The sequence below is a fragment of the Streptomyces sp. NPDC049541 genome (assembly GCF_044465725.1).
In the GTDB taxonomy this organism is placed as follows: Bacteria; Actinomycetota; Actinomycetes; order Streptomycetales; family Streptomycetaceae; genus Streptomyces.
The window spans coordinates 111,122-168,101 of sequence record NZ_JBITLY010000005.1 but is presented as its reverse complement, the minus strand read 5'-3'; the positions used below and the strand labels follow the sequence as shown (position 1 = coordinate 168,101).

General features: G+C 71.3%; 47 protein-coding genes (2 of these 47 cut by a window edge). 17 read left to right on the top strand and 30 right to left on the bottom strand.

Going from position 1 to position 56,980, the window contains the following annotated elements; genetic code table 11:
- On the top strand, positions 1-286 hold the 3' end of the coding sequence (locus tag ACIBW9_RS20095; RefSeq protein ID WP_398956767.1) for an NlpC/P60 family protein. Its footprint begins 776 nt before the window's first position; only the last 286 of its 1,062 coding nucleotides appear in the window; its start codon lies beyond the left edge, outside the window; its stop codon occupies positions 284-286.
- Between the two features lie 33 nt (positions 287-319).
- Here ACIBW9_RS20095 and ACIBW9_RS20090 read toward each other — a convergent pair whose 3' ends face one another.
- Together ACIBW9_RS20090 and ACIBW9_RS20085 are read right to left on the bottom strand one after the other, a co-directional pair.
- Entirely contained in the window at positions 320-1,045 is a 726-nt protein-coding gene (locus ACIBW9_RS20090; protein ID WP_398956765.1) for a LuxR C-terminal-related transcriptional regulator, read from the bottom strand.
- Positions 1,045-2,334: a PspC domain-containing protein gene (locus ACIBW9_RS20085; protein WP_398956763.1), complete on the bottom strand. Its 1,290-nt coding sequence runs from the start codon at positions 2,332-2,334 to the stop codon at positions 1,045-1,047. Before ACIBW9_RS20085 ends, ACIBW9_RS20090 begins: the two co-directional genes overlap by 1 nt.
- 179 nt (positions 2,335-2,513) lie before the next feature.
- Here ACIBW9_RS20085 and ACIBW9_RS20080 point away from each other — a divergent pair, with 179 nt between their 5' ends.
- On the top strand, positions 2,514-4,052 hold the full coding sequence (locus tag ACIBW9_RS20080; RefSeq protein WP_398956761.1) for a PspC domain-containing protein: 1,539 nt from the start codon (positions 2,514-2,516) through the stop codon (positions 4,050-4,052).
- Positions 4,039-4,287: a hypothetical protein gene (locus tag ACIBW9_RS20075; protein ID WP_398956759.1), complete on the top strand. Its 249-nt coding sequence runs from the start codon at positions 4,039-4,041 to the stop codon at positions 4,285-4,287. The genes ACIBW9_RS20080 and ACIBW9_RS20075 overlap by 14 nt, the downstream gene beginning before the upstream one ends.
- Before the next feature lie 55 nt (positions 4,288-4,342).
- Here ACIBW9_RS20075 and ACIBW9_RS20070 read toward each other — a convergent pair whose 3' ends face one another.
- Both ACIBW9_RS20070 and ACIBW9_RS20065 read right to left on the bottom strand, forming a co-directional pair.
- On the bottom strand, positions 4,343-4,873 hold the full coding sequence (locus ACIBW9_RS20070; RefSeq protein WP_398956757.1) for a DoxX family protein: 531 nt from the start codon (positions 4,871-4,873) through the stop codon (positions 4,343-4,345).
- Between the two features lie 163 nt (positions 4,874-5,036).
- A complete protein-coding gene (locus ACIBW9_RS20065; protein WP_398956756.1) occupies positions 5,037-6,326 on the bottom strand; it encodes a hypothetical protein in 1,290 nt (429 codons plus the stop codon).
- Positions 6,327-6,465: 139 nt separating this feature from the next.
- Between ACIBW9_RS20065 and ACIBW9_RS20060 the strand changes: the two genes are divergently transcribed.
- A complete protein-coding gene (locus tag ACIBW9_RS20060; RefSeq protein WP_398956754.1) occupies positions 6,466-7,347 on the top strand; it encodes a DUF4429 domain-containing protein in 882 nt (293 codons plus the stop codon).
- A gap of 15 nt (positions 7,348-7,362) precedes the next feature.
- Here ACIBW9_RS20060 and ACIBW9_RS20055 read toward each other — a convergent pair whose 3' ends face one another.
- On the bottom strand, positions 7,363-8,157 hold the full coding sequence (locus ACIBW9_RS20055) for a class II aldolase/adducin family protein (RefSeq protein WP_398956752.1): 795 nt from the start codon (positions 8,155-8,157) through the stop codon (positions 7,363-7,365).
- A 140-nt stretch (positions 8,158-8,297) separates the two neighbouring features.
- Between ACIBW9_RS20055 and ACIBW9_RS20050 the strand changes: the two genes are divergently transcribed.
- A complete protein-coding gene (locus ACIBW9_RS20050) occupies positions 8,298-8,771 on the top strand; it encodes a pyridoxamine 5'-phosphate oxidase family protein (protein ID WP_398956750.1) in 474 nt (157 codons plus the stop codon).
- A gap of 10 nt (positions 8,772-8,781) precedes the next feature.
- On the opposite strand, the gene guaA is transcribed toward ACIBW9_RS20050, so the two are convergent.
- Entirely contained in the window at positions 8,782-10,362 is a 1,581-nt protein-coding gene (gene guaA, locus ACIBW9_RS20045) for a glutamine-hydrolyzing GMP synthase (protein ID WP_398956748.1), read from the bottom strand.
- Positions 10,363-10,788: 426 nt separating this feature from the next.
- Between guaA and ACIBW9_RS20040 the strand changes: the two genes are divergently transcribed.
- Entirely contained in the window at positions 10,789-11,091 is a 303-nt protein-coding gene (locus ACIBW9_RS20040) for a chorismate mutase (protein ID WP_398956746.1), read from the top strand.
- A 584-nt stretch (positions 11,092-11,675) separates the two neighbouring features.
- Here ACIBW9_RS20040 and ACIBW9_RS20035 read toward each other — a convergent pair.
- On the bottom strand, positions 11,676-12,806 hold the full coding sequence (locus ACIBW9_RS20035) for a hypothetical protein (protein WP_398956744.1): 1,131 nt from the start codon (positions 12,804-12,806) through the stop codon (positions 11,676-11,678).
- A 303-nt stretch (positions 12,807-13,109) separates the two neighbouring features.
- Here ACIBW9_RS20035 and ACIBW9_RS20030 point away from each other — a divergent pair, with 303 nt between their 5' ends.
- On the top strand, positions 13,110-14,129 hold the full coding sequence (locus ACIBW9_RS20030) for an LAETG motif-containing sortase-dependent surface protein (protein ID WP_398956742.1): 1,020 nt from the start codon (positions 13,110-13,112) through the stop codon (positions 14,127-14,129).
- Positions 14,130-14,201: 72 nt separating this feature from the next.
- Here the strand turns inward: ACIBW9_RS20030 and ACIBW9_RS20025 are convergent, their stop codons facing one another.
- From ACIBW9_RS20025 to ACIBW9_RS20010, 4 genes are all read right to left on the bottom strand, one after another.
- Positions 14,202-15,980 (bottom strand): GMC family oxidoreductase N-terminal domain-containing protein, encoded by a 1,779-nt coding sequence (locus ACIBW9_RS20025; protein WP_398956740.1) that lies wholly within the window; start codon positions 15,978-15,980, stop codon positions 14,202-14,204.
- A gap of 28 nt (positions 15,981-16,008) precedes the next feature.
- Positions 16,009-17,622: a succinic semialdehyde dehydrogenase gene (locus tag ACIBW9_RS20020; RefSeq protein WP_398956738.1), complete on the bottom strand. Its 1,614-nt coding sequence runs from the start codon at positions 17,620-17,622 to the stop codon at positions 16,009-16,011.
- Between the two features lie 136 nt (positions 17,623-17,758).
- Positions 17,759-19,555 (bottom strand): protein kinase, encoded by a 1,797-nt coding sequence (locus ACIBW9_RS20015; RefSeq protein ID WP_398956735.1) that lies wholly within the window; start codon positions 19,553-19,555, stop codon positions 17,759-17,761.
- A 49-nt stretch (positions 19,556-19,604) separates the two neighbouring features.
- Entirely contained in the window at positions 19,605-20,507 is a 903-nt protein-coding gene (locus ACIBW9_RS20010; RefSeq protein ID WP_398956734.1) for an MBL fold metallo-hydrolase, read from the bottom strand.
- Between the two features lie 72 nt (positions 20,508-20,579).
- On the opposite strand from ACIBW9_RS20010, the gene ACIBW9_RS20005 reads away from it, so the two are divergent.
- Entirely contained in the window at positions 20,580-21,482 is a 903-nt protein-coding gene (locus tag ACIBW9_RS20005) for an AraC family transcriptional regulator (RefSeq protein WP_398956732.1), read from the top strand.
- 49 nt (positions 21,483-21,531) lie between these two features.
- On the opposite strand, the gene ACIBW9_RS20000 is transcribed toward ACIBW9_RS20005, so the two are convergent.
- The 4 genes from ACIBW9_RS20000 to ACIBW9_RS19985 all read right to left on the bottom strand — a co-directional run bounded on the left by ACIBW9_RS20000 (position 21,532) and on the right by ACIBW9_RS19985 (position 30,097).
- Positions 21,532-23,145 carry a serine/threonine-protein kinase gene (locus ACIBW9_RS20000; RefSeq protein WP_398956730.1) on the bottom strand — a complete coding sequence of 538 codons (1,614 nt, stop codon included), beginning with the start codon at positions 23,143-23,145 and terminating at the stop codon, positions 21,532-21,534.
- 72 nt (positions 23,146-23,217) lie between these two features.
- The gene (locus ACIBW9_RS19995; protein WP_398956728.1) at positions 23,218-24,900 is read right to left on the bottom strand and encodes a serine/threonine-protein kinase; all 1,683 of its coding nucleotides are present in this window, start codon (positions 24,898-24,900) and stop codon (positions 23,218-23,220) included.
- 161 nt (positions 24,901-25,061) lie between these two features.
- Positions 25,062-27,728, bottom strand: a complete 2,667-nt coding sequence (locus ACIBW9_RS19990; RefSeq protein ID WP_398956726.1) for a protein kinase — start codon at positions 27,726-27,728, stop codon at positions 25,062-25,064.
- 164 nt (positions 27,729-27,892) lie between these two features.
- Positions 27,893-30,097: a serine/threonine-protein kinase gene (locus ACIBW9_RS19985; RefSeq protein ID WP_398957627.1), complete on the bottom strand. Its 2,205-nt coding sequence runs from the start codon at positions 30,095-30,097 to the stop codon at positions 27,893-27,895.
- 172 nt (positions 30,098-30,269) lie between these two features.
- Between ACIBW9_RS19985 and ACIBW9_RS19980 the strand changes: the two genes are divergently transcribed.
- Positions 30,270-31,313, top strand: coding sequence for a serine hydrolase domain-containing protein (locus tag ACIBW9_RS19980; protein ID WP_398956724.1), 1,044 nt, complete (start codon positions 30,270-30,272; stop codon positions 31,311-31,313).
- A 77-nt stretch (positions 31,314-31,390) separates the two neighbouring features.
- Here ACIBW9_RS19980 and ACIBW9_RS19975 read toward each other — a convergent pair whose 3' ends face one another.
- Positions 31,391-33,097, bottom strand: coding sequence for a glycerol-3-phosphate dehydrogenase/oxidase (locus ACIBW9_RS19975; protein ID WP_398956721.1), 1,707 nt, complete (start codon positions 33,095-33,097; stop codon positions 31,391-31,393).
- A 271-nt stretch (positions 33,098-33,368) separates the two neighbouring features.
- Here ACIBW9_RS19975 and ACIBW9_RS19970 point away from each other — a divergent pair, with 271 nt between their 5' ends.
- Positions 33,369-34,574 (top strand): nucleotide sugar dehydrogenase, encoded by a 1,206-nt coding sequence (locus ACIBW9_RS19970; protein WP_398956719.1) that lies wholly within the window; start codon positions 33,369-33,371, stop codon positions 34,572-34,574.
- A 125-nt stretch (positions 34,575-34,699) separates the two neighbouring features.
- Positions 34,700-35,239 (top strand): hypothetical protein, encoded by a 540-nt coding sequence (locus ACIBW9_RS19965; RefSeq protein WP_398956717.1) that lies wholly within the window; start codon positions 34,700-34,702, stop codon positions 35,237-35,239.
- A 681-nt stretch (positions 35,240-35,920) separates the two neighbouring features.
- Here ACIBW9_RS19965 and ACIBW9_RS19960 read toward each other — a convergent pair.
- The 4 genes from ACIBW9_RS19960 to ACIBW9_RS19945 form a co-directional block, all read right to left on the bottom strand.
- Positions 35,921-37,045, bottom strand: coding sequence for a GuaB3 family IMP dehydrogenase-related protein (locus ACIBW9_RS19960; protein ID WP_030930340.1), 1,125 nt, complete (start codon positions 37,043-37,045; stop codon positions 35,921-35,923).
- 117 nt (positions 37,046-37,162) lie between these two features.
- A complete protein-coding gene (guaB, locus tag ACIBW9_RS19955; protein ID WP_398956713.1) occupies positions 37,163-38,665 on the bottom strand; it encodes an IMP dehydrogenase in 1,503 nt (500 codons plus the stop codon).
- A 154-nt stretch (positions 38,666-38,819) separates the two neighbouring features.
- On the bottom strand, positions 38,820-39,407 hold the full coding sequence (locus tag ACIBW9_RS19950; protein ID WP_115906402.1) for a sigma-70 family RNA polymerase sigma factor: 588 nt from the start codon (positions 39,405-39,407) through the stop codon (positions 38,820-38,822).
- 457 nt (positions 39,408-39,864) lie between these two features.
- Entirely contained in the window at positions 39,865-40,476 is a 612-nt protein-coding gene (locus ACIBW9_RS19945) for a response regulator transcription factor (protein ID WP_003948568.1), read from the bottom strand.
- A gap of 380 nt (positions 40,477-40,856) precedes the next feature.
- Here ACIBW9_RS19945 and ACIBW9_RS19940 point away from each other — a divergent pair, with 380 nt between their 5' ends.
- Positions 40,857-41,183 carry a WhiB family transcriptional regulator gene (locus ACIBW9_RS19940; RefSeq protein WP_115906403.1) on the top strand — a complete coding sequence of 109 codons (327 nt, stop codon included), beginning with the start codon at positions 40,857-40,859 and terminating at the stop codon, positions 41,181-41,183.
- Positions 41,184-41,264: 81 nt separating this feature from the next.
- Here the strand turns inward: ACIBW9_RS19940 and ACIBW9_RS19935 are convergent, their stop codons facing one another.
- Positions 41,265-42,164 carry a LysR family transcriptional regulator gene (locus ACIBW9_RS19935; protein WP_398956711.1) on the bottom strand — a complete coding sequence of 300 codons (900 nt, stop codon included), beginning with the start codon at positions 42,162-42,164 and terminating at the stop codon, positions 41,265-41,267.
- Between the two features lie 80 nt (positions 42,165-42,244).
- Here ACIBW9_RS19935 and ACIBW9_RS19930 point away from each other — a divergent pair, with 80 nt between their 5' ends.
- The 3 genes from ACIBW9_RS19930 (at position 42,245) to ACIBW9_RS19920 (ending at position 44,576) form a co-directional block, all read left to right on the top strand.
- Positions 42,245-42,913 carry an MOSC domain-containing protein gene (locus ACIBW9_RS19930; protein ID WP_398956708.1) on the top strand — a complete coding sequence of 223 codons (669 nt, stop codon included), beginning with the start codon at positions 42,245-42,247 and terminating at the stop codon, positions 42,911-42,913.
- A gap of 97 nt (positions 42,914-43,010) precedes the next feature.
- Positions 43,011-43,784 (top strand): SDR family NAD(P)-dependent oxidoreductase, encoded by a 774-nt coding sequence (locus tag ACIBW9_RS19925; protein ID WP_398956706.1) that lies wholly within the window; start codon positions 43,011-43,013, stop codon positions 43,782-43,784.
- A gap of 84 nt (positions 43,785-43,868) precedes the next feature.
- Complete coding sequence (locus ACIBW9_RS19920; protein WP_398956704.1) at positions 43,869-44,576, top strand: ester cyclase; 708 nt, start codon at positions 43,869-43,871, stop codon at positions 44,574-44,576.
- 64 nt (positions 44,577-44,640) lie between these two features.
- On the opposite strand, the gene groL is transcribed toward ACIBW9_RS19920, so the two are convergent.
- The 3 genes from groL to ACIBW9_RS19905 form a co-directional block, all read right to left on the bottom strand.
- On the bottom strand, positions 44,641-46,266 hold the full coding sequence (gene groL, locus ACIBW9_RS19915) for a chaperonin GroEL (protein ID WP_344404628.1): 1,626 nt from the start codon (positions 46,264-46,266) through the stop codon (positions 44,641-44,643).
- 156 nt (positions 46,267-46,422) lie between these two features.
- Positions 46,423-46,731 carry a co-chaperone GroES gene (gene groES / locus ACIBW9_RS19910; protein WP_055493212.1) on the bottom strand — a complete coding sequence of 103 codons (309 nt, stop codon included), beginning with the start codon at positions 46,729-46,731 and terminating at the stop codon, positions 46,423-46,425.
- Between the two features lie 339 nt (positions 46,732-47,070).
- A complete protein-coding gene (locus ACIBW9_RS19905) occupies positions 47,071-48,003 on the bottom strand; it encodes a polysaccharide deacetylase family protein (protein WP_398956701.1) in 933 nt (310 codons plus the stop codon).
- An 89-nt stretch (positions 48,004-48,092) separates the two neighbouring features.
- On the opposite strand from ACIBW9_RS19905, the gene ACIBW9_RS19900 reads away from it, so the two are divergent.
- A complete protein-coding gene (locus ACIBW9_RS19900; protein ID WP_398956699.1) occupies positions 48,093-49,268 on the top strand; it encodes a methyltransferase domain-containing protein in 1,176 nt (391 codons plus the stop codon).
- On the opposite strand, the gene ACIBW9_RS19895 is transcribed toward ACIBW9_RS19900, so the two are convergent.
- The 6 genes from ACIBW9_RS19895 to ACIBW9_RS19870 form a co-directional block, all read right to left on the bottom strand.
- Positions 49,269-50,528 carry an RNA polymerase sigma factor gene (locus tag ACIBW9_RS19895; protein ID WP_398956697.1) on the bottom strand — a complete coding sequence of 420 codons (1,260 nt, stop codon included), beginning with the start codon at positions 50,526-50,528 and terminating at the stop codon, positions 49,269-49,271. It lies immediately after the preceding gene.
- 47 nt (positions 50,529-50,575) lie between these two features.
- On the bottom strand, positions 50,576-50,932 hold the full coding sequence (locus tag ACIBW9_RS19890; RefSeq protein WP_398956695.1) for a YciI family protein: 357 nt from the start codon (positions 50,930-50,932) through the stop codon (positions 50,576-50,578).
- Between the two features lie 136 nt (positions 50,933-51,068).
- Entirely contained in the window at positions 51,069-52,484 is a 1,416-nt protein-coding gene (locus ACIBW9_RS19885) for an FG-GAP and VCBS repeat-containing protein (RefSeq protein ID WP_398956693.1), read from the bottom strand.
- 107 nt (positions 52,485-52,591) lie between these two features.
- Positions 52,592-53,554, bottom strand: a complete 963-nt coding sequence (locus ACIBW9_RS19880; RefSeq protein ID WP_398957626.1) for an LCP family protein — start codon at positions 53,552-53,554, stop codon at positions 52,592-52,594.
- Positions 53,555-53,709: 155 nt separating this feature from the next.
- Positions 53,710-55,083, bottom strand: coding sequence for an endo-1,4-beta-xylanase (locus ACIBW9_RS19875; protein WP_398956691.1), 1,374 nt, complete (start codon positions 55,081-55,083; stop codon positions 53,710-53,712).
- Positions 55,084-55,194: 111 nt separating this feature from the next.
- Positions 55,195-56,253 carry a LacI family DNA-binding transcriptional regulator gene (locus ACIBW9_RS19870; RefSeq protein ID WP_398956689.1) on the bottom strand — a complete coding sequence of 353 codons (1,059 nt, stop codon included), beginning with the start codon at positions 56,251-56,253 and terminating at the stop codon, positions 55,195-55,197.
- Between the two features lie 153 nt (positions 56,254-56,406).
- On the opposite strand from ACIBW9_RS19870, the gene ACIBW9_RS19865 reads away from it, so the two are divergent.
- On the top strand, positions 56,407-56,980 hold the start of the coding sequence (locus ACIBW9_RS19865) for a glycoside hydrolase family 3 N-terminal domain-containing protein (protein WP_398956687.1). The gene runs 1,730 nt beyond the window's last position; only the first 574 of its 2,304 coding nucleotides appear in the window; the start codon lies at positions 56,407-56,409; the stop codon falls past the right edge of the window.

The following is a 56,980-nucleotide window of genomic DNA, read 5'->3' as shown; positions in this document are numbered from 1 at the left end:
CGCGACCGGCCCGGACGCCTTCGACTGCTCGGGGCTCGTCCAGGCCGCCTACCGCTCCGCGGGCATCTCCCTGCCCCGCACGACCTACGCCCAGATCGACGCCGGCCGCCGCGTCTCCCGCTCCGAACTGGCCCCGGGTGACCTGGTGTTCTTCTACTCCGGGATCAGCCACGTCGGCATCTACGTCGGCAACGGCATGATGATCCACGCTCCGAACCCCTCGGCGCCGGTGCGGATCGCGCCGATCGACGAGATGCCGTTCGCGGGCGCCACACGCGTGGTGTGAGCTTCGGATGGTGTGAGCTTCGGACGGACGGCCTCAGACCAGCCGTCGCGCCGTCGCCCACCGCGTCAGCTCGTGCCGGTTCGACAGCTGCAGCTTCCGCAGGACCGCCGAGACATGGGACTCGACCGTCTTCACGGAGATGAACAGCTGCTTGGCGATCTCCTTGTACGCATAGCCCCGGGCGATCAGACGCAGCACCTCCCGCTCGCGCTGGGTGAGACGGTCGAGGTCCTCGTCGACCGGCGGGGCGTCGGTGGAGGCGAACGCGTCGAGGACGAAGCCCGCCAGACGCGGGGAGAAGACGGCGTCGCCCTCCTGCACGCGGAAGATGGAGTTGACGAGGTCCGTGCCGGTGATCGTCTTGGTGACGTAGCCGCGTGCGCCGCCCCGGATCACGCCGATCACGTCCTCCGCCGCGTCCGACACGGACAGTGCGAGGAAGCGGACGGGCTGCTCGGTGTCCGCCATCAACGCGGCGCAGCGGCGCAGGACTTCGACGCCGCCGCCGCCCGGCAGGTGGACGTCGAGGAGGACCACCTCGGGGCGGGTCGCGGTGATGACCGTGACCGCCTGGTCGACGTCCGCGGCCTCGCCGACGACCTCGACTCCGGTCTGCTCGGTCTGGCCGATCTCGGCCTGGACGCCCGTACGGAACATGCGGTGGTCGTCGACGAGGACCACACGCACGTGCCGTTCGCCCGCGCCACCGCCGGCCGCCGGCTCCCCAGGGTCCGCGTTCGCCTCGGTCGGGTCGCTCATCACGTCTTCTCCGCCCTCTCCATCTCCAGCTCGACCTCCGTGCCGCCGTCCGGCACCGCGCGCAGCCGCGCCGTACCGCCGTGGCGCTCCATGCGGCCGATGATCGATTCTCTGACGCCCATCCGGTCGGCGGGTATCGAGTCCAGGTCGAAGCCGGGGCCGCGGTCCCGGACCGACACGAAGACGGTCCTTCCCTCGACTTCGGCATAGACCTGGACGGCGCCGCCCTCGCCACCGTACTTGGCGGCGTTCACCATCGCCTCGCGCGCGGCCTGCAGCTGCGCGGCGATCCTCTCGTCGAGCGGGCAGTCGCCGACGATGACGACCTCTATGGGGACGCCGTGCTTGTCCTCCACCTCCGCGGCGTTGCGGCGCACCGCGTCGGCCAGGTCGGTGGGTTCGTCGGCCTCGTCCTTGCCGGTGCCCTCGGGCTTGTACAGCCAGGTGCGCAGGTCGCGCTCCTGGGCGCGGGCGAGGCGGCGCACCTCGTTCGCGTTCTCCGCGTTGCGCTGGATCAGGGTCAGGGTGTGCAGCACGGAGTCGTGGACATGGGCGGCGACCTCGGCGCGCTCCTGCGCGCGGATGCGCATCAGGCGCTCCTCGGAGAGGTCCTGGGTCATACGGACCAGGTAGGGCCCCGCGAGGAGCGTTATCCCGACGAGGACCGCGAGGGCCGCCTGCAGGACGGAGCCGAGGTGGGCGGCGGAGCCCTGGAGCACGAAGATGCCGGAGACGCCGGCGGTGACGAGGAGGACACCGCCGGCCGCGCGCAGCAGGGTGAGCGTGCGCCGGCGGCTGCCGACCTCGACCCAGCGGGCCCTGCGGGCGTTGTCCGCCTGGCGCCAGACGAGGGCGACGCCCGCGCCGACGAGGACGGCGGGCCACAGGTAGGCCTTGGTGCCGCCGCCCACCTTCACATTGCCCACGAAGACCAGGGCCACGACGACCATGAGGAGCAGGGCGACGATCTGGCCCTTGTCCGGCTTGCGGGCGACCAGTCTGCGACGGCCGTCCGGGGAGGTTTCGGTACTGACCAGCGAAGGGGGTTTCTGGCCGCCGACGCCACCGACGCCGAGCGGCACGAAGAACCAGAACGCGGCGTACAGCAGCGCGCCCAGGCCGTCCGCCATGAACAGGCCGACGAACACCAGCCGCACCCAGATGACCGGCAGCCCGAGATGCCCGGCGAGCCCCCGCGCCACGCCACCGAGCCAGCGTCCGTCGCTGCTGCGGTAGAGCTTGCGCGGCGGCCGCGGTTCGACGAGTGGCGCTGCAGCGGCTTCCGGCATGCCATCGATACTCGCAGGGTCGGCGGACAGGGGCATCAGGGTCGACCCCCGAGACACCCCTGATCTTCGAACCCGGGCCCGGTCGAACGGTTCCCGGGCGCCGGTTCAGGGGCGATATCAGGGTCCGGCCAGGGTCGTACCGACTCCCGTCCGAGCTGCTCGCCCGTCACCATGGACACATGACAGATCACGAGCGCGCCGCGACGGGTCCCGGGCCCGGCTCCGGCCCGCGCCCCGCTCCGGGCGCCGGGCCGCAGGATGCCGCGCCCGCCGCGGACGCCGCACCCGCCGCCGGGGCGGGGCCCGGTGCGGGAGCGGACCCGGGCGTCGACGCCCGGGCCGACGCGGGCGGGGGCTCGCGCGCGCACGGGCGGGCGGGCGCGCGGAGAGAAGAAAGGGGTGCGGGCGCGCAGGCAGAGGGGGGTGCGGGCGCGGAGGCCACCGAGGCTCCCCGCAGGTTCCGCCGCGACCGCCGGCACAAGGTGCTCGCGGGGGTCTGTGCCGGGCTCGGGCGGCAGTGCGACATGGATCCGGTGATCTTCCGGATCACGCTCGCCGTGCTCTCCGCGACCGGCGGCATCGGCCTGCTCTTCTACGGCTTCGCCTGGCTCCTCATCCCGTACGAGGACGAGGAGGAGAACGAGGTCCGCAAGCTGCTCACCGGCCGCGTCGACGGCCAGGCGCTGACCGCGGTGATGTTCGCGCTGGTCGGCTGCGGGGTGTTCCTGTCGCTGCTGAAGAACGGCGGGGTGCTGGCCTTCGCCGTCGTCCTCTCCCTGCTCCTCGCGGGCGCCGGTTACTGGTCGCGGCAGCGCGGCGCCCCCGACCCCGACCCGCTGGCCGCGCAGGCCGTCGCTGACGCACCGCCGGAGGCCCAGGCACCGCCGGTCCCCGCCGCCTACCCCTCCTGGTGGCGGGACCCCATCGTCAAGGACGGCACGCATGTCGGCGGCACCGGCTATCTGTGGGGCCCCCGGGACTCACGCGAGCGGGACATCGCGGCAGCGGTCAACATCAGCCTCGGCACGTCCTGGACCAACCGTGCGGACATCCGCGCACCGCGCCCCGCGGCACCCAGACCGCGCGGCCCCCGCTGGATCGGCGGCTGGGTCTTTCTGCTGGCCCTGCTCGCGGGCGGCCTCGGCACCGGGCTGACCTGGGACAGCCATACGCTCGGCACCAGCCTGCAGACCGGGCTGTCCTGCGCGCTCCTGGTCTTCGGTCTGGGCATCGCGGTCAGCGCGTTCCTGGGGCGTACGGGCGCGGGTTCGGTCTTCCTCGCCATCGTCACGGCGGCCCTGCTCGCCGGCTCGGCGGCCCTGCCCAAGGACGTCGGCACACACTGGATACGCACGACCTGGCAGCCGGCCGCGGCGGCCGACGTGCGGGGGAAGTACGAGGTCGGCAGCGGGGTCGGCACCCTGGACCTGAGCCGGCTGCACCCGGCCGAGGGGAAGACGGTGAGCACGAGAGCCGACGTCGGCCTGGGCCGGCTGAAGGTGATCGTGCCGAAGGACGTGACCGTGAAGCTGAGCATCGATGTGGGCGTGGGCGACATCCAGCTGCCGGGCGACAAGCCGGGAGACGTGGACGTGGAGCCGGGCAAGCACAAGGAGGTGACCCTGTCGCCGGTCTCGGGCGGCAAGAACACCGGCACGCTCGACCTCGAGCTCCAGGTCGGCCTCGGACAGGCGGAGGTGAGCCGTGCTGCGTCATGAGTTCCAGCCGGGAAAGCTGGTCGCCGGCGTCTTCCTGGCCCTCGCGGGCGCCCTCTACGCCGGTGACGCGGCCGGTCTGTGGGAGACACCGTGGTTCGCGGTGATCCCGGTCGTCACGGGCGGCCTCTGCCTGGCCGGAGTGGCGGGAGCACTGGCCCGGGGCATACGGCGGCGCAGGGCTGCAGTGTCCGGAAAGGGCACGAGTGAGGCACAGCTGAACGCACCGGGCACCTGACCGGACCCAGGCCGTGCCCCAGGGTTCGCCACCGGTGGCCGCCGCCGGCCAGGGGCTAACGGTAACCGGCCGCCCGTTGCCTGCGCCGTGCGCGGAGTGCGGCATCCAGGGAGAACGTGGCGGCGCCCGCGAGGACGAGGGGGAGCCAGGCCATCAGATAGGCGAGGTCGTTGCCGTAGTAGTACGGGTCGGAGGCCCAGCTCACGGTCAGCCACAGACTGAGGGAGATCAGTGCGCCGCCGAGCGCTGCCAGGCGCGCGAACAGGCCGATCAAGGTGCCGATGCCGACCGCCAACTCACCCAGGGCGATGGCGTAGCCGAAGCCCACGGGGTTCTTCAGGGCCATGTCGACCATGGCCGGGATGGCAGAGGAGTCGCGGACGTTGCGCATCATGTCGCCGATGGACCCGGAACCGGAGCCCTTCATGAACGCGCTGTCGGTGAGCTTGTCCAGCCCGGCGTAGATGAAGGTGACGCCGAGGAAGACGCGGAGCGGAAGGAGGGCGTGCCGGATGGCGGAGGCCCGCCAGCTCCGGTCGCCGTCGAGGTACGGGGTGTGCGTTTCGGTGCGTATGCCGTGAGTCATCGCTGTCGCCTCTCGCCCGCGGTGCCGGGACCCTCACAAGACGATACGTACGTCGAGGACGGTGCGCTCAATGCGTTCGTGCCGATTTCGGCGTCTGTGCCCTGGGTAGCGAGGGGGTGTCCCCTTCAGTCCGTCAGGATCGGTTCAGTCCGTCAGCATCGGTTCAGTCCGTCACGTCGATCGCGTATCTATTCGTCTCTACCCCCGCTGCCGTGACTACTTGCACCTCGACCCGCCCGGGTTCCACCTCCGCCGGCACGGGCACGGTCAGTGCCGTGTCCGTCGGGTTGCTGAAGCCGCCGGTCACCGGGACGAGAGGGACATGGACGTTCACCGTGCCGATGCGGACCACCATCCGGGTCAACCGGTCGGCGCCCTGGGCGCCCGGCGGGACGAAGCCCGCGCCGCGGATCTCGATGTCGTCGCCGGTGCGGATGGGCGCGTCGAGGTCGCCGGCCTCGCGGGCGCGCACCACGGAGAGGATCACCGGGCGGCCGCCCTCCGCGTACTTGCCGGCCACATAGGTCGCCGCCGACACCAGCACCACCACCGCGAGACCCCACGGCAGGTCGGGCAGCTGGTCCGGGCGGCGGGCCAGCCGTACCGCGGCGAACAGGACGGCGACGGTGCTGATCACGACGTACTGGATGTCGGCGAAGGTGCCCCGTCCCGAGTCGTCGGTGAGCAGGTCGGCCGCCCGGGGCCGGTCGGCCCGTACCTTCTGCAGCCGCTGGCCGAGGACCCGCAGCCCCACCACGCGCCGCACCAGCACCGCGATGCCGCACACCACGGCGAGGACGGTGACGACACCGGCGCCGCGGGCGAGTTCGAGACCGGAGATCACGGCGTCGCGCTCCGCGTGGTCGGAGGCCGCGGCGAGACGGGCGGCCAGCAGCAGCACGGCGTAGGCGACGAACAGCACCCAGGCCGCCGCTACCGTCCGGGAGGTGGACAGGCGGTTGTCCTCACCGACGACGGGAGCCAGCACACCGCCGCGCGCCCGGTGGAACCAGGACGCGGCGGTCAGCACACCGCCCACCAGCACGGCCGCGAGCAGACCCGCCGTGCGCGCCGTGGTCCAGCCCGCGCCGATGGCCGTGAGTGACTGCACCAGCAGCAACAGCACCACCAGCGCCCACACCGCACACACCGTCCGCCGCCACAGCCGGGCCAGCCAGGCCTCGCCCTCGGCGCGGCCGCGTTCGGCGACGAGTTCCGCGGACTGGGTGAGCTCCTCCGAGACCCACTGGCGGGAGGCGGAGGCCGAGTGGGCCACCGCAGCGGGCAGCCCCTGTCCGGCCGCGAAACCGTCGCGCATCAGCAGGAATTCGGCGACCGCGCGCCGGTGCCCCTCGCGCGCCCCGTGCGGGCAGTCCCCGCAGGTGCAGCCACCGCCGTGCGCACCTCTGCGGGCGCCCGCGTCCGCGCCGCCTCTCGCCTCCTGCACCGCCACGCCCGCCGCCCGCCTTCCCCGCAACACCCGTGTGATGACAGCGAATTGTGCCCTACGCCATGGCACCCCCGCCCGCCAGGTCTGGTCAGCCCGGGGTGAAGTGGGGCCGTCGTGTTGACCCGGCTGGGAGAATTTCCCCATGGCCGAGATCATCCAGCGGGACGGGACCTGGGCCTTCGACGGCACCACGGTCAGGATCACGCCGGGTCTCCACCGCTCCGTGCCGTTGTTCCGGCAGACGTACGGGGAGGTCGCGGTGCCCCTCGAAGCCGTCGCGGGCGTGGTCTTCGAACCGGAGCGCAAGCGCGGCAGGCTGCGGATACGGCTGCGCGAGGGCGCCGATCCGCTGCTCCAGGCGACCGGCGGGCGGCTGCCGGATCCGGCCGACCCGTACCGGCTGGTGGTGGACGTGGACCGGGCCGGGGTCGCCGAGTACGTGGCAGAGGAGATCCGCCAGGCCCTGCTGCTCGACCAGATCCCCAAGGAGCCGACCAAGGCGTATCTGCTGCCGGGGCCTCCCGTTCCGGTCTCGGTGCGGTCCTCCGACGGCACCGTCTCCTTCGACGGCACCCAGGTGCGCATCGACTGGGCCGACACCTCCGACCGGGTGAAGCGGGCGACCGGGCCGCGGATCATCGCCCTCGGGGACCTCGTGCAGGTCGAATGGCTGCCCAATTCCGGTTACGAGGACGGCTTCCTGCGCTTCGTGACCCGCGAGACGGTGTTCTCCAAGCTGCCTCCGGAGAAGGACCCGTACGCCCTGGACCTGTGGGGCAGCGCCCGCCGCGACCTGCTCACCGCGCTCGTGGCCACCGCGATCACCGCGCGGCTGCCGCATCCGTCCACCCGGGGCGGCGAGCAGACGCAGCGACGGCAGCCGACGGCGGCCGTGCCGCCCGCGGCCGACCATCACGACGTACTCCTGCGACGGCTGCGGGAGTTGGGCGAACTGCACCGGGAGGGCGTGCTCACGGACGAGGAGTTCGCGATGACCAAGGCGGCCGTATTGCGGGGGTTCTAGGCCCCGTCGTTTGGATCAGCTGAGCAGATCCGGCTCGCTGCGGCTGATGTCCTGCCACAGCGGCTGGTAGTTGATCCATGCCACCAGGTCGCCGCCGAGCTGCTCGCGGGTGGCCACCGCCGCCCTGTGGTCGATGAGCAGGGGGCGTCCGGCGGCCTTGGCGGTGAGCTGCACCTGGGCGGAGCGTTCCATGGACAGGAACCACCAGGCCGCCGCGTCCACCGAGTCACCGACCGTCAGCAGCCCGTGGTTGCGCAGTACGAGGGCCTTGCGGGTGCCGAGTGCGGTGGCGATACGGCGGCCCTCCTCGGCGTCGACGGCGACACCGGTGTAGGCGTCGTAGAGGGCGTGGTCCTCGTAGAAGGCGCAGCTCTCCTGGGTGATGGGGTCCAGGAGGTCGCCGAGCGCGGACAGGGCGCGGCCGTGCACCGAGTGGCAGTGGGCGACGGCCACGACGTCCGGACGGGCCGCGTGGACCTGGGCGTGGACGGTGAAGGCGGCCTGGTTGACGTGGTAGCGCCCCTCGATCACCTGGCCCTCGGAGTTGGCGAGGACCAGGTCGCTCACGGTGACGTGCTTGAACGGCATCCCGAACGGGTTGACCCAGAAGCAGTCGCTGTACTCGGGGTCGCGCGCGGTGATGTGCCCCGAGACGCCGTCCTCGAAGCCGAGCCGACCGAAGATCCGCAGCGCGCCCGCGAGCCGCTCCTTGCGGTGCCGGCGCTCGTCGTCGACCGAGTCGTGCATCGGCGGCATGGCGAAGCGCAGCCGATCGCTGGGCAGCGGCGTCGGTCGGGTCGGCCCGGGCATGTGGTCCTCCGGCACTGGGTTGCTTGACGAGGCGGAAGTTACCCGCGGTCAGCGCAGGAGAACAGAGCTGTTTTGTAAAGATGACGCACGCAGCCGATACACGACAGAAGATGTCCGGTATCGGCGTCACTCTGGGACGTATGACATGGAACTGGGCAGCCTTCAGCGCCGCCGAACCCGAGTTCGCGAAGACCGCCGAGAAACGCTTCAGGGCCTTCACCCATCATGTCCTGGCCACGCTCCGGCAGGACGGCTCCCCGCGTACCACCGGCCTCGAGGTCCGTTTCCTGAACGGTGAGCTGTGGCTCGGGATGATGCCCGACTCGCGCAAGGCCCTCGATCTGCGCCGCGACGCGCGGTTCGCGCTTCAGGCGAACCCCGGGCAGGGCCAGTCCATGGGCGGGGGCGACGTACGGATCGCCGGGCGGGCGATCGAGGTCGAGGACCCGGAGGCGAAGGCCGCATACACCGAAGAGGTGGAACCGCCGGAGCCGTTCCACCTCTTCCGTACCGAGCTGACCGAGGTCGTGCGGACCTGTGTGGAGGACGACAAGTACCTCGTCGTCCAGGTCTGGAAGCCCGGTGAACCCCTGCGCACGATCAAGCGCACTTAGCGCCCGGGGCCTACTCCCACTCGATCGTGCCCGGCGGCTTCGACGTGACGTCCAGGACGACCCGGTTGACGTCGCGCACCTCGTTGGTGATCCGCGTCGAGATCTTCGCGAGGACGTCGTACGGCAGACGCGACCAGTCCGCCGTCATGGCGTCCTCGGAGGAGACCGGGCGCAGGACGATCGGGTGGCCGTAGGTCCGGCCGTCGCCCTGGACGCCGACCGAGCGGACGTCCGCGAGCAGGACCACCGGGCACTGCCAGATGTCACGGTCGAGGCCGGCCGCGGTCAGTTCCTCGCGGGCGATGGCGTCGGCCTCACGCAGCAGGTCGAGCCGCTCCTTGGTGACCTCGCCGACGATACGGATGCCGAGGCCGGGGCCCGGGAAGGGCTGGCGCTGGACGATCTCCTCCGGCAGGCCCAGCTCCTGGCCGACCATCCGGACCTCGTCCTTGAACAGCTTGCGCAGCGGCTCGATGAGCTGGAACTCGAGGTCCTCGGGGAGGCCGCCGACGTTGTGGTGGGACTTGATGTTGGCGGTGCCGGTGCCGCCACCGGACTCGACGACGTCCGGGTAGAGGGTGCCCTGGACCAGGAACTCCACCGCCGGGCCCTCGTCCGCGATGATCTCCGCCTGGGCCTGCTCGAAGACCCGGATGAACTCGCGGCCGATGATCTTGCGCTTCTCCTCGGGGTCGGAGACCCCGGCGAGCGCCTTGAGGAACCGCTCCTCCGCGTCGACGACCTTCAGCTGGACGCCGGTCGCCGCCACGAAGTCCTTCTCGACCTGCTCGGTCTCGCCCTTGCGCATCAGGCCGTGGTCGACGTACACGCAGGTCAGCTGGGAGCCGATGGCCTTCTGGACGAGGGCCGCGGCCACGGCGGAGTCGACGCCGCCGGACAGACCGCAGATGGCGCGCTTGTCGCCGACCTGCTCGCGGATCGCGGCGACCTGCTCCTCGATGACGTTCCCGGTGGTCCAGGAGGGCGTGAGCCCGGCACCCCGGTACAGGAAGTGCTCCAGGACCTGCTGGCCGTGCGTCGAGTGCATGACCTCGGGGTGGTACTGGACGCCGTAGAGCTTCTTCTCGTCGTTCTCGAAGGCGGCGACCGGGACGACGTCCGTGGAGGCCGTGACGGTGAAGCCCTCGGGGGCGGCGGAGCAGGCGTCGCCGTGGGACATCCACACCGACTGCTCGTCCGGGGTGCCCTCGAAGAGGGTGGAGCCGGTCTTGGAGACGTGCAGCGGAGTACGGCCGTACTCGCGGGCGCCCGTGTTGTCGACGGTGCCGCCGAGGGTCGTGGCCATCAGCTGGAAGCCGTAGCACATGCCGAAGACGGGGACGCCGGACTCGAAGATCTCGCGGTCGAGGCGCGGAGCGCCCTCCGCGTAGACCGACGAGGGGCCGCCGGAGAGGATGATCGCCGCCGGGTTCTTGGCGAGCATCTCCGCCACCGGCATGGTGCTCGGCACGATCTCGCTGTAGACCCGGGCCTCGCGGACGCGACGGGCGATGAGCTGGGCGTACTGCGCGCCGAAGTCGACGACCAGGACGGTGTCGGGAGCGGCGGCAGCGGGGGTCGCTGATGACACGGGGTGCCTTCCGGCGGTCGGGCGGGGGTCTGTGGTTTCGATTCTAACGGGGTGCGGGGTGGTCGCCGCCCGGTTGTTCCGGGGCTGCGCCCCCAGACCCCCGCTGTCGGCCTGAACGGCCTCGTCCTCGAACGCCGGGCGGGCTGGAGTCGCCGGACCCGGCGCTGACATTGCCGAGGCCCGGTCTCACGATGCGAACCAGGTTGGACCGGATCGTCCGGCCGGGCATACTGGCCCCATGCTCACGCACCCGACCTTCCTCTTTACCTATGGCAACCGGCCCGCCGGCTGCCATGGTCGTGCTGCTTGAGCTACTGACAAGCGACTTCCCAGGCGCCCCGGGCCGACAAGGCCCGGGGCGCCTGTCGTTTCCGGGTCCTGCCGCTCCGGGGCACCGCATCCCACCCACCGATGAGGAGCCCCGACATGACCGCCACCGCAGCTGAGAAGAACGTGGCCGAGAAGACCGGCGCCCGTACCGCGGAGGCCGCCGGCGTGATCACCGGCGCGCGGGAGCGCATCGACGCGCTCGACGACCGGATCATCGGCCTGATCCAGGAACGGATGGCCGTCTCCGCCGTCATCCAGGAGGCCCGCATCGCCTCCGGCGGGCGGCGCGTGAACCTGTCCCGCGAGATGGAGGTCCTCGGCCACTACAGCGAGGCCCTCGGCAAGCCAGGTACGTCCCTCGCGATGACGATGCTCGAACTGTGCCGCGGTCGCATCTGAGTTCGCAGCCCCTTTAACCCGTACGGCGCGTGACCGCCCGGCGAGCCCCTTCGTTGGTCGTGGTGTCCGTGCCAGCCAGGGGCGGGCCCGAAAGAACCACGCGTGGCTTGCTGGAGTGATGAGACGTGCGGGTCGTGCCGAACGTCGTGGGACCTCACTCCAGGGTTGTGACCGGACAGCAGGGGACAGCAGCCCGGTCACCCAAGTAAACGGTCGGCCCCGGGGACGCCCGGGGCCGACCGGCGGAAAATGCAAAAATGCACAACCCTGGGTCAAACGGTTGCGTACGCCCCGTCCATCCAGCACGATGCGTAGAAAGCCCCCAAGTCCCGCCGCAGACAACTGCATTGCTTGCACTTCCGTACCGTCAGAGGTCGAGACCATCCGCGCGCCCCGAATGCGCCGGGGCGGCGACCCAGGGCACACAGGACAAGCGGCGCAACCCCCCGGCGCCGCTCCCAGGCACCGGCGCTGCCCTGACGTCGGTGCTGACGGAGAAGGGCCCCGCGGCCAAGCCCGCGGGGCCCTTCGCATGTCCGTGCTCCGGCCGGAGTTCCGTGCACCGGTCGGTCCTCGGGCACCGGTCAGACCCTGGACACCGTCCCGCAGCCCTTCGTGAGGCCCTCGTCGATGCCCTTGCTGCGGTCGTACGGGTCCGTCGTCGGGCCCGTGGGAGGGGCTCCGGTCGCGGTGTCCGACGCGAACCCCGGATGCAGATAGCCGTCGTACACGTCACAGGCGGAGTTGCCGACGTCACGGTCGTAGCGGCGGATGGTGATCTTGCCGGGGGTGACCTTGTAGCGGGCCGGGTCGGACATCTGGATGTCGAGGACGCGGCGCACGATGGTGCGGGTGACCTCCTTCGAGCCGTCGGTGCGGGCGACCGGGTACACGAAGGTGTAGTCGGCGTGCACTGCGACGGAGGACTGTTCGCCGGCTTTGAAGGTGATGCGGCCGCGGGTCTTGATCACGTCGCCGACGAGTTTGATCTGCGCCGGGTCGAAGCGGCTGAACAGGGACAGCGGGTCGTGCTTCTCGTCGGGCTTGGCCAAGGCCGTGTTGAGCCGTGTGAGGAGCTCCGTCTGCTGCGGTTCGATCACGCCGAGCGCGGCGGCGGGGCGTTCGCCGCGCAGGGTGGCCGGGTCGAGGTTCCCGTCGACCAGGAGGGTTCTGGTCTGCTGCAGGGCCTGCTCGACCTGGGCCTTGGAGAGCGTGCCGACGGGGGTCGCCTTCGGCAGGACGATGCCCGCCGCACCGTCGGCCCAGCGCTCGGCCGGGGAGCCGGCGAACGGCCGGGCGAAGGAGGGGGTTTCGGAGTCGGCCGGGGAGGGCGGGGCGGTGGGGGCCACGGTCTCCGCCGGGAGGGGGGAGACGGAGGGGGCCGCATGGTCCTTCGTGCCCAGGGGGTCGCCGGGGATGACCGACGGCTTCACGGCCACGACGGCCACCGCAGCGGCAAGGAGGACCCCGAGCACCGGCCAGATGCGGCGGCGCCGTTCGGGGCGGGCCGGGGCGCGCCAGCTCTCCGGGCTCTCGCCGCGCGCGTCCTGCTGCCGCAGCCGCTCGGTGACCATGCGGGCGCGGGCGGAGGGCTCCTTGGGGGCGGCAGCGAGCTCCGCCTCGGTCTCCTTGAGGAACTTGTCCCACACGTCGTCGGGTATGGAAGGTTCCCCGCCGGAACCGGAACTCCGTTCTTCGGACGGTCTGTCGGCCACGACGCGGACGCCTTTCTGTCAGGGCTCATCGGGGTTGCCACGGGCTCGTCGAGGTTGCTCATCGGCGGCTGTCATGTGCATCGCCTGCCGAGCAGCAGAGCGTACGTGACCCGGCTTGCGCAAAGGATGGCGGCTTCGTGAACTGTCGCCCGCCGGGAGCGAGTGACGTAGGCCACATAAGAATTTGGTTAATGCCTGCGCAACCATTCACAGGCTTCACGGATCCAACCATGCGAACCAAGGGCCACACCCGCGCCCCACACGCGGAGCCCTCCCATTGGACTGGACTCCCTTGAGGTTGTCATGAAGCTTCGTCGTGCCATGGGCGTCGCGGCCGCCACCGCGGTCCTCGCGCCCCTCGCGCTGCTGTCCGCGCCCGCCGCCTTTGCGGACGAGACGCCGACCGCAGGCGCCAACGAAACCGTGTCCGAGACCCCCACCGAGACGCCGAGCGACACGGCCACGGCGACGCCGACGGACACCGGCCTGCCCACCGGCTCGGCCACGCCGACCGCCCCGGCGTCCAGCTCGACGCCGACCGGGAGCGCCTCGGCGAGCCAGTCCGGCGAGCCCACCCCCTCCACCTCGGCCGAGCCGAGCGAGGACCCCTCGGACCCGGACGTCCCCTTCTGCGAGGACGTCGACAAGAACTACGAGGGCGCCAAGGTCTCCGCGGACATCAAGGGCCTGCCGGGCAAGATCGTCGCGGGCGACGGGTTCCACAACTTCAAGCTGACCGTCACCAACGACGCGAAGACCACCGTGGAGGGCGTCGCCTTCTACGCCGAGGTGGAGAACTACGAGCTCGACGAGTCGAAGTTCCTGAGCCCGTACGTCGACCTGGAGTTCAAGAACCCCGAGACCGGCTCCTGGGACCGCATCGGTTCCGACGACTGGGCGGGTGACTACTTCTTCTACGTCCAGGAGCTGAAGGCCGGTCAGAGCCAGACCGTCTCCCTTCGCATCAGCATCGACGCCAAGGCCCCGGCCGGTGACGCCTACTCCTTCGGTTCCGGTGCCTACCTGGACAACGTCGAGGGACAGGACTGCATCGCCGAGGGCTGGGCACAGTACGACTTCGAGGTGCTGAAGGCCGGTTCGGCCAACACCGACCCGGGCTCCGCCACCCCCAGCGACAAGGGCAGCAAGGACTCGGTGAAGAAGCCGCAGGGCGAGATCTCCGCTTTGCCGACCGGCAACCTCGCCGAGACCGGCTCCAGCTCCGCCCTGCCGGTGATCGGCCTCGTCGGCGGTGTCGCCGTCGTCGCCGGTGCCGGTGCGGTGTTCGCGGTGCGTCGCCGTCGGGCCGGCGCGGGCGCGTAACAGCAGCTCACTGCACGGAGAGAAGGACCCGCACTCGGAGGGGGGTGCGGGTCCTTCGCCGTGTCCGGGCGGCTACTTCTTCGGCGGCATGGCCGGCATCCCCAGGAACGGCAGCTTCAGTGCGCCGAAGGCGTCCGCCGGGACCGCGGGGGCCTTGGGCTCCACCGGCTTCAGGCGTTCGTACGCCGCTCCCTGGGCCGGACGCGGGTCCTCCTCGCCCTTGTTGGGCCAGTACGACATCGCGCGCTCGGCCTGGGCGGTGATGGTGAGGGACGGGTTCACACCCAGGTTGGCCGAGACCGCCGCGCCGTCCACCACCGAGATGCCGGAGTGGCCGTAGAGGCGGTGGTACGGGTCGATCACGCCGGTCTCGCGCGAGCTGCCGATCGGGCAGCCGCCGAGGAAGTGGGCGGTGAGGGGGGTGCCCATGAGTTCGCCGACGTTCGAGCCCGCGAAGCCGTTGATGTCGGCGGCGATCGCGGAGGCGGCCTCGGAAGCGGCCCTGATCTGCTTGGGGTTGGGGGCGCCGTGGCCCTGGCGGGCGGTGAGCAGGCCCTTCCCGACGCCGTCCGGCTTGAGGTACGTCGTCAGGGAGTTGTCCAGCGACTGCATCACCAGGCCGATGATGGTCTTCTCCGACCAGCGGCGGTTGGAGAGGGAACGCAGCACGAGGACGGGGTGGCGGGCCGCGTTCGCGAGCCAGCCCATGACCCTCGACGAGCCCTCCGCGTACGGTACCTGGAGGATGGAGAGGCTGCCCATCGAGTTGGAGCCCTTGCCGTAGCGGACCGGCTCGATGTGGGTGTTCTCGTCCGGGTGGATGGACGAGGTGATGGCGACTCCCCTGGTGAAGTCGACCCTCGGCCGGCCGGTCGCCTTGCGGTAACGGCGGTTGTCCGTCTGCGCGCCGACCAGCGCCTCGGAGTTCGTACGGGTCAGCTCACCCAACTTGTCGGAAATGTACGGGAGTTGACCGCCCGCCTTCATGCGGTGCAGCAGGGTCTGGGTGCCGTAGGTGCCGGCGGCCAGGACCACCCGGCGAGCCTTGAAGATGCGGCCCTTGCTCTTCTTCTTCTCGTCTGTCGGCAGGGTGGCGACGGCGTAGCCGCCCTGCGAGTCGTCCGTGATCGACACGACCGTCGTCATCGGGTGGACGACCGCGCCCGCCTTCTCGGCGAGGTGGAGGTAGTTCTCGTTGAGGGTGTTCTTCGCGCCGTGCCGGCAGCCGGTCATGCACTCGCCGCACTCGGTGCACGCCTTGCGGGCCGGGCCCGCACCGCCGAAGTAGGGGTCGTCGACCTGCCCGCCGGGCGCCGCCTTCGCCTTCCCGTCCGCGTCCTTCCCGTCGCCGAAGAACACGCCGACCGGCGCCATGTGGAAGGTGTCGCCGACCCCCATCCGCTCGGCCGCGGCCTTCAGATGGACGTCGGACGGGGTCATCGTCGGGTTCAGCCGTACGCCGAGCATGCGCTGGGCCTGGTCGTAGTACGGCTTCAGCTCCTCCTGCCAGTCCGTGATGTCACGCCACTGGGGGTCCTCGAAGAACGGCTTCGGCGGTACGTAGAGGGTGTTGGCGTAGTTGAGGGAGCCGCCGCCGACGCCCGCGCCGGCCAGAACCATGACATTGCCCAGCAGATGGATGCGCTGGATGCCGTACATCCCGAGTTTCGGCGCCCAGAGGTAGTTCCTGAGGTCCCAGGAGTTCTTGGGGAGGGACTCCCGGGTGAAGCGGCGGCCGGCCTCCAGGACACCTACCCGGTAGCCCTTCTCGGTGAGGCGAAGGGCGGTGACGGAACCGCCGAAGCCGGAGCCGACGACGATGACGTCGTAGTCGTAGGTGTCCTGTGACACGTGCTCTCCTCGTTGAGAACGGGTGCTGCTACTTGAAGCGCAGGGCCTTCATCAGCCGGAGGCTGCGGCTCATGAACTGCGCGTACTTCTCGTCGTCCATGCCCAGCGAGGGGGCCATCGGCAGAAGCCGCTGGTGGGCGACCGTCTGGGCCTCCGTGTACTTGAGGATGCCCTCGGAGCCGTGGCGGCGGCCGAGGCCGGAGTCCTTCATGCCGCCCATGGGCGACTGGACGCTGCCGTAGGCGGGGGCGTAGCCCTCGTTGACGTTCACGGTGCCCGTGCGCAGACGGGCGGCGACCTCGCGGCCGCGGCTGCCGTTCCTCGTCCAGACCGAGGAGTTCAGGCCGTACGGCGTGGAGTTGGCGTGCTCGATCGCCTCCTCGTCGGTCTTGAAGCGGTAGATCGAGACGACCGGGCCGAAGGTCTCCTCGGTGCAGACCGACATCGGCTCGGTCACACCGTCGAGGATGGTCGGCTCGAAGAAGTACGGGCCGACGTCCGGGCGGGCGACACCGCCGGCGACGACCTTCGCGCCCTTCGCCACGGCCTCCTCGACATGGCGGGTGACGGTCTCCAGCTGGCGTTCGCCGACCAGGGAGCCCATGTCGGCGCCGTACGCGAGGGAGGTGCCGAGGCGCATGGCCTTGGTGCGGGTGGCGAAGCGCTCCAGGAAGGTGTCCGCGATCGACTCGTGGACGTACAGCCGCTCGATGGAGATGCAGAGCTGGCCGGCGGAGGAGAAGCAGGCGCGGACCGCGCCCGCGGCCGCCTTCTCGATGTCGGCGTCCTCCAGGACCAGCATGGCGTTCTTGCCGCCGAGTTCGAGGGAGACGCCGACCAGGCGGGCCGCGGCGCCCTGGGCGACCTCGCGGCCGGTGCGGGTGGAGCCGGTGAAGGAGACGTAGTCGGCGTGTTTGACGACCTCGGGGCCGACGACCGGGCCCTCGCCGAGGACGACCTGGAAGACGTCGGCCGGGAGGCCCGCCTCGATGAGCAGGTCGCGGGCCCACAGGGCGGTCAGGCAGGTCTCCGTGTCCGGCTTCATGACGACCGCGTTGCCCGCCACGAAGGCCGGGAGGGCGTCGCCGACCGAGAGTTCCAGGGGGTAGTTCCAGGGGGCGATCTGGCCGACCACACCGCGCGGGTGACGGAGTTCGGTGACCTTCGTCAGCGTCGGCATGGCGCCCGCGTGCCGCTTCGGCTTCAGGTAGGCGGCGGCCCGGCGGCCGTAGTGACGGGAGGCGACCGCGACGGCCTGGACCTCCTCGTGGGCGTGCAGCCGGGCCTTGCCGGTCTCCAGCTGGATCAGGTCGAGGACCTCCGCCTGGCGGGCGAGGATCAGGTCGTGGAAGCGGAGCAGGACGGCCGCGCGCTGCCGGACCGGTGTCTGCGCCCAGACCGCCTGCGCCGCGCGGGCCGCGTCGAAGGCCTTGGCGACGTCCTCGGGCGTGGACTCGGGCAGGTCGGCCAGCTTCTCGCCGGTGAACGGCGTGTGGTTGGCGGTGCGTCCGGAGCCGACCACGCCCTTGGTGAGCTGCGCGACCAGCTCGGGGGTGACCACGTCGGCGGCGGTACGGGCGCCTTCGGGGGCGGGGGCGAGGGGGTTCGTGCCGGTCTTGGCCTCGGCATGCGCTTCCGTCATGAGCCGCAGGGTATGACGGCGCGCGGCCTTTGGGTACCCGTCGGTAACGCGGCTTCACGCAGTACACACACCCCGCCAGTGCTCACTGGCAAGGTTTGCGCTGATCAGGCGTTGTGCGGGGACGACGAGGAGCGGTTCAGCTTTTTCCGATCACGAGGCGGTCGCGTGCGCCCTTGAAGAGGGCGGTGCCCTTCTTCTCGGCCGGGGTGCCCTTGGGCATGTCCACGCGCAGTTCGTACATGCGCCCGTCGTCGGTGCGGATCATCAGCTGCATCACCCGGGCCGGGGTGTCGCCCGGGGTGTAGGAGGTGTCCGCCTGGACCGCCTCGAAGCCGTGGAAGGTGGTGCGGGTGTACTGGGTGCGGGCGTCCCCGTGGTAGCTGTTCCAGACGCCGTGCGCCTGCTGCGCCTGGGCCATCGGGGAGCGGGGAGCCTTGTCCCACTGGGTGAGGCGGATGGTGACCATGCGGTCGGGCCCGTCGTACTCGACGAGGCGGGGCGGGCTCGCGGCGCTGCCTTCCCTGGCGGACTCCCGGTACCGGCTCGGCAGGGTCAGCACGGCGTTCATGCCCTGCTCCCGGTGCGCGGTCCAGACGGTGGCGCCGGGGCCGGGGGTCTCCTCGCGGGCCGGGGCCTCGGTGAGGGTGGCCGTCCGTTCGGTGACGCCGCCTCCACTGTCGGTCTCGACGAAGTGGGGAATGCCGAGCCAGGCGCCGCCGACGAGCAGGGCGGCGAGCGCGGCGAGGGAGGTGCGGCGGCGCAGGAGGGCACGCTTCGGGGCCGGGTCGGGGTGCGGGACGCTCGCCGTCGCGGGTTCGGCGGAGGGCTCGGGGCCGGACGAGTCGGCGTCGGCGGACCGCTCGGATGCCGGGCGGGGCCCTGAGGTGGGTGCGGTGTCGGATTCCGGTACGGCCACAGGGGCCGCCGCCTCGGCCGCAGCGGCCGGCGTGTCCGGCACGGGCGCAGCCCCCAGCCGTACGGTCCCCCTGTCGTCGGCGAACTCCCGCAAGCCTGCCGTGCCCTGGGCCACCTCCGCACCGGCCTCGGCCTGCGGCACCGGCCAGCCCTCCGCCACCGCCTCCAGCACCGCCCCGGTCTCCTTCGCGCCGGGCCGCTGCTCCGGGTCCTTCACCAGCAGCCGGGCGATCAGCGGGCCGAGCGGTCCGGCCTGTTTCGGCTCGGGCGCCTCGGAGGCGATGACCGCGGCGAGCGTGGACTCCACCGTCGTACGCCGGAACGGGGAGACTCCCTCCACGGCCGCGTACAGCAGCACGCCCAGCGACCACAGATCGGAGGCCGGACCGGCGCCCCGGCCCGACATCCGCTCGGGCGCGACGAACTCCAGGGAGCCGACGAACTCCCCGCTCACGGTGAGGGATTCCTCGCCCTGCACGTGGGCGATGCCGAAGTCGGTGAGAACGACCCGGCCATGGGGGTCCCCCCGCTCGAGCGAAGTCGAGAGTGGGGGAGCGCCGAGCAGGACGTTGGCGGGCTTGACGTCCCGGTGCACGATGCCGACCGCGTGCGCCGCGTCCAGGGCGCCGAGGACGGCGTGGCCGATACGGGCGGCCTCGGAAGCCTCGACCGGGCCGCGCCGCAGGACCTCGTGGAGGGACTCGCCGCGGATCAACTCCATGACGATCCAGGGCAGTCCGTCCTCCTCGACCACGACGTCATGGATGGCGACGGCGGCCGGATGGTCGACGCGGGCGGCGGCGCGGGCCTCGCGGTAGAGACGGTGGGCGGCCCGCCGGTGGTGCTCGTCCTCCGGGTCGCCGGGCAGCCGGGGCTGCTTGACGGCGACGTCCCGCTCCACGAGTTCGTCGTACGCCTGCCAGACGGTGCCCATGCCGCCGGAGCCGATGCGCTCGGTCAGCCGGTAGCGCCCGCCGAGCAGCCGACCTTCGCGCGTCCGTTCGCCGCCTGCACTCATGCCTCATGAGTACCTTGCGGAACGGGGAGTTGTCGACGCGGCGCCTGGATCACGGAGCCCAGCGGGCGAACGTGAGGGCGTCGCCGCTTCGCCGCACCTCCACCACCCCCGAGCCGCCGAAGTGGGCGGGGATCAGCAACTCGCCCTCGGCCACGGCATGTTCGAGCACCCGGCGGCGGCTGGTGGCCGCCTGCCGGGGGTCCAGGCAGAAGCAGCTGCTGCACTCGGGATGCAGGATCTGGACCGGGCTGTGCAGCAAGTCACCGACGAACACAGCCCGTTCACCGCCCGAGGTGACCCGCAGGACGGACGAGCCGGGGGTGTGGCCGGGGGTCGACTCCAGGGTGAGGTGCTCGTCGATGCGGTGCTCGCCGTCCCACAGCAGGGCCTGCCCGGACTTGTGCACGGGCGCGATGCTGTCCTCGTAGATCAACCGGTCGTCAGGGCGTACACCGCCGCCGTATCCGCCGTCCGGGCCGAAGTGGTGGTCGTCGGCGGCCGGGAGGAGATAGGTGGCGTTCGGGAAGGCCGGCACCCAACTGCCCTCCACGTCGTGGGTGTTCCAGCCGACGTGGTCGCCGTGGATGTGGGTGTTGACGACGACGTCCACGTCCTCCCGGCGCACTCCGGCCTGCGCCAGGCGGCCCGGGAAGTCGCCCTGCCGCTGGTGGAAGAGGGCGTTGCCGGGCCGCTCGCGGCCGTTGCCCACGCCGGTGTCGACGAGGACGGTGCGGCCGGCGCTGCGGAGCACCCAGGTCTGCACCGCGACCACGGCACGGTCGCTGCCGGGCTCGCAGTGGTCAGGGACGAGCGTCTCCCGGTCGTCCCGCCACACCTCGGGGCCGACGCCCGGAACGAGGTCCCGGACAGGGGCGTAGGGCCCCCGCCACTCGACGACCCGGAGCACCTCGACGTCACCGATCATGAAACTCTGCACGTTCTCATCAGCCATGACAGTGACTCTAGAAGCACTCACCTGAGCAACCCAATGCCTGCATGGCTCATTCAGATACGCTTGCGTCTCATGGATGTGGTGAGTGACGCGATCTCCGCGATACGCATCGGACAGCCCTCCTCGAACCGGCTGCGGGTCGCCGGCACCTGGTGCACGCGACTCGCCCCGTACGAGGGCGCGGGGTTCCATGTGGTCCTCGCGGGTGGCTGCTGGCTGCTGCCCGACGGGGGCGGCGAGCCGGTGACGCTGGGCGCCGGGGACGTCGTACTGCTGCCGCACGGGGTGGGGCATGTGCTGGCGGACGCACCGGGCGATACGGCGCGGGCCGTGCCGTTCGAGGAGATGCGGCCGCCCGCGGAGGCGCCGGGCGGGCGTGAGGTGGAGTTGCTGTGCGGCAAGTACCGCCTCGACCGCAGCCGGGTGCACCCGCTGCTCGCGGAGCTGCCGCAGGTCGTCCATCTGCCGAACCGGGTCGGCTCCCATCCCGAACTGCGCGCTGCCGTGGACCTGTTGGCCCGCGAGCTCGACGAGCGCCGCCCGGGTTCCTGCCTGGCCCTGCCGAGCCTGCTCGACCTGCTGCTGATCTACATGGTGCGGGCGTGGACGACGGAGGCGGACACGGCGACGGGTGCCTGGCCGGCCGTGCTCAGCGACCCGGTGACCACGGCCGCCCTCCGCGCCCTGCACTCGGACCCGGCCGCCCCGTGGACCAACGACCGGCTGGCCGCCGAGGCGGGCGTCTCCCGTGCCACGCTGGCCCGCCGGTTCACCGCCCTGGTCGGCCGTCCGCCCATGGCGTATCTGACCTGGTGGCGGCTGACCCGCACGGCCACGCTCCTGCGCGACACCGACGCCCCGCTGGCCTCGGTGGCCCGCGAGACGGGATACAGCAGCCCGTACGCCCTGTCGCACGCGTTCAGCAGGGAGTTCGGGGTGACGCCGGGGAGGTACCGGGCACAGGTGCGGCGCTGACGGCGGTCTGAGTCTGCCGACGTCTCACACGAACTCCGGGATCCGCGCCTCACCCGGCCGCGAAGGTGTCCACCGCGACGTCGAAGTACTCCTTGGCCTCCCGCACCTTGCCGACCGGCGCCGACACCCACACGTCGTACATCCGGCCGCCCTCCTCCCAGCACAGGTCGTAGGTGTGCCGGGGGCCCTCGGCCGTGCTGAAGCCGTTCCAGGTGAACTCCCAGAGGGCGGCCGGTTGTCCGTGCTGGGTGGTCGAGGTGACCCGGCCGTCGTGGTAGCCGGGGTTGGTGTCGGAGCCCGCGGCGGCGGCGCGCCGCATCACCGCGAGCGGACCGCCCGTCCCCGGGTCGGTGACCTTGATGCCGAGGCGGAAGGTCTCCCCCGGTGACAGGTAGAAGACGCGCTCGCCCTGCGGTGAGCGGGTGAAGTCCTCCGGTACGGCGAGGGAGAAGCCGGCCGGGTCCTCGGCGACGCGGTAGCCGGAGGGGGCGGAGGGGCGGGTCGCGGTGACGGGGGACTTGGAGGGCGTGCGCGAGGGGCTCGGCGTGGTGGAGGTGGGTGACGGCGACGCGCTCACCGAGGTCCGCGGCGGCGCACTCGTCGGCGTACCACCCCCTTCGCCGCCCTGGTTCATGAGCAGCGCCGCCGCCGAGACCCCCGCCCCGGCCATCGCGGCGACCAGCAGCGCGGCCACCAGCACGCCCCGGGTGGACTGCCTGGTCTCCACGGTGGGTGACGGCGTCGGTGCCGGCGTGGGCACCTGCGTGGGCGTGCGGGGCACGTCCTGCTCGGTCGGTGTGTAGGCGGCGGGCCGGGCCGGGGTGCGGCCGGTGTCCCGGTAGGCGCGCAGCATGCGCTCGGCCTGCGCCGCGTCCAGCCGGCGGTCGGGGTCGCGCTCCAGCAGGCCCAGGACCACGGGCAGCAGCGGCTCGGCCTGTGCGGGCGGGCGTATCTCGTCGAACACGACGGCATGCAGGATGCCGCCGAGCGAGTCGCGCCGGAACGGGGACTCGCCGCTCAGCGCGGTGCACAGCAGCGCGCCCAGCGACCACAGGTCGGACTCGGGGCCGGTCCTCGCCCCGGACATCCGCTCCGGCGCGGTGTACTCGGGCGAGCCGACGAAGGAGCCGGTCTCGGTGAGCGTGGTGGCGCCCGCGACCTGCGCGATGCCGAAGTCGGTGAGGACGACCCGGTCCGTGCCGGACTCCAGCAGGACGTTGGCGGGCTTGATGTCGCGGTGCAGCACCCCGGCCTCGTGCGCCGTGCGCAGGGCGCTGAGCAGGGCGGCGCCGATCCGGGCGGCCTCGGCGGGGGCGAGCGGCCCGCGCTGGGAGATGCGGTCGGCGAGGGAGCCGCCGTCGATCAACTCCATGACGATGTAAGGGCGTTCGTCCTGCTCGACGACATCGTGGACGACGATGATGTGCGGGTGGCGCAACTGGGCCACCGCACGCGCCTCGCGCAGGGTGCGGTCGCGCTGCCGCCTGGTCTCCTCCGCGGAGAGCGTCTCGTCGAGGTCGAGGGGGAGCTCCTTGACCGCCACCTGCCTGCCGAGCAGCTCGTCGGTCGCCCGCCACACCACACCCATGCCACCGCGCCCGAGTCTCGACTCGAGCCGATAACGGCCCGCTATGACACGGACGCCTTCCCCCTCGGTCCCCATGCGCCCCATCATGCCCCACCGGACGGATGTGCTCCGGGGCGGTGACCGGCCAACCCCCGTCCGGCCCAACGGTTACTGGGAGGTCTTCTCCTGCCAGCCCTGCTGGACCCACTTGAACTGCTTGCTCGTGGTGGCCCAGTCGGCCGCGGGCGAGGAGATGTAGATCGCGTACTCGGTGCCGTCCCCGGACATGTACGTCTCCTCGACGGCCCGGCGCGGACCGGGGAAGGGGACTTCCGGTTGACCCTCCAACGCGGTCCAGGTGTACTCCCAGACGGAGCCGGGCCGGTCGCGGTAGATGTTCGTCTCCAGTCGTACGCGGTGGTAGTCGGCGAAGCGCCGCTGGAGCTGGTGCTCGAGGCTCACCTGGTGGGAGTAGGCGTCCTTGAAGTCCGGTGCGGTGTCCATGGCGATGCGGACGAAGTGCTTGCCTTTGTCGGGTGTGTAGTCGACCTGCTTGATCTCGCCGGAGACGCCGAAGACCTTCCGGCTCCAGCCCTTGGGCAGGTAGAGACTGAAGCCCCAGGGGTCGTCATAGCGCCGCCATGCCGCAGGAACGGTTCCGTTGGCGTTCGGGCTGGGCGAGCCCGTGGGCGTCGGGCTCTGCGTGGTGGAGCCACCGGCTGTGCTGCTCGGCGTTTTCTTGTCCCACGACTGGAACGCCACGGCCGCGCCTGCGCCGACGATCGCCGCGAGGGCGATCGCGAGGACGGCGGTGCGCAGACGGCGGCGTTTCGGCGCGGGGCCGGTGCTCGTCCGGTGCTCCGGGCCCAGCCCGGTCGGCCCGATCGAGGTCGGCCCGGTCACCGGCGGGTACGGCGTGGCGGAGCCCGTCTGCGGTCCCGTGCCGGAGCCGATGTGCGGGCCGGTGGCGGTGGTCCCGGTCTCGTAGCGGGAGCCGGTGTGCTGGGTGGGCACATACGCCTGCGCCGCGTTCGACCGCCGGCCCTCCGCCGCCTCGGCGAGCATCTGCTCGGCCTCGGCCGCGGACGGCCGTGCGGCGGGGTCCTTGTGCAGCAGCGCGGCCATGACGGGCCCGAGCGGACCGGCGTACTGCGGGTCGGCGGCGTTCTCCTCCACGACCGCCTGCATGGTGGACAGCGGCGAGGTGCGGCGGAACGGCGACCTGCCCTCCACCGCCGTGTACAGCGTGGCGCCGAGCGCCCACAGGTCGGAGGCGGGGCCCGGGTCGTGGCCGCGGACCCGCTCGGGGGCGAGGTAGTCGACGGAGCCGACGACCTCTCCGGTGCGGGTGATCGTCGTATCGCCCTCGATCTGGGCGATGCCGAAGTCGGTGAGCAGCACGCGGCCGTCGTGCCCGATGAGGACGTTGCCGGGCTTCACGTCGCGGTGCAGCACTCCTGCGGCGTGCGCGGCGCGCAGCGCGCGCAGCACCCACAGCCCGATGCGCGCGGCCTCGGTGGGCTCGACGCGGCCCCGCTCCTTGACGGCGTCGGCCAGCGAGTAGCCCTCGACGAGCTCCATCACGATCCACGGACGGCCGTCGTGTTCGAGCACGTCATGCACCGTGACCACGGCGGAGTGGTTGATGCGCGCGGCGGCGCGCGCCTCCGCCCGGGTGCGCGCGAGCAGCCGCTCCTGTTCGCTCTCGGACACATAGAGCGCGGCGGTCAACTCCTTGATGGCGACAGCACGGTGCAGCACCTCGTCGTGTGCGCGCCACACGCGGCCCATGCCGCCGCTGCCGATCGAGTCGGCGAGCCGGTAGCGGCCCGCGACAAGCTGGCCCTGCATCTGATTCACGTTGCCCCGCAATGCTCTTGACAGGGTCAGACTAAGGACCGGTCCGTCAACAGGGAACAAGGGGGGTGCCAAGGAGACCGCACTGTGACGGTTGTCGCTTCGGTGCGCAGGACGCAACCATTCGCCCCTTCACGGGCTGCTCACAAACGGGATCAGCCGGTCACCTGATAGGTGGCCGACGCCTGCTCGTACAGCTTCGTCACCTCGTCCCGCTGCGACTCCGGTCCACGCACCTGCACGATGTGGTACCGCCCGTCGATGAGCATCACCAGGTTGCGCACATACAGGTCGTTGCCGCCGGCGTCGGTCCAGGTGAACTGTCCCTCAGCCATGGTCCGGGTCCCCACCGTGACGGTGCGCAGCCCGGTCGCGGTGGCCCAGCTGGAGCTGCGGTACGGCTGCAACTCGTGCTCCGTGTCCCGCTGGTACGCCATCGGGTCGCTGCCGTAGGTGACCGCGCCGTCGCGTCCCTTCACGACGATGAGCTCGAAGGCGCCGTGCGAGTACACCACCTGGTTCCAGCTGTTCTTTCCGGCCCGCGACCAGCCCTTGGCCACCGCGATGTGGAAGCCCTCCGGGTCCTTGCGCAGCGTGAAACCGTCGGCGACGGCCGGCCCGCTGGTCTGGCTCTCCGTCGCGGTCGCCGAATTCGAAGGGCTGTCCTCGGACTTGGGCGAGGTCTGCTCGGGGCGTGGCTGGCTGCTCGCGCCCTGGTCCGACTGCTCGGGGGCGGGGCTGACCTCCCCCGCACTGCCGGTACGGTCGCTGCCCGCGTCCTTCTGCCCGGCCTTCGGCATGAAGAGCACGGCGTACGCGACCGCCGCGGCCAGCAGGAGCAGTATCAGCACCAGCAGGGTGCGGCCGAGGCTGCGCGGCGAACGCACCTGCTCCTTGGCCCGCTTGTGCCGTCCGTGCGCGCTGGTCGCGGGCAGTCCGGCGCGCCGCCTGCGCACCAGCTCGCCCCGCCGCCGCACGATCGGCAGCCGGTTCGGGTCGGCAGGGGGTGCCGCGATGACATGCGTACCTGCGTCGGGCTCAGGAGCGGACCGCACCAGCGACCGCAGCCAGCCCCTGAGTTCCTCGAAGTCCGGCCGCTCGGTCGGGTCCTGACGCAGCAGGGACTCCACGACCGGCCTGAGCGGCCCGCACTCCTCCGCGAAGGCGGGCGGCTCGGCGCACACCATCTGCACCAGCTCGGCGGTCGACTCCTCCGGATACGGTGCATGCCCCTGTACGGCCCTGAAGAGCAGCGCCCCGAGCGCCCACAGGTCGGTGGCGGGCCCGATGGGCGCCGCCAGCTGCCAGTTCTCGTGCACGGGCCCGGCCTGTTCCGGTGCCCACCGCTCCGTCACGGGCCCCACCACGGCCATCCGCGCCTGCCGGGCCCGCTCGGCGGCGAGCGGGGTGGCGGGGCCGCGCGGGACGGCGGTGCCGGCCACGAGGTCGTCCCAGCGGCCGGGGGGTGTGGCGCCCGTGGGGGGAGCCTTGTCCAGGCGGGGGGTGGGAACGCCGGAGGTCGAGGACGCACCGGTGCCGGGTTGCGCCGCGTAGGAACCGCCGTCGCCCGGCGGGAGTGCCGTACGGCCGCCCTGGCCCGCGAGACCGGCCGCTTCACCGCCCTCGACGGCCGGCGCGCCGCCGACTCCGCTGCGGGGCGCGGCGCCGTGCCAGGCGCTCACGCCGTACGGGTCGGCTATCTGCCCCGGCGGGTTCGTGGTGCGCGGCGAGGTCCCGACGCCGTCGCCGGAAGTGTGGACCTGTGCCGAGCCGTTGGCCTGCGGGGCGCCGCCCTCGGGCGCGGAACGGGCACCGGGCAGCGCCGCCCGCCCGCTCTGCTGCGCCTCCTGGACCCTGGCCGCGGCCCGGGCACCCGCCCGGTACGCGGCGATCGCCCCGGCCCGCGCGGCCCGGACGTCCTCGCCGGTCTCCAGGGCCTTGGGCGCGAGCGCACCCGGCGCCCCCGCCCCGTTCGCCGTGTCCGCCCCGGCGCTCGGCAGTCCCCCGGCGGTACGCGCCCGGATGGCGGCACGCCGAGCGGCCTCGGGGTCGCCGTCCCCGGGACCGCCTTGAGCACCCTGGTGTCCGGCCGGGCCCTGGGCGGTCTGCGCCCCCTGGACACCTGGCAGACCGGGTCCGCCCGGCTCACCCGCGGGACCGCCCGCAACTCCGAACCCGCCGTGCCCGTCGTCCTCCGGAGCCGGCACCGGGTCGTACCCGCACAGCGCCTCCTCCGCCGCCCCGACCGCGAGCCCGGTCAGCATCACCCGGCCGTCGTCGCAGACCAGCACCGTACGGGCCGTGATGTTCCGGTGCACCCAGCCATGGGCGTGCAGCACCCGCAGCGCCATCAGGACGTCTGAGGCCACCTCGGCCGCCCGGTACGGCGTGAGCGGCTTCTCGGCGAGCAGCGCCGCCAGCGGCCGCGCCGACACCAACTCGCTGACGACCCACAGCGAACCGCCCTCGGCGAACACGTCGAAGACCTGGTCGAGCCGCGGATGGTCGGGGATCCGCGCCGCGGCCTGCGCGGCCTCGACCGCGCGCCGTACCGCCGGGTCGGTGGGCCGCCGCACCCCGGTGCGCGCCGCGGACCGACCGCTCCCCCGCTGACGCGGGTCACGCGCCGTGAAACCGTCCGGCAGCCCCTCCGCGTCGAGCACCTCCGCCTCGACGACTTCCGGCAACGGCACCTGCCTGACCAGGACTTCCTGACCGCTGTAGGTGTCGAAAGCGCGGGTGTCGGTGAGTTCGTACTCGTCGGCGGGTGGCAGCGGCAGGCGGTAGCGGTCGGCGAGAACCCGTCCCGCATAGTCGTCCACGTTGCCTCCCCCGGCCACCCGCTTGGTCAATTCCGTTCGCCTTGCGCCCCGTTCCGCACCCATACCTGGATGCGTACGGTCCGCAAACACTCACGATACGTGCCGGAGGCAACCCGCAATGAGGGGATGCCAGATCTCACGGCTCAAACGCGGGTTCGGTCACCTCACGCCTTGGGTTCGAACGTCTTCGCGAGGGTGTCCCAGGTGGCCTTACGCAGGTCACTGTCCCAGTTCGCGGCTTTCGCCGTGTACATCAGCGCATATCCGAGATGGTCGTTGACGACGAACCCACGGTCGATCGTCCGGTACTCCGTTCCGCTCTCCACATAGGTGAACTCCCAGTCGGCCGTGTTCCAGTCGTGGTAGTCCACCTGCTCTATCCGGATCTTCTGGTACTGCGAGCGCGTCATGTAGCGCTCCTGGTTCTTCCAGTCGGCCACCGGGTCGCCCTTGGGCGTGGACGTCCAGGCGACGAGCAGCTTCTGCCCGTCGGGCCCGGTGAACCGGTCCCCGGCGGAGCTCGCCGACTGGTACTTCCACCCCTTGGGCAGTCCTATCGAGTAGCCCTGGCTCCCCGTGTACTTCGTCTGCACCGCGCTGTCGTCGGACGACCCGCCCGCTCCCGCGCTGCTGCCGCCGGACGCGGTCGGGCTGTTGCTGGGGGTGCTGCCGTCCGTCGACGCCGACCCGGACTGCGAGTCGGCTCCGCCCGCACGCGTGCCGCCGCTCGCGTCCTCCTTGGTACGGGCACCTGCGGAGGCACTGGCCGCGGCCTTCCCGCCGCTGTTCCTGCCGCCGTGCGAGTTCTTGCCGTCCCCGCCGAGCACGAGGGCCAGCACGGTCCCGACCACGGCGAGCACGACCACCACCGCGATGATCACCAGCGTCCGCTTCGGCACCACGTCGGTGAGCGGCGCCCTGGGCACGGGCCGCGGCGGCAGATCCGGCGGCGGCACCACCGGCCACCCCGAACTGCGCCCACCGGCCCGCGCATTCGACCCCTGGGTACCGCTCTCCCGGCCCTCGGAGGCCGCACCGGCCGACGAGGCCGCGGCACCCGAAGCCGCCGATGAACCGGAACCGGCGGCGCTACCGGAAGTGGCTCCCGAAGCTGCCGAAGACGGCGACGCGGCCGACCGTGGAGCCGGCGGCACCGCAGGCATCGGAGTGGTGGGAGCGGGAGGGGCCGGAGGAGCAGAAGGTGCCGAGGAACCGGCCGCTCCCGACGCCCCGGCGGACTTGGTGCCGCCAGTTCCCGAACCGGCCGTACCGCTCCCCGACTTGCCGCGGGTCGCAGCCGCCGAACCGGCCGCCGCTCCCGCCGCAACCGCGGCCTTCCGCACGGAACGCAGTGCCCCGCGCAGCTTCTCCGCCGCCTCCTCGCCCCGCTTGACTCCGGAGCCGCCCGAACTCCCCTTGCCCTTGGGTGCATCGGGCTGCACCGGCAACGGCACCACCCGCGTCGCGTCCAGCGGCGGCTCCGGCTCGGCCTCCTTCGGCTCGGGCGCGTGGATCACACGGTTGAGCATCGCCCGCGCACCCGCGTCGTCGAGCCGCTTGGCGGGATCCTTGGTCAGCAGCCCGTAGATGACGTCCCTCAGCGGCCCCGCGTTCTTCGGCTCCTCCAGCGGCTCGGTCATCACCGCGGTGAGGGTGGCGATCGCGGAACCCTTGTCGTACGGCGGCACGCCCTCGACGGCCGCGTACAGCAGTCCGCCGAGCGACCACAGGTCCGCCGCGGGTCCCGGCTTGTGGCCGCGGGCCCGCTCCGGGGAGATGTAGGAGGGTGCGCCGACGAGCATGCCGGTCGAGGTGATGGACGGATCGCCCTCGACCTGGGCGATACCGAAGTCGGTGAGCACGACCCGGTCGGTGTCGGACTCCAGCAGGACGTTGGACGGCTTCACGTCACGGTGCAGGATGCCCTCGCGGTGCGCCGAGCGCAGCACGTCGAGGATCGCAAGACCGACCTCGGCGGCCCGCTTCGGCTCCAGCAGGCCGTCCTCCCGGATGACCTCGGCGAGCGACTTGCCCTCGACGAGCTCCATCACGATCCACGGCCGGTCGTCCTCCTCGACCACGTCGAAGACCGTCACCGCGCTGTTGTTGCGGATCCGCGCGATCGCCTTGGCCTCGCGCAGCGTCCGCGTGATCAGCCGCCGTTTCTCGTCCTCGTCGATGTTCGACGGGAACCTCAGTTCCTTGACGGCGACCGTCCGGCCGAGGGTCTCGTCCTCGGCCCGCCACACCGTGCCCATGCCGCCGCGGCCGAGCACCCTCCCCAGCCGGTACCGCCCGGCGAGAAGACGCTCGCTGTTGTCCTGACGAGTGTCCTGACGAGATGTCCCCGCCCGCTCCGCCTCCGACATGCGTCCCCTCATGCAACCCGCCCTGACAGAGCCTCCATTGTCCCTCACCCGACAAGTGCCCGACGCCCAGGGTGCCCGTGGCACCGTACGAGGAGCCCGCGCGCCCGGGACCCCGCCCGGCCGCGCGTCACGCCACCCTGGATGATGGGCCGCGACAAGGGAGGACCTCGCGATGCCGCCACTCAGGACGCTACTGGCCGCGCCCGTGTCGCTGGTGCTCCTCGCCCTGTCCCCGCCCTCGTCCTCGGCGCCCGCGGCACCGGCCACGGACACGCTCCTGCCCCTGCTGGTCTCGCAGGGCCAAGCCCCCGCCGCGGCCCTCCTCGCCCACGACGACTCCGGCACCCGCTACGCCCGGGCCGGCCGCGGCATCGCCCGTGCCGACCACTTCCGCGCAGGCAGCATCACGAAGACGTTCATCGCGACGGTCGTGCTGCAACTCGCGGCGGAACACCGGCTGTCCCTGTCCGACACCGTCGAGCAGCATCTGCCCGGCCTGGTGCACGGAGCCGGCAACGACGGCCGCACGATGACCCTGCGCGCCCTGCTCACCCACACCAGCGGCCTGCACGACTTCGCCGCCGACACCGGAGGCCTCGTTCCCCTCTCCCCTCGTCAGGCCGTACGCATCGCCCTCACCCACCCCCCGGGCGCCCCCGGCCGCTACTCCTACTCGAACACCGGCTACGTGGTGCTCGGCATGGTCATCCAGCAGGTCACCGGCCACTCGTACGCCACCGAGGCCGAGCGCCGCATCATCGCTCCGCTGGGTCTGACGGGCACCTCCTTCCCGGGCTCCCGCACCTCTCTGCCCTCTCCGCACGGCCGCGCCTACGCCACCGACGGAACCGACGTCACCGAACTCGACCCGCGGGTGGCCGGAGCCGCGGGCGAGCTGGTGACCACGCTCGCCGACCTGGACCGCTTCTACGCGGCCCTGCTGGGCGGCGAACTGCTGCCCTCGCGCCGGCTGCGCGAGATGCGCGACACCCGCACCGCACACGGCCTGTACGGCATGGGCCTGTTTCCCGAGAAGCTGCCGTGCGGCATCACGGTGTGGGGACACAACGGACGCATCACCGGCAGCTACGTGCGCACCGCAGCCACCGCCGACGGCCGGCATGTCCTCACCTTCCGTGTGAACACGACGGCGATCGCAGATCCCGGCCTCGAACCGGCCCTGCTCGCCGCCGAGTTCTGCCCTCGCACCGAGTAGAACGACCGGGTTCCGAACGAAGATCCCAGATCGCGCCACTCGTTCGAGTGAGGTCCCGGTGCCTGTCGCCCGGCGTCCTACAGCGGCACGATGTCCGGCGCCCCCAACCGCGCGGCGTCCGCCGTCAGGTCGTCCGGCTGCCGCTGCGACTCCCGCTCGGCCTCCACGCGCTTCTCGTAGTGCTCGACCTCGCGCTCGATCTGGTCCTTGTCCCAGCCGAGCACCGGCGCCATGAGCTCGGCCGCCTCCCGTGCGCTGCGCGTCCCCCGGTCGAAGGTCTCGATGGAGATGCGGGTGCGCCGGGTCAGCACGTCGTCCAGGTGGCGGGCGCCCTCGTGCGAGGCGGCGTACACCACCTCGGCGCGCAGATAGTCGTCGGCGGCCTGCAGCGGCTCCCCGAGCGAGGCGTCGCCGGCGACGAGGTCGAGGACCTCCTCCGCCATCGACCCGTACCGGTTCAGCAGATGCTCCACGCGCACCACATGAAGACCCGTCCGCGCCGCGATCCGCGCCCGCGCGTTCCACAGCGCCCGGTAGCCCTCGGCCCCCAGCAGCGGCACGTCCTCCGTCACGCACTCGGCGACCCGCATGTCGAGGCCGTGGACCGCCTCGTCCACCGCGTCCTTGGCCATCACCCGGTACGTCGTGTACTTGCCGCCCGCGACCACGACGAGGCCGGGCACGGGATGGGCGACCGTGTGCTCGCGCGACAGCTTGCTGGTGGCCTCCGACTCGCCGGCCAGCAGCGGGCGCAGCCCCGCGTACACGCCCTGCACGTCGTCCCGGGTCAACGGCACCGCGAGGACCGAGTTCACATGCTCCAGCAGATAGTCGATGTCCGCGCTGGAGGCGGCCGGGTGCGCCTTGTCGAGGTCCCAGTCGGTGTCCGTGGTGCCGACGATCCAGTGCCGGCCCCAGGGGATGACGAACAGCACGGACTTCTCGGTGCGCAGGATCAGCCCGGACGAGGAGCTGATGCGGTCCTTCGGTACGACCAGGTGGATGCCCTTGGACGCCCGGACGTGGAACTGGCCGCGCTCGCCCACCATCGCCTGGGTGTCGTCGGTCCACACACCGGTCGCGTTGACGATCTGCTTGGCGCGGATCTCGTACTCGCCGCCCGCCTCGACGTCCTGCACGGTCGCGCCGACGACGCGTTCGCCCTCCCGCAGGAAGCCCGTCACGCGCGCGCGGTTGGCGGCCCTCGCGCCGTACGCCGCCGCCGTGCGCACCAGGGTGGCCACATAACGCGCGTCGTCCATCTGGGCGTCGTAGTACTGCAGGGCCCCGACCAGCGCGTCCTTCTTCAAGGCGGGTGCCACGCGCAGGGCGTGGCGGCGGGTCAGGTGACGGTGCGTGGGCAGGCCGCGCCCGTGTCCGCGGGCCATCGACATCGCGTCGTAGAGCGCGACGCCCGAACCGGCGTACAGCCGCTCCCAGCCCTTGTGCTGCAGCGGGTACAGGAACGGCACCGGCTTCACCAGATGCGGGGCGAGCCGCTCCAGCAGCAGGCCGCGCTCCTTCAGCGCCTCCCGTACGAGCGCGAAGTCGAGCATCTCCAGATAGCGCAGCCCGCCGTGGATCAGCTTGCTGGACCTGCTGGAGGTGCCCGACGCCCAGTCCCGCGCCTCGACCAGGCCGGTGGACAGTCCGCGTGTCACGGCGTCCAGGGCGGTGCCCGCACCGACCACGCCGCCGCCCACCACCAGTACGTCCAGCTCGCGCTCGGCCATTCCCGCCAGTGCCTCGGCGCGCTGCGCCGGCCCCAGTGTCGCTGTCCTCACCGCTGCCTCCCGCTGTCGGTAGCGTCGGCCGCACCCGTCGGGCGAAGCCCGGTTCTATCCCCCATGCCCAAAATTCTGACCGGCTTGCCCGGCTTCAGCCACCAGTCGCCCCCAGCCTGTGGACAACATTCCCGAGACCTGCGGAAAACACGGACAACCAATCCCGCAAATCGGTCATATTTACTCCTAGTGTGACATTGCACTTCGCCTGTCCTGTCCACAGGACTTGCGCACCTGCCCCGCTTCGGTTACTGGGAGGACGGCCCACCCCATGCCCGCAGATCTCGCCGTCATCGGACTCGGCCCGTTCGGCCTGCCCCTGGCCCAGGCAGCCGTAGCGGCCGGCATCCCCACACTCGGCTACCGGACCGGGCCCGAGCAGGGCTCCCTCAGCCCCGCCGAACTGCGCCGGATGCTCTCGGGGGGCTTCCGGCACGCCACCAGCCCGGCCGAGCTCGGCCGCGTCCGCACCGCGGTCATCTGCGTGCCGACCCCACGCGGCGCCGACGGCAAGCTCGACCTCGGCCAGGTGGAGGCGGCCGCCCGCGCCCTGGCCGCCCGACTGCGCCCGCACACCACGGTCATCCTGGAGTCGCCCGTCCCCCCGGGCACCACCGAGGAGTTCCTGTGCCCCCTCCTGGAGGACGGCTCCGGGCTGCAGGCGGGCCGCGACTTCCACCTCGCCTACTCACCCAGCCGGGTCGACCCCGGCAACCGCGCCTTCACCCCCGCCAACATCCCCAAGGTGATCGGCGGCCTCACCTCCGCCTGCACCGAGTCCGCCGCCGCGTTCTACGGCCGTCTCACCGACAAGGTGGTACGCGCGCGTGGACTGCGCGAGGCGGAGACCGTGCAGCTCCTGGAGACCAACTTCCGGCACGTCAACATCGCGCTCGTCAACGAGATGGCCGTCCTCTGCAACCACCTCGGCGTCGACGTCTGGGACGTCATCCGCTGCGCGGAGACCAAGCCGTTCGGCTTCGAGGCCTTCCGCCCCGGCCCCGGCGTCGGCGGCCACGCCGTCCCCCAGGACCTGACCGGTGCCCCCGGCCGCCTGCGCATGGTCGAACTCGCCCAGCAGGTCAACAGCCAGATGCCCCGTTACGTCGTCCAGCGCGCCGCAGCCCTCCTCAACGAGCACGGCAAGTCGGCGCGCGGCGCACGCGTGCTGCTCCTGGGCGTCACCTACAAGCCGGACCTCGCCGACCAACAGGGCACCACCGCCCCGGAGATCGCCGTCCGCCTCATGGAACTGGGCGCCTCGATCAGCTACCACGACCCGCACGTCCCGTCCTGGAGCGTCCAGGGCCGGCCGGTCCCGCGCGCGGACGCCCTCTACGAGGCCGCGGCCGAGGCCGATCTGACGATCCTGCTCCAGCAGCACCGCACGTACGACCTCCAAGGCCTGTCGGTGAAGGCACAGTTGCTGCTGGACACCCGCGGAGCCGTGCCGACGGGGGCCGCCCACCGTCTGTGACGGCAAATTTCGCTGGTCGGCCTGCCCCCTCCACCTGTTACTCTCCCTTTACTCGTCGCACATGTGTGCGCACATTTCCTTCGCTTCACCATCCGCTTGTTCCATCCCGTGGGGGGATTTCTGTCATGAGCCAGTCAGCTCCAACGCCACCGCAGCAGCCCCAGTCCCAGCCGGCCGACGCCGACACGGACGGCCAGCAGCCGGGCACCGTACCGCCGCCTGCTGCGCCGGATGTTCCGTACGCACCGGCTCCCGCTCCGGTGAAGAACAACATCGGCCTCGGTCTGGCGGCGGCCTTCGTCGCCGCCCTGGTCGTCGCCGGTGTCTACGGCGCGATCATCGGCATGACCAAGCACGAGATCGGGTGGGCGGCGGTCGGCGTCGGCTTCCTGATCGGTCTCGCCGCGGGCCGCGTCGGCGGCCGCAACCCGGTGCTGCCGGTCGCGAGCGCAGTCCTGTCCCTGGGTGCCGTCTACCTCGGCCAGCTGGTGGGCGAGGCGATGCTGATCGCGGACCAGGTGAAGGTCGGCTTCAGTGAGGTCTTCTTCCAGCACCTCAGCGTGGTCCAGGAGGCCTGGAAGGCGGATGCCGACCCGCTGACGTTCGTGTTCTTCGCGATCGCGGCGTACGTCGCGTTCACGGGGGCCAAGAAGGCGGCGGTCTGACGCTGCCTGTGCGGGGCGGGGAGGCGCGTCGGTTGTGAAGGGGGGCGCGCGGGTGCGGCAGGCTCCGGGGCTGGTGGCATGGGGGGCGCGGCGCGGGTACCTTACGGAGGCAGGTGGGGCCGGTCGCAGAGGGCACTGCGGCGGGCTCGTGGATGGATCAGGGAGTGTCCGCCCCTAGGTTGTTTAGGGACGGCCGCTCACCATCACACCCACTAGGTGGAGCCCACCGCAGAGAGCGCTGCGGCAGGCTCCTGGATGGTGCACGGAGTGTCCGCCCCTGGTTGTCGTGGGGGCGGCCGCTCGCCATCCGAAAATCCGCAAGATCCACCTCCTCCGGCACTTCACCATCCACAGACGGCTTCGGTCCCAGCGGGTGGGCTTGCGGTGACGTCCCATGGGCGCCCCCTTCCACGAGGCCGCCCAGTGCCCGGTGGACGGTCCGTTGGAAATCGGGCAGGGCCCCGAGGAGCGGGGTCCGGAACCAAGTCCTTGGAAGGGGGCGCTCCAGCAACCTGGGGCGCCGATACGGACGTTATCGCCCTCGACCCGGCTGACCAGCCCGTTTCTGCGTCGAACGCAACCGCACGCCCCGCACCGCCCCACGCGCCCCGCGCAAGCCCCAGGCATACGAAGGGGGCCGGTCACCCCACCAGGTGACCGGCCCCCTTCACGCCGTAAGCCCTACCGCTTGTGCTGCGAGTCCGCCACCGTCACCTCGACCCGCTGGAACTCCTTCAGCTCGCTGTAGCCGGTCGTGGCCATCGCCCGCCGCAGCGCACCGAAGAGGTTCATCGAGCCGTCAGGAGTGTGCGACGGGCCGGTCAGCACCTCCTCGATCGTGCCGACCGTGCCCAGGTCGACCTTCTTGCCGCGCGGCAGCTCCTCGTTGACGGCCTCCATGCCCCAGTGGTGGCCCTTGCCCGGAGCGTCCGTCGCGCGCGCCAGCGGGGAGCCCATCATCACGGCGTCCGCACCGCAGGCGATCGCCTTCGGCAGGTCGCCGGACCAGCCGACGCCGCCATCCGCGATCACGTGCACGTACCGGCCGCCGGACTCGTCCATGTAGTCACGACGCGCCGCCGCCACGTCCGCGACCGCGGTCGCCATCGGGACCTGGATGCCCAGCACGTTGCGCGTGGTGTGAGCGGCGCCGCCGCCGAAGCCGACGAGCACGCCCGCCGCGCCCGTGCGCATCAGGTGCAGGGCCGCCGTGTACGTGGCGCAGCCACCGACGATCACCGGGACGTCGAGCTCGTAGATGAACTGCTTCAGGTTCAGCGGCTCGTGCGAGCCGGAGACGTGCTCCGCGGAGACCGTCGTACCGCGGATGACGAAGATGTCCACGCCCGCGTCCACCACGGCCTTGGAGAACTGCGCCGTGCGCTGCGGGGAGAGCGCGGCCGCCGTGACCACGCCGGAGTCGCGCACCTCCTTCAGGCGCGCGCCGATCAGCTCCTCCTTGATGGGGGCGGCGTAGATCTCCTGGAGCCGGCGCGTGGCCCGGTCCGCGTCGAGGCCGACGATCTCGTCGAGCAGCGGCTGCGGGTCCTCGTACCTCGTCCACAGGCCCTCGAGGTTCAGCACGCCGAGGCCGCCGAGCTCGCCGATGCGGATCGCGGTGGCCGGGGAGACCACGGAGTCCATGGGGGCGGCCAGGAACGGCAGCTCGAAGCGGTAGGCGTCGATCTGCCAGGCGATCGAGACCTCCTTCGGGTCCCGCGTACGGCGGCTGGGGACGACGGCGATGTCGTCGAAGGCGTACGCCCGGCGGCCGCGCTTGCCGCGCCCGATCTCGATCTCAGTCACGTCTGTGGCCTTTCCCTGATGCGTTTCAGCGTCTTCCAGTATCGCCGACGGGTACGACAAGGGCGGCCCCGGTGCTTCCGGAACCGCCCTTGAAGGAGCCTGCTGACTGCTTGGCGACTACTTGCGGCTGTAGTTCGGCGCCTCGACCGTCATCTGGATGTCGTGCGGGTGGCTCTCCTTGAGGCCCGCGGAGGTGATCCGCACGAAGCGGCCCTTGGACTCCATCTCCTCGATGGTGGCCGCGCCCACATAGCCCATGGTCTGGCGCAGACCGCCGACGAGCTGGTGCAGGACGCTGGAGAGCGGGCCGCGGTAGGGCACCTGGCCCTCGATGCCCTCGGGCACGAGCTTGTCGTCGGAGGCGACCTCGCCCTGGAAGTAGCGGTCCTTCGAGTACGACTTCGCCTGGCCGCGGGACTGCATGGCGCCGAGCGAGCCCATGCCACGGTACGACTTGAACTGCTTGCCGTTGATGAACTGCAGCTCGCCGGGCGACTCCTCGCAGCCGGCCAGCAGGCTGCCGAGCATCACGGTGTCTGCACCGGCGGCGAGCGCCTTGCCGATGTCGCCGGAGTACTGCAGGCCGCCGTCGCCGATCAGCGGGATGCCCGCCGGGCGGGCGGCGAGGGAGGCCTCGTAGATGGCGGTGACCTGCGGGACGCCGATGCCGGCGACGACACGGGTCGTACAGATGGAGCCGGGGCCCACGCCCACCTTGATGCCGTCGACACCGGCGTCGATGAGGGCCTGCGCGCCGTCGCGGGTGGCGACGTTGCCGCCGATCACATCGACGGACACGCTCGACTTGATCTTCGACATCCAGCTCAGCGCGTTGCTGTTGTGGCCGTGCGAGGTGTCCACGACCAGGAAGTCCACACCGGCCTCGGCGAGCGCCTGGGCGCGCTCCAGGGCCTCGGGGCTGGCGCCCACGGCGGCACCGACCAGCAGCCGGCCCTCGGCGTCCTTGGCGGCGTTCGGGTACTTCTCGGCCTTGACGAAGTCCTTGACCGTGATGAGGCCCTTGAGGATGCCGTTGTCGTCGACCAGCGGCAGCTTCTCGATCTTGTGGCGGCGCAGCAGCTCCATGGCGTCCACACCGGAGATGCCGACCTTGCCGGTGACCAGCGGCATCGGCGTCATGACCTCGCGCACCTGGCGGCCGCGGTCGGACTCGAAGGCCATGTCGCGGTTGGTGACGATGCCGAGGAGCTTGCCGGCCGGGTCGGTGACGGGGACACCGCTGATGCGGAACTTGGCGCACAGGGCGTCCGCGTCGGCGAGCGTGGCCTCCGGGTGCACCGTGATCGGGTCGGTGACCATGCCGGACTCGGACCGCTTGACCAGGTCGACCTGGTTGACCTGGTCCTCCACGGACAGGTTGCGGTGCAGCACGCCGACGCCGCCGAGGCGGGCCATCGCGATCGCCATGCGGGACTCGGTCACCTTGTCCATCGCCGCGGAGAGCAGCGGGATGTTGACCCGGACGTTGCGGGAGATGCGGGACGAGGTGTCGACCGCGTTGGGGAGCACCTCGGATGCGCCCGGCAGCAGCAGCACGTCGTCGTAGGTCAGCCCGAGTGTCGCGAATTTACCGGGCACTCCGTCGACGTTTGCAGTCATGACACCTTCCCCAAATGGCCTTGATCGGTGCGGATGTCCATGCTAACGGGAAGCACGGCTCTCGAATTCCACGGTTCCGCGTGACTCCGGGCTTCGTATGTTCGTACGGAATCGTCGGGAGCCCTGTTCAAGGAAGGCCCTTACGGCAGTGGGGTCACTGCTCCGCGAGCGCCCTGAGCCGGCTCAGTGCCCGGTGCTGTGCGACCCGCACCGCTCCGGGTGACATTCCCAACATCTGTCCGGTCTCCTCGGCCGTGAGACCCACCGCGATCCGCAGCAGGAGCAGCTCGCGCTGGTTCTCCGGCAGGTTGGCCAGCAGTTTCTTGGCCCATTCGGCGTCGCTGCTGAGCAGTGCCCGCTCCTCCGGGCCCAGCGAGTCGTCCGGCCGCTCGGGCATCTCGTCGGACGGGACCGCCGTCGACCCCGGGTGCCGCATCGCCGCCCGCTGCAGGTCCGCGACCTTGTGCGCGGCGATGGCGAAGACGAACGCCTCGAAGGGACGGCCGGTGTCCTTGTAGCGCGGCAGCGCGAGCAGGACGGCGACGCAGACCTCCTGCGCGAGGTCCTCCACGAAGTGCCGGGCATCACCCGGCAGACGGGACAGACGGGTGCGGCAGTAGCGCAGCGCCAAGGGGTGGACATGGGCCAGCAGATCGTGTGTGGCCTGCTCGTCCCCGTCCACGGCGCGATGGACGAGTGCACCGATCGCCCCTGCGGCATTCGCCGCCTCGTCGTCGCGCATCGGTCCATGGTGCCTTGCGGCCGCGTGGGCCGTGGCACCGTGTCCCATGTTGTGCACCGAAGCGTTATGAGCAGGTGCGCCGGAACTCATCCCTTGCGCCCTCCCCTTCCGCTCGACCGACTCGTCCCCGAGAGACTCCACACCTCAAGGATGCGGCATCCGCGCCGAAACGAGCATCGGGTGCCCGGCGGGGCCTTTTGACAAGCGGCTCCGAGGGGGTACGGGTGCCGTTTCCCGCGCCCCACGGGAGCGGCCGGCGTCGAGGCCGGCGCGTGCTCACGGCATGCCGGTCAAAGGCCCTCGCAGCAGAGCTGCCAGGGCCTTTGACCGGTGCACCGAAGCGCGCGCGTGCCGGGCGCTGTGAGGGCGTGCCCGAACTTCCCCGGGGTCGCCCGGTCCGACCCACCTCGCGGTGGGCGGGGGTTCTCGAACCCCCGCTGCAACACACCCGACCGGCCTAGCGGACCAGGCCCCAGCGGAAACCGAGCGCCACGGCGTGCGCCCGGTCCGAGGCGCCGAGCTTCTTGAAGAGCCGCCGGGCGTGCGTCTTCACGGTGTCCTCGGAGAGGAACAGCTCGCGGCCGATCTCCGCGTTGGAGCGGCCGTGGCTCATGCCCTCCAGGACCTGGATCTCACGCGCCGTGAGCGTGGGCGCCGCGCCCATCTCGGCGGAGCGCAGCCGGCGCGGGGCCAGCCGCCAGGTCGGGTCGGCGAGCGCCTGGGTGACGGTCGCGCGCAACTCCGCGCGCGAGGCGTCCTTGTGCAGATAGCCGCGGGCACCCGCGGCGACCGCGAGGGCCACGCCGTCCAGGTCCTCGGCGACGGTGAGCATGATGATGCGCGCGCCGGGATCGGCGGACAGCAGCCGGCGGACGGTCTCGACGCCGCCCAGTCCGGGCATGCGTACGTCCATCAGAATCAGGTCCGAACGGTCGGCGCCCCAGCGGCGGAGGACTTCCTCGCCGTTGGCCGCGGTCGTCACGCGCTCGACGCCGGGCACGGTCGCGACCGCGCGGCGGAGCGCCTCTCGGGCAAGCGGGGAGTCGTCGCAGACGAGGACGGATGTCATGGCCGCCCTCCGCAGCTGATGCACGTCACCTTGAGCCTCCAGGCTGGTACGAATCGTCACCTGTGCGGTCGACCGTCTCGGACGCCTGCCCGAGCACTTGTTGCTTCAACCGCCTCCGCACTCTCAACGATGGTCACTCGAAAGAGTTACGGGGCCGTGTGCCATCTTCGGCACTCTACGTGAGGGCACGGACACGGTGCAGACACACAGGGCGGACCCTCAACGTTTCATCACAACCCATGCCCCATTTAGCCCTTTTTCTTCCCATCTACTGGTGTCTGAGGCTAGATTCGCAATGAGTCATATTTTCATAACCTTAGATCGTAGATATACGGTCGTGGGCACCGTATCCGCTCAGAACGGCTACAAGGGGTCACGCAATGGCAGATTTCTCCCGCCTTCCCGGACCGAACGCGGACCTGTGGGACTGGCAGCTTCTGGCCGCCTGTCGCGGGGTGGACAGCTCGCTCTTCTTTCATCCGGAGGGTGAGCGCGGTGCGGCCCGGAGCGCTCGCGAGAACTCGGCCAAGGAGGTCTGTATGAGGTGCCCGGTGCGCGCGCAGTGCGCGGCGCACGCGCTGGCGGTGAGAGAGCCGTACGGCGTGTGGGGCGGCCTGACCGAGGACGAGCGCGAAGAGCTGATGGGGCGGGCACGGAACCGGCTGGTGGCGGCGGCGACCGCCGGGGACGGCGTCTCGAACAATTGAAGGAACGTTTCTGCGCTCCTGGGTCCCTGAGCTCCCGGAACCCGAGCTCCCCATGAGAAGGGCACGCGTGCGTGCCCTTCTTCACTGCCGCGCGGCTGCGCGCGCCAGTTGCTCCAGGGTCGCCGCGACCGCGGGCACCTGGGCCAGGTCGGGAAGCGTCAGCGCCACGATCTCCCGCCGCACCGCCGGCTCCAGCGTCAGCACGCGCGCGTGCCGCGGCCGTACCGACTCGATGGCGAGCTGCGGCAGCACGGCGACGCCGAGACCGGCACCGACCAGGCCGACGACGGCCGGATAGTCGTCGGTGGCGAAGTCGATGCGCGGGGTGAACCCGGCGCTCTCGCACACCTCGACCAACTGCCCGCGGCAGCGCGGGCATCCGGCGATCCACGGCTCGTGCGCGAGGTCCCCGATGGACACGGCCGGGGCCTGCGCGAGTCGGTGCCGCTCGGGCACGAGTCCGACGAGCCGGTCGCTCAGCAGCGGCCGTACGACGAGGTCGTCCCACTCCTCCGCGCCCGCCGCGCGCTCGTAGCGGAAGGCCAGCGCCACGTCGCAGTCGCCCTCGCGCAGCAGCTCGACCGAGGCGGGCGGTTCGGCCTCCTCCAGGGAGACCCGGGTGCCGGGGTGCGCGGCGCGCAGGGCCGCGAGGGCGGTGGGCACGAGCGTAGAGCTGCCGCTCGGGAACGAGACGAGCCGTACGCGGCCGGCGCGCAGCCCCGCGATGGCGGCGACCTCCTCCTCCGCAGCCGTGAGCCCGGCCAGGATTCCCGAGGCGTGCCGCACCAGCGCCTCACCGGCCTGGGTCAGCCGCATCTCGCGTCCGCCGCGGACGAGCAGCGGCGTGCCGACCGACGCCTCCAGGGCCTTCATCTGCTGGCTGACGGCGGGCTGCGTACAGCCCAGTTCGCGCCCCGCGGCCGAGAAGGACCCGGTGGTGGCGACGGCGCGCAGAACGCGCAGATGGCGGGCTTCGATCACGGTTCGAGGATAAGTGATCCTTTGGCCAGATGCCCGATAATGCGTCGACGCTTTGAGCCGGGTCACCTACTGTTTCGGGCATGAAGCTTCTGTCTGTGAACCTCGGCCGCCCGAAGGCCGTGCCGTACACCGGCCAGCCGGACGGGGTGACCGGCATCGACAAGCAGCCGGTCGACGGGCCGGTGCGGGTGGCGGCGCCGGGGCCCAAGGGGGTCGGTGCTAGCGGGCTGGCCGGGGACGCGGTGTGCGAACTGCGCCACCACGGGGGCGACGACCAGGCGGTGTACGCGGTCGCGCGCGAGGACCTGGACGACTGGGAGCGCGAGTTGGGGCGTCCGCTGCCGAGCGGCTCGTTCGGCGAGAACCTCACCACCGAGGGCCTCGACATATCCGGCGCACTGATCGGCGAGCGCTGGCGGATCGGACCGGAGGTCGTCCTCGAGGTCACCTCCGGGCGGATCCCCTGCCTCACCTTCCAGGGCCATCTGGGCGAGAAGGGGTGGGTGAAGCGGTTCACGCAGAAGGGTGCTCCGGGCGCGTATCTGCGGGTGATCGAGCCCGGCGAGATCCGTCCCGGCGACCCGGTCGAGATCGTGCACCGGCCGGACCACGACGTGACGGTGGCGCTGCAGTTCCGGGCGGTCACGACGGAGCGGCAACTGCTGCCGCGGCTCTTGGCGGCGGGCGAGGCGCTGCATCCGGACGGCCGCGAGGCGGCGCGTCTGTACCTGAAGAAGCACGGTTCCTGACGAACCGTCAGGTACTTGCCCTTCCCGCAGTCTTCACCGGCGTCGGGGGCCTGTGCAGGGATCGGAGCCCCCCAGTCCGGGTCACTACCCTTGGGCCATGACAACGGCTCTGATTACGGGATCGACCGCGGGCATCGGCGCCGCGTTCGCGCGGCGGCTGTCGGCCGACGGGCACAACCTGGTGCTCGTCGCCCGCGACACCAAACGGCTGCAGGAACAGGCGACCGAACTGCACGACCGGCACGGCATCGAGGCGGAGGTGCTCACCGCCGACCTCGCCACGGACGAGGGCATCGAGGCCGTGGCCGCGCGCCTGGCCGACCGCAGGAACCCCGTCGACCTGCTGATCAACAACGCCGGCTTCGGCAACAAGGGCCGCTTCCTCGACGTACCCCTCGTCGACGAGCTGCAGATGCTCAAGGTGCACTGCGAGGCGGTGCTGCGGCTGACCATGGCGGCGACCGAGGCGATGCGCGAACGCGGCCGCGGTGGCGTCGTCAACGTCGCGTCCGTGGCCGCCTTCGTGCCGCGCGGCACGTACGGCGCCTCCAAGGCGTGGGTCGTGCAGTTCACGCAGGGGGCGGCCAGGGACCTGGCGGGCAGCGGGGTGCGGTTGATGGCGCTGTGCCCGGGGTTCGTGCGCACCGAGTTCCATCAGCGGGCCGGGATGGGCACGGACAACATCCCCGGGTGGATGTGGCTCGATGCCGACAAGCTGGTGGCGGCGGCGCTGTCGGACCTGGCGCGCGGGAAGACGTTGTCCGTCCCGGACGCCCGGTACAAGGCGCTGATGGGGATCGTGAAGGTGACGCCCCGGGGCCTGCTGGGCGGGATCACCTCACGGACCGGCCGGAAGTACGGGCCGCAGTAGCCTCCCGGCGCTCGGGGGGCGCCGTGGGGCCCCGGTGGGAGAATGGTGCTGTTCAACCGGACCTTGGGGACCGGAGGCGAGACCATGACCTTCGTTCAGATCATCGACTGCAAGACCAGCCGGTTCGACGACATCAACCGGCTGATGGACACCTGGGTCGAACAGACCAGGGGGAAGCGGACGGCGACGCACGCGGTGGTCGGCAAGGACCACTCCGACGCGTCCCACTTCATCGAGATCGTGGAGTTCCCCTCGTACGAGGAGGCGATGCGGAACTCCAACCTGCCCGAGACCGACAAGATCTTCCGCGAGATGGTGGCTCTCTGCGACGAGATGCCGACCTTCACCGACCTGGACGTCGTGCGCGACGAGCAGTTGTACGCGGCGAACGTGCGGCGGTTCTTCGAGACCATCGCCGTCAGGGGCGAGCTGCCGCCGCTCGACGATCTCATCGCCGAGAACTACCACGACCACGATCCCGCCAACGAGCAGGACACCATGGGCATGGACGCCATGCGGCGTGAGATCGGCATGTGGCGCAGCGGGTTCGACTTCACCTTCGGCATCGACGACCAGATCTCGCAGGGTGACCGGGTGAGCACCCGGTGGACCTGGCGCGGTACCCAGACCGGTGAGTTCATGGGGCTCCCGTCCACCGGGAAGAACGTCGTCATGACGGGCACGACCATCTTCCGGTGCAATGAGGAAGGGAAGATCGTCGAAGGCTGGTGGGAGTACGACCGGCTGGGGCTGATGGCGCAACTGGGCGCGCTGGAGGGGCTGGAGAAGTAGGCGGACGGCGAAAGGCCCGGCACCCCCAGGGGTGCCGGGCCCTCGTGGCGACTGCTGACCGAGGTCAGTGGGCGTGGCCGTGGCCGTGGCCCGCGGCGGCCGGCTCTTCCTCTTCCTTCTTCTCGACGACCAGGGTCTCGGTCGTCAGCAGCAGGGAGGCGATGGAGGCCGCGTTCTCCAGGGCGGAGCGGGTGACCTTGACCGGGTCGATGACGCCGGCCTTGACCAGGTCGCCGTACTCGCCGGTGGCGGCGTTGAAGCCCTGGCCCTTGTCGAGCTCGGCGACCTTGGAGGTGATGACGTAGCCCTCCAGGCCCGCGTTCTCGGCGATCCAGCGCAGCGGCTCGACGACCGCGCGGCGGACGACGGCGACACCGGTGGCCTCGTCGCCGGTCTTGCCCAGGCCGCCCTCGAGCACCTTGGCGGCGTGCACCAGCGCGGAGCCACCACCGGAGACGATGCCCTCCTCGACCGCGGCGCGGGTCGCGGAGATGGCGTCCTCCAGACGGTGCTTCTTCTCCTTCAGCTCCACCTCGGTGGCGGCGCCGACCTTGATCACGCACACGCCGCCGGCCAGCTTCGCGAGGCGCTCCTGGAGCTTCTCGCGGTCCCAGTCGGAGTCCGTGTTCTCGATCTCGGCCTTGATCTGGGCCACGCGGCCGACGACGTCCTCGGAGTTGCCGGCACCGTCGACGAGGGTGGTGTCGTCCTTGGTGACCGTGACGCGGCGGGCGGAGCCGAGCACGTCCAGGCCGACCTGGTCGAGCTTGAGGCCGACCTCCTCGGAGATGACGGTGGCGCCGGTGAGGATCGCCATGTCCTGCAGCATCGCCTTGCGGCGGTCGCCGAAGCCCGGGGCCTTCACCGCGACGGCGTTGAAGGTGCCACGGATCTTGTTGACGACCAGGGTGGACAGGGCCTCGCCCTCAACGTCCTCGGCGATGATCAGCAGCGGCTTGGAGGAGTTGGTCTGGATGACCTTCTCCAGCAGCGGCAGCAGGTCGGCGATGGAGGAGATCTTGCCCTGGTTGATGAGGATGTAGGGGTCCTCCAGGACGGCCTCCATGCGCTCCTGGTCCGTCACGAAGTACGGCGACAGGTAGCCCTTGTCGAAGGCCATGCCCTCGGTGAAGTCCAGCTCCAGACCGAAGGTGTTCGACTCCTCGACGGTGATGACACCGTCCTTGCCGACCTTGTCCATCGCCTCGGCGATGAGCTCGCCGACCTGCTGGTCCTGCGCGGAGAGCGCGGCCACGGCGGCGATGTCGGACTTCTCGTCGATCGGGCGGGCGGTGGCGAGGAGGTCCTCGGAGACGGCCGCCACGGCCGCGTCGATGCCCTTCTTCAGCAGCGCCGGGGAGGCACCGGCGGCGACGTTCTTCAGGCCCTCGCGCACCAGCGCCTGGGCGAGCACGGTGGCGGTGGTGGTGCCGTCACCCGCGATGTCGTTGGTCTTGGTCGCCACCTCCTTCACCAGCTGCGCGCCGAGGTTCTCGTACGGGTCCTCGACCTCGACCTCACGGGCGATGGTGACGCCGTCGTTGGTGATGGTGGGCGCACCGAACTTCTTGTCGATGACGACGTTGCGGCCCTTGGGGCCGATGGTCACCTTGACCGTGTCGGCCAGCTTGTTGACGCCGCGCTCGAGGGCGCGACGGGCGTCCTCGTCGAACTTCAGGATCTTCGCCATGGGAGCGGTTCAGCCCTCTCGGAAAACGTGGGTGAAACGAACCGCGCCCCGGACGCCCGGCTTCATAAGGTCGCGGGAACCCGGGGCGCAGCTCACAAGCAAAATGCTTCGGTGAAGAAGCAGGTGCAGGATTTCTGGGGGTGACCCCAGATCCCCTTACTTCTCGATGATCGCGAGCACGTCGCGAGCCGAGAGAACGAGGTACTCCTCGCCGTTGTACTTCACCTCGGTGCCGCCGTACTTGCTGTACAGCACGATGTCGCCGGTCTTGACGTCGAGCGGCAGGCGCTCGCCGTTCTCGAAGCGGCCCGGGCCCACGGCGAGGACGACGCCCTCCTGGGGCTTCTCCTTCGCGGTGTCCGGGATGACCAGGCCAGAGGCCGTGGTCTGCTCGGCGTCGAGCGGCTGGACCACGATGCGGTCCTCGAGCGGCTTGATGGCAACCTTGGAGCTGGCGGTCGTCACGATCCGACCTCCCCCTTCGGAGATCTCACGGGGTTAACTGTCTGAGGTGGCGACCAGGTGGATCCGTCGTCGCGGGTGCCGGACCTGCCCGTCGCGTGGTTGGCACTCTCCAGTGGGGAGTGCCAGAGCCGAGACTATGACCGCGATTAGCACTCGGTCAAGCGGAGTGCCAATGCCCGCGGCGCGTCGGCGGGTTTTCGGTGACCGGGGGCTCGGTGGACGTCCTGGGGGGCTGCCGCCCCCAGAACCCCCGCTTCGGCCTGAACGGCCTCGTCCTCAAACGCCGGACGGGCTGAGGCGCCGTGCCCGGTACTGATGAAGAGTCAGCGGCCGTGGACTTCAGACGTAGTCCTCCAGGCGGGCGACCGCATAGCCCTCGGCCGTGACCCGGTTCAGGAAGCGGCGCATGTCGTCGACCATCGTGCCGTCCCACTCGTCACGGCCGCGGAAGTGGGTGAGGACGATGTCGCCGGGGTGCAGGTCCCGGTCGTCCTCGCGGTACTCCCAGTGGTCGACGAAGACCTCCTCGTCCCAGATGGGCGCGTACTTGATGCCGCAGGACTTGGCGGCCATCAGGGTGTCCTGGTTGTAGTCCCCGAAGGGCGGGCGGAAGAGGGTCGGGGCCTTGCCGAACCGCCTCTTCATGATCTTCTGCATCCCGCAGATCTCGTGCTTCTGCTCCCGGTACGACAGGCCCGGGAGGTAGGGGTGGGTGAGTGTGTGGTTGTTGAGGGTCACCCCCTCGGACTGCATCCGGCGGAAGTAGGCGTAGTCGTCCTCGATCAGGAAGTTGCTGAGGAAGGCGGAGTAGGGGATCTTCAGGTCGCTCATCATCCGCAGGAACGCCGGGTCCTTCTCGGCGCCGTCGTCGATGGTCAGGAACACGACCTTCTGTTTGGTCGGGACGGTCGTGAAGACGGGCGGGAGGTTCAGCTCCTCCTGGTCGTCCACCTCGAAGCCCTTGCGCGCCCTGATCTTCGGCTTCTTCGCGGGCGGCGGCGGCGCCGTCAGCGGGACTCTCTTCAGGCCCCAGTGGCGCGCCGCGGCGGCGCGCGCGACGTACGCGGAGCGCAGCTTCACGGCGTACGAGTCGAGGGCACGGGCCGGGGGCGCGTGCAGGGGCGCCTCCTGGCCGGGGGCCGGGTGCACCGGCGGGCCGCCGAACTGGGCACAGCCCGAGGCGATGGCCGCGACGGCGAGCACGGCGATCCCACCGCGGAGCCATGTCACCCCATAGGCACGATTTTTATCGTTTTGTACTACTGCTCGCATGGTGCCGGATCATCGCAGGCCACCGTCCGGATCCCGGCCCGCCACGCGGCCGGAGGCGCACCGTCCACCGACTGGCCCACAATGGGCCGGTGAACGACCTCGCCGACCTGCTCACCCCCGAAGGCCGCGCCCTCCTCGACGAGGTGCGCGGCACGGCCCCCGCCGACGAGCTCGCCGTCGCCACCCGGCTGCGCCGCGACCACCCCGCCGGGCTGGTGTCGGCGGCACTCGGGCAGGCGCGGCTGCGGCAGCGGGCGGCGGCCAAGTTCGGCGCCGAGGACGCGGAGCGGATGTTCTTCACGCCGAACGGGGTGGAGCAGTCGACGCGGGCGAGCGTCGCCACGTACCGGGCGGAGTGCTTCCGGGCGGCGGGCGTGCGGTCCGTGGCCGACCTGTGCTGCGGGATCGGCGGGGACGCCGTCGCGTTCGCCCGGGCCGGGATCAAGGTCCTCGCCGTGGACCGGGATCCGGCGACGGTGGCCGTGGCGCGCGCGAACGCCGACGCGCTCGGGCTGGCCGGACTGATCGAGGTGCGCGAGGCGGACGTCACCGAGGTGGACACGGCCGGCTACGACGCCGTGTTCGTCGACCCGGCCCGGCGCGGCGGGCGCGGCCGCATCTTCGACCCGGAGGCCTACTCCCCGCCCCTGTCGTGGGCCGTCGAGGCCGCCCGCAAGGCGCCGCGCGCCGCGCTGAAGATTGCGCCGGGCATTCCTCACGAGGCGATTCCCACGGACGCGGAGGCCGAGTGGATCTCGGACGGGGGTGACGTCAAGGAGGCCGTGCTCTGGTTCGGCCCTCACACGACACCGGGCGCGCGGCGGGCAATGCTGCTGCCCTCCGGAGCCGCTGTGTGGGCTTCACCCGCCGCGACACTGCCCGACCCCCAAGTCCGGCCCGTCGGGCGGTACTTGTACGAGCCGGACGGCGCCGTCATCCGCGCCCATCTGGTCGCCGAGGTGGCCGAGCAGCTGGACGGCGGGCTGGTCGACGCGACCATCGCGTACATCACCGCCGACGAGTTGCGGCCGACGCCGTATGCGGCCTCGTACGAGATCACCGATCAACTCCCCTTCAACGTCAAGAAGTTGAAGGCGCTGCTGCGGGAGCGGGAGGTCGGGACGCTGACCGTGAAGAAGCGGGGGTCGGCCGTCGAGCCGGAGGAGCTGCGGAAGAAAGTGAAGCCGCAGGGGCCGAACGCAGCCACCGTGTTCCTGACCCGTGTGGCGGGGGCGCCGACCATGCTCGTCGGGCACCCCGCCTGATCAGGACGGCTCGGCCGCACGGCGCAGCAGCAGCTCCCGCTCCCGTTCGTTCCTCGCAAGCCCCGCCGCCCGCTCGAACTCCTCGCGCGCCTCGGCCGTGCGCCCCAGCCGTGCCAGCAGGTCGCCACGCACGCTGGGCAGCAGGTGGTAGTCGCGCAGGGTGGGTTCGGCGGCCAGGGCGTCGACGAGCGCCAGGCCCTGCGCCGGGCCCTGAGCCATGGAGACGGCGACCGCGCGGTTGAGTTCGACGACCGGGGACGGGGCGCGGGCGGCGAGCAGGCCGTACAGCGTCGCGATGCTCTTCCAGTCGGTCTCCTCGTAGGTGTACGCGTGCGCGTGGCAGGCGGCGATGGCGGCCTGTAGGGCGTACGGGCCGGGGGCCCCCGTGGCGGTGGCGTCCGCGCGGTGGAGGGCCGTGATGCCGCGGGCGATGAGCATGCGGTTCCAGCGGCGGCGGTTCTGGTCCCTGAGGAGGACGGGTTCGCCGTTCGGGCCGGTGCGGGCGGCCGCGCGGGACGCCTGGAACTCCAGGAGGGAGGTCAGGGCGTGCACCTCGGGCTCCTTGGGCATCAGGCCGGACAGCACGCGCGCCAGGCGCAGCGCGTCCTCGCAGAGCGCGGGACGCAGCCAGTCGTCGCCGGCCGTGGCGGCGTAACCTTCGTTGAAGATCAGGTAGATGACGTCCAGGACGGAGCCGAGCCGGGCCTCGCGTTCGGGGCCGTAGGGCACCTCGAAGGCGATGTTCCTGGTGGCGAGGGTCTTCTTGGCGCGGACGATGCGCTGGGCGACCGTGGGCTCCGGGGTGAGGAACGCGCGGGCGATCTCGGCCGTCGTCAGACCGCCGAGGAGGCGCAGGGTGAGGGCGATGCGGGCCTCGGCGGACAGGACCGGGTGGCAGGCGGTGAAGACCAGGCGGAGCAGGTCGTCGTCGATGTCGTCGGGGTCGGCGGGCTCCTCGGGCGGGGCGGTGGTGTCGAGGGTGCGGCCGATCTCCTGCAGCTTGCGGGCGTAGTTCTCGCGGCGCCGGATCAGGTCCACGGCGCGGTGGCGGGCGGTGGCCATGAGCCAGGCGCCCGGGTTGTCGGGCACGCCGTCGCGCGGCCACTGCTCCAGGGCGGCCACCAGGGCGTCCTGGGCGAGCTCCTCGGCGATGCCGACGTCGCGGACGAGACGGGCGACGGCGGCGATGATGCGCGGGGATTCGAGGCGGAAGACGGTCTCGATGGCGTGGCGGGGGTCGGCGGGGGACTGTGGGCTCACAGCCCCCCATTCGACACCCGCCCCGGCGTCAGGCCAAGGAAGAGCCCTCAGCCCTCCGCGATCTCCCGGACCTCGCAGGTCACCGTCCAGTGCTCCTCGTGAACCTTCACGAACCGCTTGGTCCACTCCAGGGCCTCGTCCATGTCCTTGCACTGCATGATGGCGTAGCCGCCGATGACCTCCTTGGACTCCGTGAACGGCCCGTCCGTGACGGTGAGGTCCCCGCCCTCCCAGTGCACCCGCTTGCCCTGGACCTGCGGGGTCAGCCCGGCCGTGTCGAGCATGACCCCGGCCTTGGTGATCTCCTCGATCAGCTCGCCCATGCGCTCCATCAGCTCGGGGCTGGGGCCCTCCGCGGGCACGGTGCTCTCGTCGAGCTTCACGATCGACAGGTAACGCGGCATGGTGACTCCTCGGTGCTACGGGGCCGGTCCTTCCCGGCCTCTCACCAGTGCGTCGATCGGGAGAGGCCGGGATCGACAGACCCCGCGGATTTCTTCGGAGATTTTTTCCCGGCCCCTCAGGCGTGGGCCTGACCTGCTACGACAGCGAACCGCCGAACCACGCCCGGTCGGTCGGCGCCCCGACCGTCCGGGGACCGAAGGTGAACGCCGCGTCCGTCACGATGCCTGCGGGACGCGCCCGCAGCGACCAGACCGCGCCTTCACCGGTGTTCCCGCCTTCCGGCCTGTTCTCGCCGGCCGCCGCCGCCGCGAGATCCGCGTAGCCGTTGCCGTTGATGTCGAGGAGGCTGACCGCGTTGCCGAAGTTGTCGCTCGCCTCCGCGGCTCCGGGAACGCCGTCGGTGTCCTGGCTGAAGCCCTGGGCGCCGGTGCCGGTCAGACCGTCGCGGCCGCCGTAGAGGACGTCGACCATGCCCGCCCCGTCCTTGTCGCCGAGCTTCTCGCCGGGCGCGCCCACGGCCACGTCGGCGAAGCCGTCGCCGTTGACGTCACCGGCGGACACCGCGTAGCCGAAGAGGTCCTCCTCCTCCTTGGCGCCGGGGACTCCTTCGGTGTCCTGGTTGTACGACTTCCAGGTCGACGACGGCTTCAGACCGGAGGCCGAGCCGAGGGCCACGGTGACCGTGGAGTCGTTCGGGACGCCCCGGACGACGTCGTCGAAGCCGTCGCCGTTGACGTCGCCGAAGGCCACCTGGCCGCTGCCCTGGGGCGAGTCGGCATACGTGAAGGCGCCTCCGGAGGGATTCGCCAGGAAGAGCTGGGAGCCGATGCCGCCGTCGCCGGTGTAGACGGTCAGCGCGAGGTCGTCACGGCCGTCGCCGTTGACGTCCCCGGCGGCCGCGTACATCACGTCGAAGGGCTCCACCCTGGTCGAGCCGAAGTCCTGCGTGGCGGTCGGCTTCCCGGTCCTGGAGATCGGGCCCCGCCAGACGGTGGCCTCGGTGCCGAGCGGGTCGTCGCCCGGGGCGCGGCCGCCGCGGAACAGGACCAGGTCCTGCTTGCCGTCGCCGTCGAAGTCACCGGCCTGGGTGGTCGCGGCGGGCACGGACACCCCGCCGGACAGGCCGTTCTGGCCGCCCCAGACGACGACCGCGTCCCGGGTCGAGGAGGCCTGCCCGATGATCAGGTCGGTGTGCCCGTCGCCGTCCAGGTCCCCCGTGGACAGCTGGTAGCCGAAGTTCTCGCCCGCTTCGGGATCGCCCGGGATTCCGCTGGTGGAGCGGCTGATGACGGTGCGGTGGTCCTTGGTCAGACCGTGCGGGCCGCCGTACATGACGGTGACGTAGCCCGCACCCCGCTTGCCGCCGATGGTGGCGATCGGGGCGCCGACGGCGAGGTCCTTGTAGCCGTCGCCGTTGAAGTCGTCCTTGACGCTGTGGACGGACTGCGGGGCGGCCGCGGCGCTGCCCGCGAGGGCGGGGATCCCGCCGAGCGCGAGTAATCCGGCGATCAGCGGTACGGACCAAGCTTTGTACGAACGCGAGTTGGACATCAGTGTTCCCCCGTGATGACTGCTGTGTGGTCACTGCAACAGACACCACTGGACGCCCGCTGGTTGCAGCAGTCGTCCAGCTTTTCGGTGAACACGTCAGCGAGAGTTCAGCGGAGCGACTTCCAGAGTTCGCTCGCCGCAGGCTCCTTCGCCACCACCCGGTTGGGGTCCGAGGGCGCGGTCACCACCGGCATCATCACCGTCTTCACCCGGTCCGCGGACAGGCCCCTCAGGCTCTCGCCGAGTCTCACCAGTTCGCTCAGCGAGTCCAGGCCGGTGTCGGTGGTCAGACTGCTGGTCACCGCCTCGGCCACCGAGTACAGCTTGGCGGGATCGGTGAACAGGTTCGTCGAGGAGATCTGTTCCAGCAGCGCCTTCACCAGCTTCTGCTGCAGGCCTATGCGGCCCAGGTCGCTGCCGTCGCCTATGCCGTGCCGGGTGCGGGCAAGGGCGAGGGCCTGCTTGCCGTTCAGGGTGTGGGTGCCCGCCTTCAGGTGAAGGTGGCTGTCGTCGTCGTCGATGTCCTGGTCGGTGGTCACGGTGACACCGCCGAGTGCGTTCACCAGCTTCGCGAAGCCCGAGAAGTCGATCTCGATGTAGTGGTCCATGCGGACGTTCGTGATCGACTCGACCGTCTTCACGGCGCACACCGCGCCGCCCACCGAATAGGCGCTGTTGAACATCGTGTTGTATGCCACCGCCGTCTTCCCGCCGGACTTCAGCGGGCAGGACGGACGCGTGACGAGCGTGTCACGCGGGATGCTGGCGAAAGTGGCCTGCTTCCGGCCCGCGTCGATGTGCACGACCATCGCCGTGTCGGAGCGGGCGCCGGAGCTGTCGCCCCCGCCGAGCGCCTTGTTCTCCTTGCCGCTGCGCGAGTCCGAGCCCAGCACCAGGATGTTCAGGGAGCCGGTCGGGAGGGGGGATGCGGACGGCGAGGGTGTGATCAGCGCCTTCGCCGGGCGGTCGTCGCCGAGCGCCTGGTTGATGTCGACGCTCTTGATGTTGTGGTCGAGATGCCAGTACGCCCAGCCCGCCGCAGCCGCGCCCAGCACCAGCACGCCCGCCATGGTGAGGCCGGCGATCTTCAGTACCTTCGACCGCCGGCCCCTCGGTCTGCCCGCGTCCGCGCTGTCATCGAGTCCCGTCACGGACAGGAACGTAAGTCCGAATTATTAGGGGATTGTTAGTGACGACGGCGTGAAACGGTTTTCTTCGGAAATTCTCACGCCCGGCCCAGCGTCACCTTCGGCGCCGGATTGCTGCCGCTCCAGGACCCGTTGAACCCGAAGCTCACCGAACCGCCGTCCGGCACCGAGCCGTTGTAGGAGGCGTTCGTGCAGGTGACCGCCGCACCGGACTGACTGCAGGTGGCGTTCCAGGCCTGGGTGATCTGCTGGCCCGCGCCGAACGTCCAGTTCGCCTTCCAGGACGACAGCGAGGCGCCCGAGCAGGCGATCGTCACCTGGCCGGTGAACCCGGTGTTCCACTGGCTGGTCACGCTGTACGTCGCCGTGCAGGCACCGCTGGGCGGCGGTGTCGTCGTACCGCCGAGGGCCTCCCCGATCGCGCGGTACGCCGGTTTCGGCGCGTAGTTCTCGTCGTACGGCGTCGCCGCCCCGTACCCCGGGAACGTGCTCGGCACCCAGGAGTCGGAGTCGGTGAAGCCCCAGACGGTGACGCCCGCGCACCGGGTGACAGCCACGCAGGCGCTGAACACCGACTTGTAGTCGGCGGCCTGCTGCGCCAGCTTCGCGCTGTCCGCCGGCAGTGCCATGCGCACGTCCAGCTCGGTGATCGACACGTCGACGCCGAGGTCGGCGAAGCGCTGGATGTTCTGCTGCAGGGACGAGGGCACCTGACCGAGGATCAGATGCGCCTGCAGGCCCACGCCGTCGATCGGGACACCGCGGCTCCTGAGGTCCTTCACCAGGTTGTACAGGGCGGTCGACTTCGCGTTGACCCCCTCGACGTTGTAGTCGTTGATGTACAGCTTGGCGGCCGGGTCGGCGGTGTGTGCCCAGGTCAGGGCGTTGGCGATGTAGTCGGCGCCGAGGGTGTCGTACCAGAGGTCCGAGCGGTAGGTGCCGTCCTCGTTGAAGGGTTCGTTGACCACGTCCCAGGCGGTGATCTTGCCCTTGTAGCGGCCGACCTCGGTGGAGATGTGGTTCTGCAGGAGGCTGCTGAGCTGGGCCGCCGTCCAGTTGCCGTTGGTCAGCCAGCTCGGGTTCTGGTTGTGCCAGACCAGGGTGTGGCCGCGCACCTGCTGGTTGTGGGCCTGCGCGAAGGCGACGATCCGGTCGGCCTCCGCCCAGTCGAAACTGCCCCGGTTCGGCTCGACCGAGCCCCATTTCATGGCGTTTCCGGGGGTCAGCGAGTTGAACTGCGCGCCGGCGAGGTCGCCGTACGTCCCGGTGAGCTTGGAGCCGGTCACCGCCGTGCCGATGACCTTGCCCTGGGCGGCGGCGAGGTCGCGCAGCGGGGTGTCGGCGGCGTGCGCCGCGGGCGCCGTGAACAGCAGCGCGGCGCCGGTGGCGAGAGCCGCCAGGAATGAGCCTGTTCTCAGAGAAGTGCTCGGAGATGTACTCAGAGATCTCATCGCGGGTGCCTCCGAAAGTTTCGGCCGTGCAACCGATTGGCTTCGGAGGAGTGTCGTGGCGGCCGTACCACCCGTCAATACGTCACCTTCCGGCCACCCGTGGCGCGTGCGTCACGCCGGTGGCGGTGCCGTGCTGCTGCGCACCACCAGGCTGGTCGCCAGTTCCACCCGGGTCGCCACCGCCTGGTCCTCCCGCCCGAGATCGAGGACGAGCCTGGCCGCCGCCTCCGCCATCTCCGTCAGCGGCTGCCGTACGGAGGTCAGCGGCGGCCCGACCCAGCGCGCGACGGGCAGGTCGTCGAAGCCGACCACGCTCAGGTCCTCGGGGATGCGCAGGCCCAGTTCGCGCGCGGCCTCGTACAGACCGAGCGCCTGGAGGTCGTTGAGCGCGAAGACGGCGGTGGGCCGGTCCGGACGGCGCAGCAGCTCCAGGCCCTGCCGGTAGCCGGCCTCGTGGTGGAAGTCGCCGGTCGCGATCAGCGCCGGGTCGACCGGCAGGCCCGCGGTCTCCAGCGCGGCCCGGTAGCCGTCGACACGGGCGCGGCTGCACATCATGCGGGACGGTCCCGTGATGGCGCCGATGCGGGTGTGGCCGAGTTCGATCAGGTGCCGGGTGGCGGCGAGACCGCCCTGCCAGTTGGTCGCGCCGATCGAGGGGACGTCGACGCCGGGGTCGCCGGCCGGGTCCATCACCACGAACGGGATGGAGCGGCTGGTCAGCAGCGCCCGCTGGGACTCGTCGAGGCCGGACAGCACCAGGATCACCCCGTGCGGGCGGCGGGCGGCGACCTGGTCCGCCCAGGTCCGCCCGGGCGTCAGCCGCCCGGCGCTCTCGCTCAGCACCACGCTGAGGCCCGCGTCCCGGGCCACGTTCTCCACGCCGCGGATGACCTCCATCGCCCACGCGCTCTCCAGCTCGTGGAAGACCAGGTCGATCAGGGGCGAGCGGCTCGCCTCGGCTCGTCGGCGCCGGTAGCCGTGGGCGCGCAGCAGTGCCTCGACGCGGCCGCGGGTGGCCGGGGCCACGTCCGCGCGGCCGTTGAGGACCTTCGAAACAGTCGGCGCGGACACGCCGGCCTCGCGGGCGATCTCGGCGAGCGTCGCGGTCTGCGCCGACCGCCCCGCCGTCGGGCTTGTCGTCCGCGTTTCAACGGGCTCCGGGGGTGTCATGGCGGCGATCGTATCCCTGCGCGACCTCTTGACGAAGCCTCCGGAGGGCCCTAGGTTCCCGGAACATTCGATATACATAGCGAAACATTCGCCGCCAACAGCTTTCCAGCGTTCGTGAGAGGGCCACCCCCACTCGACCAGAGCAGGAGTTTCATGACCACCGCCCCCTGGCGTGACCCCGCCCTGCCCGCCGCCGTCCGCGTCGACGACCTCCTCTCCCGGATGACCCTCGAGGAGAAGACCGCCCAGCTGTACGGCGTGTGGGTGGGCGCCGCCACGGACGGCGACGGAGTCGCCCCCCTGCAGAGCGAGATGACCGCCGACTACGACTGGGACGAGCTGATCACCCACGGTCTGGGCCAGCTCACCCGCTCCTACGGCACCGCCCCCGTGGACCCGGCGCTGGGCGCGCAGGCACTGGCCCGCGCCCAGCGCCGTATCGCCGAGGCGGGCCGGTTCGGGATCCCGGCCGTGGCGCACGAGGAGTGTCTGGCCGGGTTCACGGCCTGGGGCGCCACCGCCTACCCCGTCCCGCTGGCCTGGGGCGCGAGCTTCGATCCGCCGCTGGTCGAGGAGATGGCCCGCGCCATCGGCGGCGACCTGCGCACGGCCGGCGTGCACCAGGGCCTCGCCCCGGTCCTGGACGTCGTACGGGACCCGCGCTGGGGCCGGGTCGAGGAGACGATCGGTGAGGACCCGTACCTGGTGGGCACGATCGGGGCGGCCT

Coding starts and splice junctions, on each gene's coding strand:
- ACIBW9_RS20090 (WP_398956765.1), bottom strand. CDS start 1,045: ATGAGCGACCCGACCGAGGCGAACGCGGACCCTGGGGAGCCGGCGGCC.
- ACIBW9_RS20085 (WP_398956763.1), bottom strand. CDS start 2,334: ATGCCGGAAGCCGCTGCAGCGCCACTCGTCGAACCGCGGCCGCCGCGC.
- ACIBW9_RS20080 (WP_398956761.1), top strand. CDS start 2,514: ATGACAGATCACGAGCGCGCCGCGACGGGTCCCGGGCCCGGCTCCGGC.
- ACIBW9_RS20070 (WP_398956757.1), bottom strand. CDS start 4,873: ATGACTCACGGCATACGCACCGAAACGCACACCCCGTACCTCGACGGC.
- ACIBW9_RS20060 (WP_398956754.1), top strand. CDS start 6,466: ATGGCCGAGATCATCCAGCGGGACGGGACCTGGGCCTTCGACGGCACC.
- ACIBW9_RS20055 (WP_398956752.1), bottom strand. CDS start 8,157: ATGCCCGGGCCGACCCGACCGACGCCGCTGCCCAGCGATCGGCTGCGC.
- ACIBW9_RS20050 (WP_398956750.1), top strand. CDS start 8,298: ATGACATGGAACTGGGCAGCCTTCAGCGCCGCCGAACCCGAGTTCGCG.
- ACIBW9_RS20040 (WP_398956746.1), top strand. CDS start 10,789: ATGACCGCCACCGCAGCTGAGAAGAACGTGGCCGAGAAGACCGGCGCC.
- ACIBW9_RS20030 (WP_398956742.1), top strand. CDS start 13,110: ATGAAGCTTCGTCGTGCCATGGGCGTCGCGGCCGCCACCGCGGTCCTC.
- ACIBW9_RS20020 (WP_398956738.1), bottom strand. CDS start 17,622: ATGACGGAAGCGCATGCCGAGGCCAAGACCGGCACGAACCCCCTCGCC.
- ACIBW9_RS20015 (WP_398956735.1), bottom strand. CDS start 19,555: ATGAGTGCAGGCGGCGAACGGACGCGCGAAGGTCGGCTGCTCGGCGGG.
- ACIBW9_RS20010 (WP_398956734.1), bottom strand. CDS start 20,507: ATGGCTGATGAGAACGTGCAGAGTTTCATGATCGGTGACGTCGAGGTG.
- ACIBW9_RS20005 (WP_398956732.1), top strand. CDS start 20,580: ATGGATGTGGTGAGTGACGCGATCTCCGCGATACGCATCGGACAGCCC.
- ACIBW9_RS20000 (WP_398956730.1), bottom strand. CDS start 23,145: ATGGGGACCGAGGGGGAAGGCGTCCGTGTCATAGCGGGCCGTTATCGG.
- ACIBW9_RS19995 (WP_398956728.1), bottom strand. CDS start 24,900: ATGCAGGGCCAGCTTGTCGCGGGCCGCTACCGGCTCGCCGACTCGATC.
- ACIBW9_RS19985 (WP_398957627.1), bottom strand. CDS start 30,097: ATGTCGGAGGCGGAGCGGGCGGGGACATCTCGTCAGGACACTCGTCAG.
- ACIBW9_RS19980 (WP_398956724.1), top strand. CDS start 30,270: ATGCCGCCACTCAGGACGCTACTGGCCGCGCCCGTGTCGCTGGTGCTC.
- ACIBW9_RS19970 (WP_398956719.1), top strand. CDS start 33,369: ATGCCCGCAGATCTCGCCGTCATCGGACTCGGCCCGTTCGGCCTGCCC.
- ACIBW9_RS19965 (WP_398956717.1), top strand. CDS start 34,700: ATGAGCCAGTCAGCTCCAACGCCACCGCAGCAGCCCCAGTCCCAGCCG.
- guaB (WP_398956713.1), bottom strand. CDS start 38,665: ATGACTGCAAACGTCGACGGAGTGCCCGGTAAATTCGCGACACTCGGG.
- ACIBW9_RS19950 (WP_115906402.1), bottom strand. CDS start 39,407: ATGCGCGACGACGAGGCGGCGAATGCCGCAGGGGCGATCGGTGCACTC.
- ACIBW9_RS19945 (WP_003948568.1), bottom strand. CDS start 40,476: ATGACATCCGTCCTCGTCTGCGACGACTCCCCGCTTGCCCGAGAGGCG.
- ACIBW9_RS19940 (WP_115906403.1), top strand. CDS start 40,857: ATGGCAGATTTCTCCCGCCTTCCCGGACCGAACGCGGACCTGTGGGAC.
- ACIBW9_RS19930 (WP_398956708.1), top strand. CDS start 42,245: ATGAAGCTTCTGTCTGTGAACCTCGGCCGCCCGAAGGCCGTGCCGTAC.
- ACIBW9_RS19925 (WP_398956706.1), top strand. CDS start 43,011: ATGACAACGGCTCTGATTACGGGATCGACCGCGGGCATCGGCGCCGCG.
- ACIBW9_RS19920 (WP_398956704.1), top strand. CDS start 43,869: ATGACCTTCGTTCAGATCATCGACTGCAAGACCAGCCGGTTCGACGAC.
- groL (WP_344404628.1), bottom strand. CDS start 46,266: ATGGCGAAGATCCTGAAGTTCGACGAGGACGCCCGTCGCGCCCTCGAG.
- ACIBW9_RS19905 (WP_398956701.1), bottom strand. CDS start 48,003: ATGCGAGCAGTAGTACAAAACGATAAAAATCGTGCCTATGGGGTGACA.
- ACIBW9_RS19890 (WP_398956695.1), bottom strand. CDS start 50,932: ATGCCGCGTTACCTGTCGATCGTGAAGCTCGACGAGAGCACCGTGCCC.
- ACIBW9_RS19885 (WP_398956693.1), bottom strand. CDS start 52,484: ATGTCCAACTCGCGTTCGTACAAAGCTTGGTCCGTACCGCTGATCGCC.
- ACIBW9_RS19880 (WP_398957626.1), bottom strand. CDS start 53,554: ATGGCGGGCGTGCTGGTGCTGGGCGCGGCTGCGGCGGGCTGGGCGTAC.
- ACIBW9_RS19875 (WP_398956691.1), bottom strand. CDS start 55,083: ATGAGATCTCTGAGTACATCTCCGAGCACTTCTCTGAGAACAGGCTCA.
- ACIBW9_RS19870 (WP_398956689.1), bottom strand. CDS start 56,253: ATGACACCCCCGGAGCCCGTTGAAACGCGGACGACAAGCCCGACGGCG.